Origin of the sequence: Streptomyces sp. NPDC051664 (assembly GCF_044453545.1) — a bacterium.
Lineage (GTDB): Bacteria > Actinomycetota > Actinomycetes > Streptomycetales > Streptomycetaceae > Streptomyces.
Genome location: NZ_JBITCU010000015.1, coordinates 1 through 56489 on the forward strand (window position 1 = coordinate 1; position 56489 = coordinate 56489).

At 70.6% G+C, this 56489-nt stretch carries 49 protein-coding genes (1 of these 49 running past the window's edge); 22 read left to right on the forward strand and 27 right to left on the reverse strand.

Annotation, left to right across the window (positions count from 1 at the left end; translation table 11 throughout):
- The coding region (locus ACIA8E_RS25525) for a cation:proton antiporter (protein WP_399301643.1) at nt 1–839 on the reverse strand (839 nt) is incomplete at its 3' end.
- A 197-nt stretch (nt 840–1036) separates the two neighbouring features.
- Nucleotides 1037–1957 (reverse strand): aldose 1-epimerase family protein, encoded by a 921-nt coding sequence (locus ACIA8E_RS25530; protein WP_399301644.1) that lies wholly within the window; start codon nt 1955–1957, stop codon nt 1037–1039.
- A gap of 350 nt (nt 1958–2307) precedes the next feature.
- Here ACIA8E_RS25530 and ACIA8E_RS25535 point away from each other — a divergent pair, with 350 nt between their 5' ends.
- Nucleotides 2308–4131 carry a glycoside hydrolase family 15 protein gene (locus ACIA8E_RS25535; RefSeq protein WP_399301645.1) on the forward strand — a complete coding sequence of 608 codons (1824 nt, stop codon included), beginning with the start codon at nt 2308–2310 and terminating at the stop codon, nt 4129–4131.
- A 474-nt stretch (nt 4132–4605) separates the two neighbouring features.
- On the opposite strand, the gene ACIA8E_RS25540 is transcribed toward ACIA8E_RS25535, so the two are convergent.
- Nucleotides 4606–5412, reverse strand: a complete 807-nt coding sequence (locus ACIA8E_RS25540; protein WP_399301759.1) for an SDR family oxidoreductase — start codon at nt 5410–5412, stop codon at nt 4606–4608.
- 479 nt (nt 5413–5891) lie between these two features.
- Between ACIA8E_RS25540 and ACIA8E_RS25545 the strand changes: the two genes are divergently transcribed.
- Both ACIA8E_RS25545 and ACIA8E_RS25550 read left to right on the forward strand, forming a co-directional pair.
- Complete coding sequence (locus ACIA8E_RS25545; protein ID WP_399301646.1) at nt 5892–8777, forward strand: glycoside hydrolase family 2 TIM barrel-domain containing protein; 2886 nt, start codon at nt 5892–5894, stop codon at nt 8775–8777.
- A gap of 208 nt (nt 8778–8985) precedes the next feature.
- Entirely contained in the window at nt 8986–9921 is a 936-nt protein-coding gene (locus tag ACIA8E_RS25550; protein WP_399301647.1) for a pseudouridine synthase, read from the forward strand.
- Between the two features lie 12 nt (nt 9922–9933).
- On the opposite strand, the gene ACIA8E_RS25555 is transcribed toward ACIA8E_RS25550, so the two are convergent.
- From ACIA8E_RS25555 to ACIA8E_RS25570, 4 genes are all read right to left on the reverse strand, one after another.
- Nucleotides 9934–10563 carry an MBL fold metallo-hydrolase gene (locus ACIA8E_RS25555; RefSeq protein WP_399301648.1) on the reverse strand — a complete coding sequence of 210 codons (630 nt, stop codon included), beginning with the start codon at nt 10561–10563 and terminating at the stop codon, nt 9934–9936.
- Nucleotides 10563–11648, reverse strand: a complete 1086-nt coding sequence (locus tag ACIA8E_RS25560) for an S-(hydroxymethyl)mycothiol dehydrogenase (RefSeq protein ID WP_399301649.1) — start codon at nt 11646–11648, stop codon at nt 10563–10565. Before ACIA8E_RS25560 ends, ACIA8E_RS25555 begins: the two co-directional genes overlap by 1 nt.
- 170 nt (nt 11649–11818) lie before the next feature.
- A complete protein-coding gene (locus ACIA8E_RS25565) occupies nt 11819–13462 on the reverse strand; it encodes an amidohydrolase (protein ID WP_399301650.1) in 1644 nt (547 codons plus the stop codon).
- Between the two features lie 45 nt (nt 13463–13507).
- Nucleotides 13508–15061 (reverse strand): APC family permease, encoded by a 1554-nt coding sequence (locus tag ACIA8E_RS25570; protein WP_399301651.1) that lies wholly within the window; start codon nt 15059–15061, stop codon nt 13508–13510.
- 52 nt (nt 15062–15113) lie between these two features.
- On the opposite strand from ACIA8E_RS25570, the gene ACIA8E_RS25575 reads away from it, so the two are divergent.
- Nucleotides 15114–15842, forward strand: a complete 729-nt coding sequence (locus ACIA8E_RS25575; RefSeq protein WP_399301652.1) for a TetR/AcrR family transcriptional regulator — start codon at nt 15114–15116, stop codon at nt 15840–15842.
- 60 nt (nt 15843–15902) lie between these two features.
- Here ACIA8E_RS25575 and ACIA8E_RS25580 read toward each other — a convergent pair whose 3' ends face one another.
- Nucleotides 15903–16604: an FCD domain-containing protein gene (locus ACIA8E_RS25580; protein ID WP_327124054.1), complete on the reverse strand. Its 702-nt coding sequence runs from the start codon at nt 16602–16604 to the stop codon at nt 15903–15905.
- A 144-nt stretch (nt 16605–16748) separates the two neighbouring features.
- On the opposite strand from ACIA8E_RS25580, the gene ACIA8E_RS25585 reads away from it, so the two are divergent.
- Both ACIA8E_RS25585 and ACIA8E_RS25590 read left to right on the forward strand, forming a co-directional pair.
- Nucleotides 16749–17258, forward strand: coding sequence for a gluconokinase (locus ACIA8E_RS25585; protein WP_399301653.1), 510 nt, complete (start codon nt 16749–16751; stop codon nt 17256–17258).
- Nucleotides 17259–17269: 11 nt separating this feature from the next.
- A complete protein-coding gene (locus tag ACIA8E_RS25590; RefSeq protein ID WP_399301654.1) occupies nt 17270–18667 on the forward strand; it encodes a gluconate:H+ symporter in 1398 nt (465 codons plus the stop codon).
- On the opposite strand, the gene ACIA8E_RS25595 is transcribed toward ACIA8E_RS25590, so the two are convergent.
- From ACIA8E_RS25595 to ACIA8E_RS25610, 4 genes are all read right to left on the reverse strand, one after another.
- Entirely contained in the window at nt 18664–19299 is a 636-nt protein-coding gene (locus ACIA8E_RS25595; protein WP_030918281.1) for a cytochrome b/b6 domain-containing protein, read from the reverse strand. The two genes, ACIA8E_RS25590 and ACIA8E_RS25595, sit on opposite strands and share 4 nt — an antisense overlap.
- Before the next feature lie 13 nt (nt 19300–19312).
- Complete coding sequence (locus tag ACIA8E_RS25600) at nt 19313–19978, reverse strand: molybdopterin-dependent oxidoreductase (protein ID WP_399301760.1); 666 nt, start codon at nt 19976–19978, stop codon at nt 19313–19315.
- A gap of 137 nt (nt 19979–20115) precedes the next feature.
- Nucleotides 20116–21678 carry an APC family permease gene (locus ACIA8E_RS25605; RefSeq protein ID WP_399301655.1) on the reverse strand — a complete coding sequence of 521 codons (1563 nt, stop codon included), beginning with the start codon at nt 21676–21678 and terminating at the stop codon, nt 20116–20118.
- An 87-nt stretch (nt 21679–21765) separates the two neighbouring features.
- Entirely contained in the window at nt 21766–22725 is a 960-nt protein-coding gene (locus ACIA8E_RS25610; RefSeq protein ID WP_399301656.1) for a hypothetical protein, read from the reverse strand.
- Between the two features lie 239 nt (nt 22726–22964).
- On the opposite strand from ACIA8E_RS25610, the gene ACIA8E_RS25615 reads away from it, so the two are divergent.
- On the forward strand, nt 22965–23435 hold the full coding sequence (locus tag ACIA8E_RS25615; protein WP_399301657.1) for an ASCH domain-containing protein: 471 nt from the start codon (nt 22965–22967) through the stop codon (nt 23433–23435).
- Between the two features lie 57 nt (nt 23436–23492).
- Here the strand turns inward: ACIA8E_RS25615 and ACIA8E_RS25620 are convergent, their stop codons facing one another.
- The 3 genes from ACIA8E_RS25620 to ACIA8E_RS25630 form a co-directional block, all read right to left on the reverse strand.
- Entirely contained in the window at nt 23493–23780 is a 288-nt protein-coding gene (locus tag ACIA8E_RS25620) for a hypothetical protein (RefSeq protein ID WP_399301658.1), read from the reverse strand.
- A 48-nt stretch (nt 23781–23828) separates the two neighbouring features.
- Entirely contained in the window at nt 23829–24137 is a 309-nt protein-coding gene (locus tag ACIA8E_RS25625; RefSeq protein ID WP_399301659.1) for a hypothetical protein, read from the reverse strand.
- Nucleotides 24138–24395: 258 nt separating this feature from the next.
- Nucleotides 24396–26051, reverse strand: coding sequence for an FAD-binding dehydrogenase (locus tag ACIA8E_RS25630; RefSeq protein WP_399301660.1), 1656 nt, complete (start codon nt 26049–26051; stop codon nt 24396–24398).
- A gap of 247 nt (nt 26052–26298) precedes the next feature.
- On the opposite strand from ACIA8E_RS25630, the gene ACIA8E_RS25635 reads away from it, so the two are divergent.
- The 4 genes from ACIA8E_RS25635 to ACIA8E_RS25650 all read left to right on the forward strand — a co-directional run bounded on the left by ACIA8E_RS25635 (nt 26299) and on the right by ACIA8E_RS25650 (nt 28542).
- Nucleotides 26299–27192, forward strand: a complete 894-nt coding sequence (locus ACIA8E_RS25635) for a DMT family transporter (RefSeq protein WP_399301661.1) — start codon at nt 26299–26301, stop codon at nt 27190–27192.
- Between the two features lie 94 nt (nt 27193–27286).
- Nucleotides 27287–27829 carry an NUDIX domain-containing protein gene (locus ACIA8E_RS25640; protein ID WP_399301662.1) on the forward strand — a complete coding sequence of 181 codons (543 nt, stop codon included), beginning with the start codon at nt 27287–27289 and terminating at the stop codon, nt 27827–27829.
- 9 nt (nt 27830–27838) lie between these two features.
- Entirely contained in the window at nt 27839–28234 is a 396-nt protein-coding gene (locus ACIA8E_RS25645; protein WP_030918255.1) for a YidH family protein, read from the forward strand.
- Nucleotides 28231–28542, forward strand: a complete 312-nt coding sequence (locus tag ACIA8E_RS25650; protein ID WP_399301663.1) for a DUF202 domain-containing protein — start codon at nt 28231–28233, stop codon at nt 28540–28542. The genes ACIA8E_RS25645 and ACIA8E_RS25650 overlap by 4 nt, the downstream gene beginning before the upstream one ends.
- A gap of 18 nt (nt 28543–28560) precedes the next feature.
- On the opposite strand, the gene ACIA8E_RS25655 is transcribed toward ACIA8E_RS25650, so the two are convergent.
- Nucleotides 28561–29496, reverse strand: a complete 936-nt coding sequence (locus tag ACIA8E_RS25655) for an NADP-dependent oxidoreductase (protein ID WP_399301761.1) — start codon at nt 29494–29496, stop codon at nt 28561–28563.
- A 149-nt stretch (nt 29497–29645) separates the two neighbouring features.
- The gene (locus ACIA8E_RS25660; protein WP_399301664.1) at nt 29646–30935 is read right to left on the reverse strand and encodes a glucarate dehydratase family protein; all 1290 of its coding nucleotides are present in this window, start codon (nt 30933–30935) and stop codon (nt 29646–29648) included.
- A gap of 151 nt (nt 30936–31086) precedes the next feature.
- Here ACIA8E_RS25660 and ACIA8E_RS25665 point away from each other — a divergent pair, with 151 nt between their 5' ends.
- Both ACIA8E_RS25665 and ACIA8E_RS25670 read left to right on the forward strand, forming a co-directional pair.
- The gene (locus ACIA8E_RS25665) at nt 31087–32109 is read left to right on the forward strand and encodes a phosphotransferase family protein (protein WP_399301665.1); all 1023 of its coding nucleotides are present in this window, start codon (nt 31087–31089) and stop codon (nt 32107–32109) included.
- 7 nt (nt 32110–32116) lie between these two features.
- Nucleotides 32117–33331: an acyl-CoA dehydrogenase family protein gene (locus tag ACIA8E_RS25670; RefSeq protein WP_399301666.1), complete on the forward strand. Its 1215-nt coding sequence runs from the start codon at nt 32117–32119 to the stop codon at nt 33329–33331.
- A 185-nt stretch (nt 33332–33516) separates the two neighbouring features.
- Here the strand turns inward: ACIA8E_RS25670 and ACIA8E_RS25675 are convergent, their stop codons facing one another.
- The 3 genes from ACIA8E_RS25675 to ACIA8E_RS25685 are packed head-to-tail and all read right to left on the reverse strand — an operon-like array spanning nt 33517 to nt 36591.
- On the reverse strand, nt 33517–34110 hold the full coding sequence (locus ACIA8E_RS25675) for a TetR/AcrR family transcriptional regulator (RefSeq protein ID WP_399301667.1): 594 nt from the start codon (nt 34108–34110) through the stop codon (nt 33517–33519).
- Nucleotides 34111–34147: 37 nt separating this feature from the next.
- A complete protein-coding gene (locus tag ACIA8E_RS25680) occupies nt 34148–35830 on the reverse strand; it encodes an AMP-binding protein (RefSeq protein WP_399301668.1) in 1683 nt (560 codons plus the stop codon).
- A complete protein-coding gene (locus ACIA8E_RS25685; protein WP_399301669.1) occupies nt 35827–36591 on the reverse strand; it encodes an SDR family oxidoreductase in 765 nt (254 codons plus the stop codon). The genes ACIA8E_RS25680 and ACIA8E_RS25685 overlap by 4 nt, the downstream gene beginning before the upstream one ends.
- Before the next feature lie 185 nt (nt 36592–36776).
- Between ACIA8E_RS25685 and ACIA8E_RS25690 the strand changes: the two genes are divergently transcribed.
- Entirely contained in the window at nt 36777–38054 is a 1278-nt protein-coding gene (locus ACIA8E_RS25690) for an exo-beta-N-acetylmuramidase NamZ domain-containing protein (RefSeq protein WP_399301670.1), read from the forward strand.
- An 83-nt stretch (nt 38055–38137) separates the two neighbouring features.
- Here ACIA8E_RS25690 and ACIA8E_RS25695 read toward each other — a convergent pair whose 3' ends face one another.
- Complete coding sequence (locus tag ACIA8E_RS25695; RefSeq protein ID WP_399301671.1) at nt 38138–40966, reverse strand: penicillin acylase family protein; 2829 nt, start codon at nt 40964–40966, stop codon at nt 38138–38140.
- Nucleotides 40967–41226: 260 nt separating this feature from the next.
- Here ACIA8E_RS25695 and ACIA8E_RS25700 point away from each other — a divergent pair, with 260 nt between their 5' ends.
- On the forward strand, nt 41227–41838 hold the full coding sequence (locus tag ACIA8E_RS25700) for a hypothetical protein (protein WP_399301672.1): 612 nt from the start codon (nt 41227–41229) through the stop codon (nt 41836–41838).
- A gap of 33 nt (nt 41839–41871) precedes the next feature.
- Here the strand turns inward: ACIA8E_RS25700 and soxR are convergent, their stop codons facing one another.
- Nucleotides 41872–42345 carry a redox-sensitive transcriptional activator SoxR gene (soxR, locus tag ACIA8E_RS25705; RefSeq protein WP_389723041.1) on the reverse strand — a complete coding sequence of 158 codons (474 nt, stop codon included), beginning with the start codon at nt 42343–42345 and terminating at the stop codon, nt 41872–41874.
- 149 nt (nt 42346–42494) lie between these two features.
- Between soxR and ACIA8E_RS25710 the strand changes: the two genes are divergently transcribed.
- Nucleotides 42495–42956 (forward strand): MaoC family dehydratase, encoded by a 462-nt coding sequence (locus tag ACIA8E_RS25710; RefSeq protein WP_399301673.1) that lies wholly within the window; start codon nt 42495–42497, stop codon nt 42954–42956.
- Nucleotides 42957–42978: 22 nt separating this feature from the next.
- Here the strand turns inward: ACIA8E_RS25710 and ACIA8E_RS25715 are convergent, their stop codons facing one another.
- From ACIA8E_RS25715 to ACIA8E_RS25725, 3 genes are all read right to left on the reverse strand, one after another.
- Nucleotides 42979–43602 carry a TetR/AcrR family transcriptional regulator gene (locus ACIA8E_RS25715; RefSeq protein ID WP_399301674.1) on the reverse strand — a complete coding sequence of 208 codons (624 nt, stop codon included), beginning with the start codon at nt 43600–43602 and terminating at the stop codon, nt 42979–42981.
- A gap of 83 nt (nt 43603–43685) precedes the next feature.
- Nucleotides 43686–43976 (reverse strand): YiaA/YiaB family inner membrane protein, encoded by a 291-nt coding sequence (locus ACIA8E_RS25720; protein ID WP_267006001.1) that lies wholly within the window; start codon nt 43974–43976, stop codon nt 43686–43688.
- Between the two features lie 85 nt (nt 43977–44061).
- Nucleotides 44062–45213: an acyl-CoA dehydrogenase family protein gene (locus ACIA8E_RS25725; RefSeq protein WP_399301675.1), complete on the reverse strand. Its 1152-nt coding sequence runs from the start codon at nt 45211–45213 to the stop codon at nt 44062–44064.
- Nucleotides 45214–45279: 66 nt separating this feature from the next.
- On the opposite strand from ACIA8E_RS25725, the gene ACIA8E_RS25730 reads away from it, so the two are divergent.
- From ACIA8E_RS25730 to ppk2, 4 genes are all read left to right on the forward strand, one after another.
- The gene (locus ACIA8E_RS25730; RefSeq protein ID WP_399301676.1) at nt 45280–45954 is read left to right on the forward strand and encodes a TetR/AcrR family transcriptional regulator; all 675 of its coding nucleotides are present in this window, start codon (nt 45280–45282) and stop codon (nt 45952–45954) included.
- A gap of 14 nt (nt 45955–45968) precedes the next feature.
- On the forward strand, nt 45969–46688 hold the full coding sequence (locus ACIA8E_RS25735) for an ArsR/SmtB family transcription factor (RefSeq protein WP_399301677.1): 720 nt from the start codon (nt 45969–45971) through the stop codon (nt 46686–46688).
- Between the two features lie 195 nt (nt 46689–46883).
- The gene (locus ACIA8E_RS25740; RefSeq protein WP_399301678.1) at nt 46884–47915 is read left to right on the forward strand and encodes a DMT family transporter; all 1032 of its coding nucleotides are present in this window, start codon (nt 46884–46886) and stop codon (nt 47913–47915) included.
- A complete protein-coding gene (gene ppk2, locus ACIA8E_RS25745) occupies nt 47842–48873 on the forward strand; it encodes a polyphosphate kinase 2 (protein WP_399301679.1) in 1032 nt (343 codons plus the stop codon). Before ACIA8E_RS25740 ends, ppk2 begins: the two co-directional genes overlap by 74 nt.
- Before the next feature lie 279 nt (nt 48874–49152).
- Here the strand turns inward: ppk2 and ACIA8E_RS25750 are convergent, their stop codons facing one another.
- Nucleotides 49153–50232 (reverse strand): Zn-dependent alcohol dehydrogenase, encoded by a 1080-nt coding sequence (locus ACIA8E_RS25750; protein WP_399301680.1) that lies wholly within the window; start codon nt 50230–50232, stop codon nt 49153–49155.
- Nucleotides 50233–50272: 40 nt separating this feature from the next.
- Complete coding sequence (locus ACIA8E_RS25755; protein WP_399301681.1) at nt 50273–51667, reverse strand: aldehyde dehydrogenase family protein; 1395 nt, start codon at nt 51665–51667, stop codon at nt 50273–50275.
- A 250-nt stretch (nt 51668–51917) separates the two neighbouring features.
- On the opposite strand from ACIA8E_RS25755, the gene ACIA8E_RS25760 reads away from it, so the two are divergent.
- Together ACIA8E_RS25760 and ACIA8E_RS25765 are read left to right on the forward strand one after the other, a co-directional pair.
- Nucleotides 51918–54467: a S8 family serine peptidase gene (locus ACIA8E_RS25760; RefSeq protein ID WP_399301682.1), complete on the forward strand. Its 2550-nt coding sequence runs from the start codon at nt 51918–51920 to the stop codon at nt 54465–54467.
- Nucleotides 54467–56489, forward strand: the 5' portion of a protein-coding gene (locus ACIA8E_RS25765; RefSeq protein WP_399301683.1) for an FG-GAP repeat domain-containing protein. Its footprint extends 917 nt past the window's final position; 2023 of the gene's 2940 nt are visible here — the first part of the coding sequence; it begins with the start codon at nt 54467–54469; its stop codon lies off the right edge, out of view. The genes ACIA8E_RS25760 and ACIA8E_RS25765 overlap by 1 nt, the downstream gene beginning before the upstream one ends.

Sequence of the window (56489 nt, forward strand, 5' to 3'; positions counted from 1 at the left end):
CGCCGACGCTCCGCGTGGGCTCCTTCCTCCGCCTTGCAGCTGCACGCACCAGACCCCGCTCCCTGATCCAGCCTGATCCAAACGAAAGACCCTAGGTCGCCCGGCCCGGGCAGCGGCCGGCTCCCCTCGGTGACCGGATCGAGCCGGCCGTCGCCCCGGATCAGGAACAGCATGTCGCAGCCGGCCGGTACGGCCTGATCTGCGGGCCTCGTCACCATGGACGCCCCGTCCTCGTACCTCCGGGGCAGTGCCACCCCGGTCAGCTCCGTACCGAACAGGACCTCGCCGGGCCGGAGCCGGCGGAACAGCACCCACAACAGCGCGGTTCCGGTGATGCCTCCCGCCATCCCGACACCGACGCTGCCGAGGAAGTTCAGCGCTTCGCTGACGACGTGACGACCGGTGCTCGCCTCGACGAAATGGAAGACGAGCGCTCCCAGGATGCCGCCGACCGGGTCGATGAGGGAGCCCTCCCAGACCAGGATGTGCTGCGGCCGTTCCTTCGGCCGGACGAAGCTGAGCAGCGGCCCGACCACGGTCGGTCCGGAGACCACCAGGATCGCGCCCAGCATGACGGCCGCCCGCCGGTCCATGCCCAGCAGCGGCATGGCGAGGAGCGTGCCGAACACCCAGGTGATCAGGACCCCGATCCAGATCAGTCCGATGACGACGCGGCGGACATGGCCCTTCAGTTTCCTGAGATCGAGCCCGAGACCCGCGTCGTAGAGGATCACCGCGACGGCGAGCGACACGAGAGGGGAGAACGCCGGACCCAGCCGCCGGTGCGGGTCGAGTTCGTCCACCAGCGCGCCGGCGGCGAACCCGACCGGCAGCAGCACGATGAGTGCCGGGATACGGAGCCGGGCTCCAGGACCTGCGATCCGACGGCGAACACCAGGGTCGGTCCCACGCCCAAGAGGACCTGATCCGTCGTCATGCAGCGCCTCCGCGGTGCCCGGTCATCCGACCAGCCGGTGGATGCTCCCGACACCGGCGACCCGGGGACCCGGCAGCATCGAGCACCACGGCGCAACCGTCATTCCTGCCACGGGGTGATCCCCCAGCGAACCGTGTGCTCCTCACCGGGCCCCAGAGTGACAAGTCCCGTGCCGGTGCGGAACGCGTCCGGCGGGCACGACATCGGCTCGATGGCGACGGAGCGGCGGCGCTCCCCTTCGGGCAGGGTGTCACCGGTGTACAGCTGGACGTGATCGGCGCCCTCACCGAGCCATACGTCGGTACCCCATGCGCCGGAGGAATGGGCGAGGCTCACGACGGCCCGCCCTCGCGCATCCCGGTCGAGGTCGCCGAACGGGGTGTCCAGCCGCTGGGTCCCGATGGCCCGAGGCATACGGAAGTCGTACGGAGTGTCCTGGACCGGTTCGGCAGCCACCGGCAGCCCCCGCTCGCCGGTGCGCAGCCGTGTCCGCGCCGGCACGGTCAGCAGCGCGTCGTCCACGGTCCTGGTGCCGACCGTGAGGTAGGGGTGCTGGCCGACCCCGTAGGGTGCGGCGTTCTCGCCGAGGTTGCGTGCGATGACGGCCACACCGAGGCCGTCTTCGTCCAGGGTGTACTCGGCGCGGACCCGGAGGTGGAAGGGGTAGCCGGGCTGGGGCCACAGGGAGACATCGAGCACCGCCCGGTCGTCCTGCGCCTCGACGATCCGCCACGATGTCCAGCGGAGCAGGCCGTGGATGGCGTTGCCGTTCTCCGGTTCGGTCAGAGGCAGTTGCTGGTCCTGCCCGTCCCAGCGGTAGCGGCCGTCCTGGATCCGGTTGGGCCACGGCGCGAGGATCTGACCGCGCCCGCCGGTGATCCGGTCGTCCGGCGCGAATCCGTCGAGTACCAGCCGGTCGCCGACGGCGTAATGGCGTAGGGCCGCTCCGAGTTCGACGACGACAGCGCTCCGGTCCCCGTGCCGGAGGGTCAGCTGTCGTCCGGTCCGGCTCTCGTGCACGCGTGGCCTCCTCGGTCTGCTCGACTGCGGACGGCCCGCAAGCCCGGGCTGGGTGGCGGCCGGGCCGTCGGCCGCCTCTCGGGAGCGTGCGGACAACGACCTGGCGAGTCAAGCGGGACACGAGCGTCCTGCCCGATGGCCGGGCAAGTTCGCCCACTGGGGGCATACGTGGCGGTTCACGGCGCCCGGCCGCCAGTCCACTGCACCGGGGCCACGGTGTGGTCGACCGGCTACGCCGTGACACCGGCCGGGCGGGGCCGAGGCCCGTACTCCGTGCAGACCAGGCGCGGGTATCCGCTCTGTCGGATAGTGGTGGGTGGGGCTCGGGGCTTCCTACCAACGGAGCCACGATGGACGAACGCTATCCGCCGATCGCCGAGCACGGGCTGGTCGGCGATCTGCAGACTGCGGCGCTCGTCTCGTCGAGGGGCGTCGTCGACTGGTTCGCCGCTCCCCGGTTCGACTCGCCCAGCATCTTCGCGGCGCTGCTCGACGTCGAACGCGGGGGGTATTTCCAGCTGGCGCCGGAGCAGCCCGGCATCAGCTGCAAGCAGCTCTACTACCCCGACACTGCGGTCCTGGTGACACGGTTCATGTCACCGGACGGGGTGGGCGAAGTGGTCGACTACATGCCACCCGACCTGACGGGTACCGCCACCGACCGGCACACCCTGGTCCGTGTGGTGCGGGTCGTGCGGGGGACCGTCGGTTTCACGCTCAGGTGCCGGCCGCGTTTCGACTACGGCCGGGCCGAGCACGAGCTCGACCTCGGTCCCGACGGCGCTCTCTTCCGGACCCCTGGCCTCAGCGCCCACCTGCAGAGCACCTTCCCACTGAAGCGCGACGGCCGGGATGTACGGGGCACGGTGACCCTGAAGGCGGGCGAGGTCGGCAGCGCCGTGTTCACCGTCTGCGATCCGGGCGGCGAGGCTCCCCCGCCCCTGACCATCGACGGGATCACCGCACGGTCCTGGGACGTCATCCACTTCTGGAAGGCGTGGCTGCGCACCTCCCGCTACCGGGGCCGGTGGCCAGAGCTCGTGCACCGCTCGGCCATCACCTTGAAGCTGCTCATCTACGCCCCCACCGGAGCCATGGTCGCCGCGGCGACCATGGGGCTGCCGGAACAGGTCGGCGGAGAGCGCAACTGGGACTACCGGTACACCTGGATCCGCGACGGCTCGCTGTCCGTCCGTGCCCTGATGGATCTCGGCTTCGTCGAGGAGGCGACCGCGTTCGTCCACTGGCTGGTCGCCCGGCTGCAGGAGCGCGAGGGAAAGGGCGGGGAGCCGCTGCAGACCATGTACCGGGTGGACGGTGACCCGAACCTGCCCGAGCAGACCCTGCCGCACTTCGAGGGGTATCAGGGCTCGTACCCCGTCCGTGCGGGCAACGGCGCGGCCGGCCAGCTCCAGCTGGACATCTACGGCGAAGCCGTCTATGCACTGTCGCAGGGCTGCGAGATCAGGCAGCAGGCCACTTACTCGGGCTGGAAGGCGCTCACCAGGACGCTCGACTGGCTCGCCGACGCATGGGACCGGCCGGACGAGGGTATCTGGGAGACCCGCGGCGGCCGCAAGGACTTCACGTACAGCCGGATGATGACGTGGGCCGCCTTCGACCACGGGCTGCGCCTGGCGGACGTCTACCGCAGGCCTGCCGACACCGTCAGGTGGACGAGGACCAGGGACGCGATTTTCGATCAGATCATGGAGCGTGGCTGGAGCGAATCGGAGAAGGCCTTCGTCCAGCAGTACGGCGGCGACGTGCTGGACGCCTCGCTGCTGCTGATGCCGAGAGTCGGGTTCATCGCCCCCAAGGACCCGGCCTGGCTGTCCACGCTGGACGCCATGGATCGCACGCTCGTCTCGGACAGCCTCGTCTACCGCTACGACCCGGCGGCCTCACCCGACGGGCTGCGCGGCTCCGAGGGCACATTCAGTCTCTGCACCTTCCTGTACGTCGACGCGATGGCCCGCGCGGGCCGTCTCCTGCTGGCGAGATACGCCTTCGAGAAGATGCAGACCTACGCCAACCATGTCGGGCTCTTCGCCGAGGAGATCGGCCCGAGCGGGGAGCAACTGGGCAACTTCCCGCAGGCATTCACCCACCTGTCCCTGATCATGGCCGCCACCACGCTCGACGCGGCGCTCGATCTGGAGGAGGGCCGCTGACCCTGCCGCCCCGGCAGCCGCCAGGAGACCGCCCGCCCGGGCAGCCGCCCGGCCGGCTCTCCGAGAGGATCACGGCCCATGGCCACACAGCCACGCCAGGCAGCAGCGTTCTCGGTGAGCGCCGCGGAGTTCGCCGGTCTCCATGCGCGCTTCGCCGGCGGGCCGCCCCGGGTATTGCCGGCCGCGGCGCCCTGGACAACATCACACCGCGGCAGGTGCGGGCGGCGGCGGATGATGTCGGATCGGGGCTCACGGTGACGATGGCGGCGCCCGTGGAGACCCGGCAGGGGCCGGACAACCCCGATCCCTGCCGACATGTGATGACCGGCGCGGTCGTGGGCGCCGTCGAGGCGAGCCGGCTGCAGTTCGCGAGGGACCGCATCGCCATGAACGTGCACGGTGACGCCGGCCCCACCCCACAGCCATGGAGTTCCTGGCGGAGCGGCAAGGCGCGGCCCGGGTTGCCGGCGGGCGTCAGCCTCCGGTGGCGAAGCCGGGGAAGAGTGTCATTCCGCCGTCCACGTACAGCGTGGCGCCCACGACATAGTCGAGCAGATCGGATGCCACCGCGACGACAGCGTTGGCGATGTCCTCCGGTTCCCCGACCCGGCGGTACGGGATCAGCCGCAGGAGGTCGGACTCGGCCTCGGGGGTGTCCCAGGCACTCCTGTTGATGGGGGTGCGGATGGCGCCGGGCGCAACGGCGTTCACCCGGATTCCCTGGGGGGCCAGCTCCTGTGCGAGGGTCTCCATCATCATGCCCACGCCGCCTTTGGAGGAGGCGTAGTTCACGTGGCCCGCCCAGGGGACGATCTGGTGGACCGAGCTCATGCAGACGATTTTCCCGGCAGACCGGGAGACCTCCGGCACGACGCCGCGCCGCATGAACTCCTTGGCGGCCTCCCGCGCACAGAGGAACTGGCCGGTGAGGTTGACGTCGATGACCTTCTGCCACTGGGCGAGCGTCATCTCCACACTCGGCGCATCCCGCTGGAGGCCCGCGTTGGCCACCAAGATGTCGATGGTGCCGAACTCCTCGACCATGCGGGCGACCATGCCGACGACCTGCTCCTCGTCGGACACATCGGCCTGGTGGGCGTAGGCGCGGACCCCGAAGCCCCTGATCTCCGCGACGACCTTCTCGGCATCGTCCTCACCGACGACGTGGTTGACCACGACGTCCGCACCGGCCCGTCCGAGTGCGATCGCGGTCGCCTTGCCGATACCCGAATTGGCCCCGGTCACCAGCGCTTTCTGCCCTGCGACGAGCCGCCCGGACATTGCGCCCCGGACCTCACCGGTACTTCCAGCCACCACGACTTCTCCTTCGGCACTCAGGGCGGCCCGTCGGCAGACATCGCCGCCGGGCGGGCCGCTGAACCGGCAGTCGCTTGCGGAAAGGGCGTCGCGGCGTCACCACATCGTCCTGCCGGGAGCGGAAGTGATCCCTCTCGCACCGCACCACGTTCCCCAGGAAGGGAACACCGAGCGCGGCGAGCGGTCCGGACCCGGCGCGCAGAGCGGTCCGGGCGGGGCGGGAATGTCACGCAACCGGGCCAATGAGCCGCCCGGGACGTCCGACGCCGCCGGCCGCGCAGGCGGTCCCGCCCGGAGCCCCGCTTCCGGGCGCCGACGCCTTGCGCACGCCGGGCGGCAGTGGCCGATTCGCAGTCCGACGCCACTCTCCGCCCCCTTGTTGAAACGGTTCATCCCTGGCTAACGTCCAGCAGCGAAGCGGGCGTTGCCGAGCAAGGAGAATCATGAGCCGTAAGGACAGCCACTCTCTCCCCTGGCACATGGACGTGTCCCCCGGATCGGGCGGACTGCCGCCCCGGTCCTGGTACGCGGGGTCGGACGCACTGCGGATGTCGTTGAACGGGGAGTGGCGGTTCCGGCTCTCGCCGACCGCGACCACCGAGGACGTGTCGTTCGCACGGCCCGGGTTCGACGCGTCCGGCTGGGAGACGGTCACGGTGCCCGGGCACTGGGTGCTGCAAGGGGCCGGCGGAGCGCCCGCGTACACCAATGTCGTCTACCCGTTCCCGGTCGACCCGCCGCACGTGCCGACCGAGAATCCGACCGGTGACCACGTGCAGACCTTCGACCTGCCCGACGGATGGCCGGCGGGCGGCGACGTCGTGCTGCGGTTCGACGGGGTGGAGTCAGCCGCCCGCGTCTGGCTCAACGGCGAGGAGCTGGGCGATTTCAAGGGGTCGCGGCTGCCGCACGAGTTCGCGGTCGGCGGCATCGTGCGGGCCGGGGGCAACGTCCTGGCCGTCCGCGTGCATCAGTGGTCGTCCGGGAGCTATCTGGAGGACCAGGACCAGTGGTGGCTGCCCGGGATCTTCCGGGACGTCACACTGCTGCACCGGCCACAGGGCGCGCCCCGGGACTTCTTCGTGCACGTCGGCTACGACCATCACGCCGGGGCCGGCACCCTGCTGGTGGCGTGCGACGGGGCCGGGGGCCGGGTGGTCGTGCCCGAGCTGGGGGTCGACGTCGCGACGGGTGAGGCGGTGACCGTGCCGGTCGAGCCGTGGACCGCCGAGACGCCCCGGCTGTACGACGGCGAGCTGGTGACACCGGGCGAGCGGATCCCGTTGCGGATCGGCTTCCGTACAGTCGTCGTCGAGGACGGGGTCGTCCAGGTCAATGGCCGGCGCGTGCTGTTCCGTGGCGTGAACCGGCACGAGTTCCACCCTGAGACCGGGCGCGCCGTGGACGCGGAGACCATGCGGCGCGATCTGGTGCTGATGAAGCGGCACCACATCAATGCCGTACGGACCAGCCACTATCCGCCGCATCCGGCGTTTCTGGATCTCTGTGACGAGCTCGGGCTCTGGGTGATCGACGAGTGCGATCTGGAGACTCATGGCTTTGTCGACCTGGAGTGGCGCAACAACCCGGTCGACGACGAACGGTGGACCCCGGCGCTCCTCGACCGGGCCGCGCGGATGGTCGAGCGCGACAAGAACCACGCGTCGGTGATCATCTGGTCGCTGGGCAACGAATGCGGGTCGGGGCGCGGACTGACCGCGATGGCCGACTGGATCAAGGGCCGGGATCCGGACCGGCTGGTGCACTACGAGGGCGATCTGTCCTGCAAGGACGTCGACCTGTACTCGCGGATGTATCCGACGCACGCCGAGGTCGAGCTGATCGGGAAGCGGGCCGAGGACCCGTGGGGCGACCCGGAGCTGGACGCCCGGCGGCGCGCCATGCCGTTCATCATGTGCGAGTACGGGCACGCGATGGGCAACGGCCCCGGCGGGCTGAGCGAATACCAGCGGCTCTTCGAGCAGTACGAGCGCTGTCAGGGCGGGTTCGTCTGGGAGTGGATCGACCACGGTCTTGCCCACCCGGAGCACAGCTTCGCCTACGGCGGGGATTTCGGCGAGGAACTCCACGACGGCAACTTCGTCTGCGACGGACTGCTCTTCCCCGACCGCACCCCCTCCCCCGGGCTGATCGAGTACAAGAAGGTCATCGAGCCGGTACGGATCGAGGCCGGGACGTCGGCGGGCACGGTCAGGATCGGTAACGGGTACGACTTCGCAGGACTGGACCACGTGGAGTTCGTCTGGTCGCACGAGGTGGACGGCGAGGTCCGCGGCTCGGGCCCGCTCACCGTGCCCGACGTGGCACCCGGAGCCCACACCGAGGTGCGGCTCCCCGCGGACGGCGCGGGCGTGTGGACCGTGCGGGCGCTGCTCGCCGAGGACACCGCGTGGGCGGAGCGGGGGCATGTGGTGGCGTGGGGGCAGGTGGAGGTCGATGCGGCGGTCCCGGCCGCGGCCGCGGTGCGCCGGCGTCCGGAGACGGCTGAGGGGGTGATCACGCTCGGGGGAGGTGTCTTCGACGCGCGGAGCGGGGCGCTGGTACGGATCGGGGGCGTGCCGGTGGAGGGGCTGCGGCTCGATGTGTGGCGGGCGCCGACCGACAACGACAACGGTGCGGCCTGGCAGCCGGACGAGCGGTACGGGCTGCGGTGGCGGGAGTTGGGGCTGCATCGGATGCGTCAGCGGATCGACGCCGTGGAGGTGGGCGAGGAGTCGTTGACCGTACGGACGTGGGTGGCGCCCGCAGGAGTGGACTCGGGGCTGCGTACCGAATACCGGTGGACCGCCGACGGGGAACGGCTCGGGCTCACCGTGTCCGTGGCACCCGAGGGCGACTGGCGGGTGCCGCTGCCCCGGCTCGGGGTCCGGTTCGGGCTGCCTGCCGCGTACGGCGAGGCACGGTGGTTCGGCGGCGGGCCCGGCGAGGCGTATCCGGACACCCGGGCCGCGTCGGTGCTCGGGCGGTGGGAGATGCCCGTGGACGCGATGCAGACCCCGTACGTCCGGCCGCAGGAGAACGGCGCGCGGGCCGACGTCCGGTGGGCGGAGCTGACGGACGGCGGCGGTGCGGGGCTGCGGGCCGAAGGGACTGCGCCGTTCTGGTTCACCGCCCGTCGGTGGACGAGCGAACAACTGGATGCGGCGGAGCATCTGCCGGATCTGGTGGCCGGGGAGACCGTCTGGGTCAATCTGGATCACGCGATGCAGGGCATCGGTTCGCAGTCGTGCGGTCCGGGCGTGCTGCCGCAGTACCGGCTAGACGCGGCGGCGGCACAGTTCTCGTTCGTGTTCTCGACCGTGGAGTGAGCAGGGCCCGTTCCTCCTCGGTGACCGCGAGGCCGAGCACATCGGCTGCGGCCACCGAAGGGCCCTGCCGCCGGCCCGATGCCGGTGGGGCGTGACCGCGCAGTCGCCGGTGACCTGCGCCGACGCTGTGACAGGATTGCCGCACCATGACCACCAGCACCTCGAGCCGCCGCGCCCCGGGTACCGATGAACAGGCAGGGCCCGCGCGATGAGAGGCCGTGCGAAGCCACCGCCGGCGCCTCTGCCGCAGCGGGACGGGATCGATCCGGTCAGGGTGCGGCTCCCCGAGGATCCGGGCGAGGAGTGGGCGACGGTCCGCGATCATCTGCTGGCGCGGTTCGCCGGTGCGATCGGGGCGGACCGGGTGGACGCCATGTTCGCCGAGGACCGGTTCGTCTCGGTGCAGGGGCCTGTGGCCCCCGACGAGCCGTACACAGCAGGCCGTTTCCTCTGGTTCCACCGGGACTTCGCGCCCGAGGAGCCGGTGCCGTTCCCGGTCGGTGTGGTGTATCGCGACGCCCGGCTCGTCATCGCCGACAAGCCGCACTTCCTTGCCACGACACCGCGCGGCCGGCACATCACCGAGACGGCCGTGGCGCGGCTCCGCCGGGAACTGGGGCTTCCCTCGCTGCAGCCCGCGCACCGGCTGGACCGGCTGACCGCGGGCCTGGTGCTCTGCGTCGTACGGCCCGAGGACCGCGGCGCGTACCAGACGCTGTTCCGGGACAAGCTGGTGCGCAAGGAGTACGAGGCGGTGGCACCGTACGACCCCGCGATCGCCTTCCCCCGTACGGTACGGAGCCGGATCGTCAAGGAGCGCGGGGTGATCGCCGCCCGGGAGGAGCCGGGCGAGGCGAACAGCGAGAGCCGGATCGAACTGCTGGAGCACCGGGAGGGGCTCGGCCGCTACCGGTTGCTGCCCGCCACCGGCCGGACCCATCAGCTGCGGGTGCACATGAACGGTCTGGGGCTGCCGCTCGTCGACGATCCGGTCTATCCGGTGATCGAACCGGAGGGTGCGGCGGACGACTGGACACGTCCGCTGCAACTCCTGGCCCGGGTACTGGAGTTCACCGATCCGGTCACGGGCGGGCCGCGCCGCTTCGAGAGCGGGCTGCGGCTGTCGGCGTGGCCGGACCGGTGAGACCCGGCGCGGTCAGTGGCCCCGGGCGATCCACTCGTCCAGGTGGGGTGCCTCCGCGCCGATCGTGGTGGAGTCGCCGTGTCCGGTACGGACGGTGGTCTCCGCGGGCAGCGCGAGCAGCCGGTCCCTGATCGACTCGACGATCGTCGGGAAGTGCGAGAAGGACCGTCCGGTGGCGCCGGGGCCGCCCTGGAAGAGCGTGTCCCCGGTGAAGACGGTGGCCAGCTCGGGGGCGTACAGACAGACCGCACCCGGGGCATGACCGGGCGTGTGCAGGACCTGGAGCGTGGTCCCGGCGATCTCCAGCTCCTGACCCTCGGCCAGTTCGGCGTCGGGGGTGCGGTGCGGGTGGGTCTGCTTCCACAGCGGCAGATCGTCGGGGTGCAGCAGGATCGGCGCACCGGTGGCGTCGGCGAGGGCCGGGGCCGCGTCGATGTGGTCGTTGTGCGCGTGCGTGCAGACGATGGCACGCAGCGTACGGCCGCCCAGCGCGGCCTCGATGGCAGCGGCGTCATGGGCGGCGTCGATGACGATCGCCTCGGTGTCGTCGCCGACGATCCAGACGTTGTTGTCGACGTCCCACTCGCCGCCGTCGAGGGCGAAGGTGCCGGACGTGACGAGGTGGTCGATGCGGGCGGTCATCAGAAGACCACCACCGAGCGCAGCACGTCGCCACCGTGCATCCGGGTGAAGGCCTGCTCGATGTCGCCGAGTCCGATGGTCTCGGTGACGAACGCGCCGAGGTCGATCCGGCCCTGCTGGTGCAGGTCGATGAGCATCGGGAAGTCGCGCGAGGGCAGGCAGTCGCCGTACCAGGAGGACTTGAGCGAGCCGCCGCGGCCGAACACGTCGATCATCGGGAGTTCGATCTGCAATTCCGGTGTGGGGACGCCGACCAGAACGACGGTGCCTGCGAGGTCGCGGGCGTAGAACGCCTGCTTGTACGTCTCCGGGCGGCCGACCGCCTCGATGACGACGTCGGCGCCGTTGCCGCCGGTCAGGGAGCGGATCGCCTCGACCGGGTCGGTGGCACGGGAGTTGACGGTGTGCGTGGCACCCATCTTCTTCGCCATGTCCAGCTTGCGGTCGTCGATGTCCACCGCGATGATCTTCGCCGCGCCGGCCAGCCGCGCGCCGACGACGGCGGCGTCGCCGACGCCGCCGCAGCCGATGACGGCGACCGAGTCGCCGCGGCCGACCTCGCCGGTGTTGATGGCGGCGCCGATGCCCGCCATGACGCCGCAGCCGAGCAGCCCGGCGACGGCCGGGGAGACCTCGGGGTCGACCTTGGTGCACTGGCCCGCGGCGACCAGGGTCTTCTCCGCGAACGCACCGATACCGAGTGCGGGCGACAGTTCGGTGCCGTCCAGCAGCGTCATCTTCTGCCGGGCGTTGTGGGTGTTGAAGCAGTACCAGGGGCGGCCGCGCAGACACGCCCGGCACTGCCCGCAGACCGCACGCCAGTTGAGGACGACGAAGTCGCCGGGCTCGACGTCCGTGACGCCGTCGCCGACGGACTCCACGATGCCCGCGGCCTCATGACCGAGCAGGAACGGGAAGTCGTCGTTGATTCCGCCCTGCTTGTAGTGCAGATCGGTGTGACAGACGCCGCACGCCTGGATCTTCACGACGGCCTCGCCGGGGCCGGGGTCCGGGATCACGATCGTCTCGACCCGTACCGGCTCGTTCTTCCCCGGTGCGATGACCCCTTGTACCTGCTGCGCCATACCGCGGTCTCCCTTTTCGTGACGGTCCGGGCTTCTGTGACGTACGCCCGATGCCCGGTGATCGAACGCGAACAACCGTACGCGGTGGGTGGGTGTCACGGCAGCGGTGGCGCGGTGGCGCGCGGCAGGGCGGCCCCGCCGGAGGTTCCGCGGGGCCGCCTACCGGTGTGTCAGGCCTCCCTGTCGTGGACCCGGCGTCCGCCGACGTACGTCTGGAGGACACGGGTGGCGCCGATCTCCTCGGGCGGGCCCGCGTACACGTCGCGGTCCAGGACCACCAGGTCGGCGAGGGCTCCGGCCCGGACGGAGCCGGTGTCGTCCAGGTGGTTCACATGGGCCGAGCCTGCCGTGTACGCGGAGATGGCGGCCGTGAGTCCGATGCGCTCCCCGGGCAGGAAGACCGGTCCCTCGCCGTCCGGGGCGATCCGGTTGACCGCGGTGTGGATGCCGTGCAGCGGTTCGGCGCTGCTGACCGGCCAGTCGCTGCCCGCCGCGACGGTTGCGCCGGACCGCAGCAGTGCGCCGAACGGGTACTGCAGCGCGGCGCGTTCGTCGCCGAGATAGGGGATGGTCAGCTCGTCCATCTGCGGTTCGTGGGCGGCCCACAGCGGCTGGATGTTGGCTGTGGCACCGAGCTCGCGGAACCGGGGGATGTCGTCGGGGTGGACGATCTGGAGGTGGGCGAGGTGGGGCCGGGTGTCGGTGCGGCCGTTGGCGGTGCGGGCTGCCTCGACGGCGTCGAGTGCCTCGCGCACGGCACGGTCGCCGAGGGCGTGGAAGTGGGTCTGGAAGCCGAGGGCGTCCAGTTCGGTGACGTACCGGCGCAGCTCGACGGGGTCGACGAAGCTGGTGCCGCTGTTGGTGGTGGCGCAACCGCAGGCGTCGAGGTACGGGGTGAGCAGGGCGGCGGTGCCGGTCTCCGCGACCCCGTCCTGCATGATCTTCACCGAGCCGGCCCGGAACCGTCCGCCCGTCAGCTCCCGTCGCCTGGCGACGAGTTCGGGTATCTGCTCGGCGCCGCGCTCGCGGTCCCACCAGAGGGCGCCGACGACACGGGCGGTCAGCGATCCGTCGCGGGCCGCGGTCAGATAGGCGTCGGACGCATCGTCCATCGAGCCGTAGACGCCGACGATGGCGTCCTGCCAGGCGGTGATCCCGTACGAGTGGAGGAGGCGCTGGGCGCGGAGCAGGGCGGTGAGCCGGTCGGCGGGCGTGGAGCGCGGGGTGTGCTGGGCGACCAGGTCCATGGCGCCCTCCTGGAGGAGTCCGGTGGGCTCGCCCCGGTCGTCGCGTTCGATGCGGCCGTCGGCCGGGTCGGGGGTGTCGCGGGTGATGCCGGCGAGCGTCAGGGCGCGGGTGTTGACCCAGGCGCCGTGATGGTCGCGGTTGACCAGGAAGACGGGGCGGTCGGGTACGACGGTGTCGAGCCGGTCCCGGGTCGGGCTGCCGCCGTCGAAGGCCTCCATGGACCAGCCGCCGCCGGTGATCCACTCCTGGTCCGGGTGGCTGTCGGCGTAGGCCCGTACCTCGGCGAGGGTGGCTGCCGCCGTACGGGACTCCGTGAGGTTGCACTGCGCGAGTTCGAGGCCGGCGGTGACCGGGTGGATGTGCGCGTCCTGGAAGCCGGGCACGAGCAGCCGGCCTGAGAGATCGACGACTTCGGTCCTCGGACCGATCAGTTCACGCACCTCGTCGTGACCGACGGCGGTGATGCGGTCGCCGGTGACGGCCACCGTGGTGGCGCGGCTGCGGGCCGGGTCCATGGTGAGGACGGGGCCGCCGGTGAGGACGAGATCGGCGGGGGTGCGGTGCATGGGTGGTTCCGTTTCCGTGGGAGTCGTGGAGTGGCGCGCTCGGGATCAGACCGCTTCGGTGACCGCGGGTTCGGCAGGGGCGAAGGAACGGCCGGTGACGAAATACGGGGACTTCCTTACCCACTTGGCCCAGGCCGCCGCGCCCACGCCGGTCAACAGCATGGCCGCCGGACAGAAGAGCATGAACCAGCCGTTGTCCGGGCTGATCGCGAAGTGGTCGGCGGAGGTGTAGAAGGACCAGCAGAGATAGCCGCCGAGGCCGAGCAGTGCGACGGCACTGAGCACCGGGAGTACGACGGCACGCAGCGCCTCGGAAGGGCTTTCGCGCAGCAGGCCGCGGAAGCGGGCGGCGGCGGCCAGCGCGGTGAGCGCGTAGTAGACCGAGACGACGACGCCGATCGCGTTGACGGAGGCCAGGATCAGGTCGCCGACCTTCGGGATGACCAGGGACAGAACCGCGACGGCGGCGGCGACACAGCCGATCGCGACCGTTCCGGCTGCCGGTGTGCCGAACCGCGGGCTGACCTTGGTCCAGAGCGGGCCGAGCGTACGGTCCCGGCTCATCGCGAACATGCCGCGCACGGTCGGGATCACACCGGACTGGAGGGAGGCCACGGCGGAGAAGGTGAGGGCGATCAGCGGGAGCGCGGCGAGCGGCTGGTCGGCGAGCCGGTCGCCGAAGTAGGTGAGCCCCTGAGCGCCGTGACCGGTCAGCTCGTCCAGCGAAAGCACCCGCTGGAAGGCGAAGGAGCCGAGGAGGAAGAGGCCGAGCATGGTGAAGAGGGTGATGAGCCCGGCCCTGGAGGCGTCCTGCGGGTCGCGGACCTCCTCGTTGACGCTGAACGAGGACTCGAATCCCCAGTAACAGAAGACCGAGAGGAGAAGCCCCTGGGCGAGCTGCTGCCCGGAGGGGATGGTGAACGGGTTGATCCAGTCCAGGCTGAACAGGTGCGGGCCGACGAACAGTCCGTACCCGCAGAACCCGAGCAGCACGACGTACTCGAAGACGAGCAGGTACTTCTGCAGGTTGGCGGCGGACCGTATGCCGGTGATCGCGGTGAAGGTGACGGCGATCAGGACGGCGATGCCGAGGGCGGTCGACTGGGCGGTGGAGTCCGGGTCGAGGTGGAGCCCGGCGAGGCTGTGCAGCCCGCCCTCGCCCGCGAGTTGGAGCAGGGCGGATCCGGTGACCGTCGTGGTGTACGAGAGGAAGACGACCGTGGAGACGATGCCGATCCAGCCGACGAGGAAGCCGAGCCAGGGGCTGAGGGAGCGACCGACCCAGACGTAGCCGCTGCCCATGTTCGGCTCGACCCGGTTGAGCCGGGAGTAGGCGCTCGCGATGCCCAGGATGGGCAGGAAGCCGAGCAGCATGATGATCGGCAGATGGAGGCCGACGGCGCCCGCGGTGACGCCGAGACCGATGCCGATGCTCGTGGTCGTGGCGGTGGAGGACGCGGCGATGGCGAACCCGTCGACGACGCCGAGGCTCTTCCTGAGGGACGCGGCTCCTGGTGGGTCGCTGCCGTAGGGGGTGGGTGAGTCCGTCACGGTGGCTCCTTCGCCGAGGGGCGCTCTTCGGCCCCGATGGCGGCACATCGAACTCCTCGGGGGTTCCGCACGTCAACGCTGTTGTCATAAGGTGCGCCGCATGAGTGCGAGCGAGCGGGTGGTGGCTGAGGGGGCGCGGCGCCGCAGGCGTCCCACCAAGCAGGGCACGGTGCTGTCGGAACAGCTGATCGTGGAGACGGCGCTGCGGCTGATCGGCGAGCACGGGGCGGCGGCGCTCACCGTGCGCCGGCTAGGCGCCGCCCTGGGGTGCGATCCGAGCGCGATCTACCGGTACTTCCGGGACACGGACGAGCTGCTGCTCGCGGTGGCCGACGAGCTGATCGGCCGTACGCTGTCCGGCTGGCGGGCGACCGGAGACTGGCGGGCCGACCTGCGTGACCTGGGGTTGCGCATGCATGCCGACTATCTGGCCCATCCGCAGGCGGCCCTGCTGACGTGTGCCCGGGTCACCGGCCGTACGCACGAGATCCAGGCGGTGGAGACCATCCTCGGGATTCTGCGCGGGGCGGGCTTCCCGGACGGCGAGGCGGTGCGGATCTACCACGTGTTCGTCGACCAGACGCTGTCGTTCGCAGCGCTGGACGCGTCGACGCTGGTGCTGTCGGAGCGGGCCCGCGCGCTGGAGGTGCAGACATGGCCGCAGACCTACGCACGACTGGAGCGGACCACGCATCCGCACATCGCGGCGACCGCGCCGGTGCTGGTGGCGGAGATGGGCCGCAGCGGCTATCCGGCGGCACTGGAGATGATGCTCGCGGCGGCCGCGGCGCGGCTGCAGCATGTGACAGCGAGCCCGTCCGGCGCCTGAGGCCGGGCCCGCAGCGCGGTGAACGACCGGCTCGTGCATGGCGCGCCCCGAGGAACGGCCTCAGGGCGCGAGGACGTCCAGCTCGTGCAGGGCGCCCACGGCGATCTCCTTCGTCAGCCGCTCGGACTCCACCGCGTCGCCCTCCCGCACCGCCTCCGCGAGCCGTACGTGGAGTGTGACCGCCGCCGGGTCGGGGTCCTCGAACATCACCTGGTGGTGGGTACGCCCTGCCAGGACCTCGGCGACGACGTCCCCGAGGCGCGCGAACATCTCGTTCCCGGAGGCGTTGAGCACGATCCGGTGGAACGCGATGTCGTGTTCCAGATACCGCTCCAGCTGCTGACCGCGTGAGGTCGCGACCATCCCGAGCGCGCATTCGGTGAGGGCCGCGCACTGGTCCGGCGTGGCATGCCGGGCCGCGAGCCCCGCCGCGACCGGTTCGATCGCCGAGCGCAGCACGGTCAGGGAGCGCAGCTGGCGCGGCCGGTCGGCGCCCGCCAGTCGCCACCGGATGACCTGCGGATCGTAGACGTTCCATGCCTCGGTCGGCTGCACGGTCACACCGACCCGGCGCCGGGACTCGACCAGGTGCATGGACTCCAGGACGCGGACCACTTCGCGTACGACCGTGCGGGAGACGTCGAAACGCTGGGCAAGCTCGTCGGTGCGCAGCACCTGGCCCGGCGGGCAGTCCCCCGCGGCGATCTCCAGGCCCAGGGTGTCCAGCACGTGTGTATGCAGCCCGGGGCCCTGTGTGGTCATGGACAAAGCCTACGGGGCGCTCTTCGGGAACAAAAAGTACGACGTTTATGTCACAGCATCTTGAATAAGTCGTACGTATAGGTTTCAGTAGCGCGACGGACCGATGTCGAGGAAGACGTCGACGGAGACAGCGAGGCACCACCAATGAGCACCCCCCACGTCGTCGTGGTGATGGGCGTAGCAGGGACCGGCAAGACCACGATCGGCCCCCTGCTCGCAGCCGAACTCGGCGTTCCGTACGCCGAGGGCGACGACTTCCATCCCGCGGCGAACATCGCCAAGATGTCGGCCGGCACCCCACTGGACGACTCCGACCGGTGGCCCTGGCTCGATGCGATCGGGCAGTGGGCGCACGGCCGGGCCGGACTCGGCGGCGTCGTCAGCAGTTCGGCGCTGAAGCGGGTCTACCGCGACCGGCTGCGGGCCGAGGCCCCCGGGGCCGTCTTCCTCCATCTGACCGGCGACCGCGCCCTCATCGAGGAGCGGATGGCCGAGCGCAAGGGCCACTTCATGCCGACCGCACTGCTCGATTCGCAGTTCGCCACCCTGCAGCCGCTGCAGGACGACGAGGCCGGCGTCTCCGTCGACGTGTCCGGCACCCCCGAAGAAATCACCCAGCGAGCCGTCGTCGCGTTGCGCCGGCTCGAAGTCTAAGGATCATCACCGTGACCAGTCTCAGCGTCGAGATGCTGGCAGCGGATGCCGTCGAACCCATAACTTCGGCCGGCAACGCGCAGCTGGGCATCGCCGTTCTGGCGGGCATCGCCGTCATCGTTCTGCTCATCACCAAGTTCAAGTTGCATGCCTTCCTGGCGCTGACCATCGGATCGCTCGCGCTCGGCTCCTTCGCCGGCGCCGCTCCCGCCAAGACGATCGCCAGCTTCACCGCCGGCCTCGGCTCAACGGTCGCGGGCGTCGGTGTCCTGATCGCGCTCGGCGCCATCCTCGGCAAGCTGCTCGCCGACTCCGGCGGCGCGGACCAGATCGTCGACACGATCCTCGCGAAGGCGAGCGGGCGAGCCATGCCGTGGGCCATGGTCCTGATCGCCTCGATCATCGGTCTGCCGCTCTTCTTCGAAGTCGGCATCGTGCTTCTGATCCCGGTGGTGCTGCTCGTCGCCAAGCGTGGCAACTACTCCCTGATGCGCATCGGTATCCCGGCACTCGCCGGTCTCTCCGTGATGCACGGGCTGATTCCGCCGCACCCCGGCCCGCTGGTCGCGATCGACGCCCTCGGCGCCAACCTCGGTGTCACGCTGGCGCTCGGTGTGCTGGTCGCCATCCCGACGGTGATCATCGCGGGCCCGGTCTTCTCCCGGTACGCCGCCCGCTGGGTGGACATCAAGGCGCCGGAGAAGATGATCCCGCAGCGCCCGTCCGAGGAGCTGGAGCACCGTCCCAGCTTCGGTGCCACGCTGGCGACCATCCTGCTGCCCGTCGTGCTGATGCTGGCCAAGGCCCTCGTCGACATCGTCGTGGACAACCCGGAGAACCACATCCAGCGGGTCACCGATGTGATCGGCTCGCCGCTGATCGCGCTCCTCGCGGCCGTCATAGTCGGCATGTTCACGTTGGGCCGGGCCGCCGGTTTCACCAAGGCACGGATCGCCACCACCGTCGAGAAGTCCCTCGCCCCGATCGCGGGTGTGCTGCTGATCGTCGGTGCGGGTGGCGGCTTCAAGCAGACCCTCATCGACGCCGGTGTGGGCCAGATGATCCTGGACTTCTCCAAGGACTGGTCGATCCCGGCGCTCCTGCTGGGCTGGCTGATCGCCGTCGCGATCCGGCTGGCGACCGGCTCGGCGACGGTGGCCACGATCTCGGCGGCCGGTCTGGTCGCCCCGCTCGCCGCCGACATGTCGACGTCGCACGCGGCGCTGCTGGTCCTCGCCGTCGGTGCGGGCTCGCTCTTCTTCAGCCACGTCAACGACGCCGGTTTCTGGCTGGTGAAGGAGTACTTCGGGATGAGCGTCGGCCAGACGTTGAAGACCTGGTCGGTGATGGAGACCATCATCTCCGTCGTCTCGCTGGCCTTTATCCTGCTGCTGTCGCTGATCCTCTAGCCGGACAGCCCCTGGCGACGCGCCGGATCATCGTCCGGCGCGTCGGCGGATTCCCCCCACAGCGGGTGTTCGGTCCGCGCCCAATGGCGCTCGACCGACCCGGTGCGCATGCCACGGCGTGCCTCCGGGTCGGCGAGCGCCATTGCCATGTGTCCGGCCAGCACGATCCCGATCGCGAGCGCCAGCCAGTCGTGTACGAAGGTGGCGCCGGTACGCCACATCAGCGGGGCGAGACCGGTGAACCACATCAGCACGCCGGTGCCGATCATGACCAGCACGGCGCCCGCGATCCAGGCCGCGTACAGCTTCTGGCCCGCGTTGAACTTCCCGGCCGGGCGGGACCCGGGCCGGTGGTCACGGTGTCGTACCGCCCGTAGCCACACCCGGTCGTGCGGCCCGAACCGGTTGAGCCGGGACAGGTCGGCGCGCAGCGCCCGGGAGACGAGACCGGCCAGCAGCGGTACGGGGATCAGCAGCCCGGACCATTGGTGCACGGTGACCACGAGATGGCGGCGGCCGACCAGTTCGGCGAGCTGGGGTACGTACAGGCAGGCCGCGGTCGCCACGCACACCAGCATCAGCCAGGCCGTGGTGCGGTGCACCCAGCGCTCCGCACCGCTGAAGCGGCGCATCCGCCCGGCGGGGTCAGCCGGTGGGGTCGTCGTCACGGCCGTTGGACCGCCCGACCCAGGCATCGACGTCATAACCGAGTTCCTCCCAGTAGCCGGGCTTCACGGAGTCGGTGACGGTGATCCCGGAGAGCCATTTCGCCGACTTGTAGAAGTACATCGGGGCGACATAGAGACGGACCGGACCGCCGTGCGAGTGGGCCACCGGCTTGTCCTGCATGCGCAGGGCGACCAGCACATCGGGGCGCCGTGCCTGGTCGAGGGTGAGGCTCTCGCTGTACGTGCCGTCGAAGCAGGTGAAGCGGATCGCCTTCGCTCCGGGCCGCACCCCGGCCGCGTCCAGCAGCGCGGAGAGCCGGACGCCCTCGAACGGGGTCGCGGGGACCCGCCAGCCGGTGACGCACTGGACGTCACGGACCAGCCTGGTCTGCGGCAGGGCGCGGAGCCGGTCCAGGGTGTACGTGGCGGGCCGGTCGACGAGGCCGTCGATCTTCAGCCGGTAGTCGGCGGCGCTCTTCCTCGGTACGGAAGAGGCGACGGAGTAGTAGCGGAAGCCGCCGCCGTTGGGCAGCAGCCCGGTCAGGCCGGTGGGGTCCTTGTCGGCGACCGCGCCGAGCCCGGACTCCATCACCCGCTGGAGGGCGGGCGCCGCCACGACTGCGGCGGCGCCGAACCCGAGCATGGTCAGGACCAGGCGGCGGCCGACGGGTGTGCCTTCGGCATCGGGAGGGCGACTGTTCACCCGACCATTCGAACACCCGCAGCCGCCCGTCACCAGGGGCTGCGGGTGTCCGTCACACTTCGGTAAGACGACCGGGCTCAGTGGCGGACCGCACCGCTCTCGGCCGCCTTCTCCAACTGGAACGCCTCGTTGCCCAGGCCGATCCTGGCGTGCACCTCCGGCTTCGCGGATCGCAGGACCGCGCCGTACACCAGGCCGATGACGAGCGAGGCGACCACAACGCCGGGCAGCACCCAGTTGAGCACCGAGCCCGGGCCCGAGCCGACCAGCACGTCGAAGTCCCGGACCGTGAAGACGGCGATCGCCAGCAACGCCACCCCGGCCAGGCCGGAGGCGATCAGCCGCGGCAGCTGCGCCCGGCCCGCGCCGCGCTTCACGAAGAAGGCGATCACGGCGAAGGAGGCCGCGGCCATCAGCAGGATGACGCCGAGCGCGCCGACGTTGCCCATCCAGGTGAACAGGTGCAGCACGGGGGCGGTCGGGTCACCGACCGGGTTGTCGTCGGTGAACGCGAAGGCCAGCACGATGACCAGGGAGACGACGGACTGGAGGAGCGAGCCGGTGGCGGGGGCGCCGCTGGACTTGTTGGTACGGCCGAAGGCGGCGGGCAGCAGGCTCTCGCGCCCCATCGCGAACGCGTAGCGGGCGACCACGTTGTGGAAGCTGAGCAGCGCGGCGAACATGCCGGTGACGAAGAGCACGTGCAGCACATCGGTGAAGGTCGTGCCGAGCCGGTCCTCGGTGAGACCGAACAGCAGCGCGGGACCCTCCTTGAGCGAGCTGTCCGCGATGAACCCGGGGCCCGCGGCGACGGTCAGCGCCCAGGAGCTGAGCGCGAGGAACAGCACGGCGTAGCCGACGGCGAGGAACATCACCCGGGAGACGACGATCTGCGGGCGGCTGGTCTCCTCCGCGTACACCGGGGCCTGCTCGAAGCCGACGAACGCAGCGATGCAGAAGCAGAGCGCGGTGCCGAGTCCGGCGCCGGTGAGGGTGTCGGGGTTGAAGGCGTGCAGGGACAGGCCCTCAGGTCCCGGCTTGGAGACGGCCGCGATGTCGAAGATCACGACGAGGGCGCATTCGACGACCAGAAGCACGCCGAGGACCTTGGCGTTGAGGTCGATCTTCAGCCAGCCGAGGACACCGACGACCAGTACGGCGGCGGCGGCCGGTATCCACCAGGCAACGTCCATCTCCAGGTAGGTGGAGAAGAGTCCGGAGACCTCGAAGCCGAGGATGCCGTAGATGCCGACCTGCATGGCGCTGTACGCGACGAGGGCGACGAGCGAGGCACCGGCGCCCGCGGTCGGGCCGAGCCCACGGGCGATGTAGGCGTAGAAGGCACCGGCGTTGTGGACGTGCCGGCTCATCTCCGCGTAGCCGACGCTGAACAGCATCAGGACGATGCCGAGGATGACGTACAGCAGGGGCTGGCCCACGATGCCCATCACGCCGAAGACGGTGGGCATCACCCCGGCGACGACCATCAGGGGGGCGCTTGCGGCGAGCACCGAGAGCAGCAGCCCCGCGGTGCCGAGCCGGTCCGCACGCAGGGCCCGCTCCTCACCCTTGTAGGTGCTGATGCCGCCCGTATCGCCGGTCACGCCGGTCTCACTCGTTCTCGAACTGCCCGTCGACATGGCGGGGGTGGTCCCTTCGTTGAGGAGAAACAGGGGAGAAACACTGGGAGTTGCACAACAGCGGGTGGATCTGCGGCGGGTGGCTCCTCAAGACGTACCGAGCGCGGTGCCGCGCGCCGTGAGGAAGGCCTGGTACGGGTCCCGGCCCGAGTACGACCAGGGTGCGGCCGTCGCGTGGGGACCGATGCGGAGGAAGAGGGCGGCGGCCTCGGCCGGCCTGCCCTCGCAGACCTTGGCGTGGGCCAGGAAGTTGAGGTCTGCGCGGTTGCGCGGGTGGTCCTCGCGCTCCCATTCCAGCCACCAGTCGAACGCGGCCTTCATCACCTGCCGGGCCCGCCGCCCCGACCAGTGCCCGGAGCGCACCGGGTCTTCGGACTCGCTGCCCGCGGCGACCAGGACGCGGTAGCGCTCGGCGTGGGCGACGACGGGGAGGACGGCGAGCGGCGAATCGGCGGGCGCCTGTTCGGCGGCCCAGGCGGCGAAGTCGTAGACCTCGTGCAGTGGGTCCTGGCCGCTGTCGGGGTGGTTCTCGGCGAGCCGGGCCGTCATCAGATGATGCGCGTGGTGGTGGTCGGGGTGGCGGATGCGCACCGCGTCGAAGAGCTTCCCGGCCTCCTCCTGGGTGCCGTACGCACGGGCCAGCATCAGCTGTCCCAGCCAGGGCGTGGGGTCGTCGGGGGCCAGTCGCGCGGCGCGCAGACAGGCCTCGCGGGCCGCCTGGGGCGTGTCCTTGCCATGCAGCGCGCGGACCACGGTGGCGCAGGCCAGCAGGGTGGCGGCGTCGGCGCTGTCGGGTTCGGCGAGCAGCCAGTCGCGGGCCCAGCCGGCGGCGGACGGAGTCTCGGCGAGGGCGACGACGCGATGCCCGCGGCGGTCCCAGTCGCTGCCGGTGCCGACCAGCAGGGAGCGGGCTCTGGTCCACCGCCCCTGGGTGAACTGCCCTCGTACCTCGATGAGTTCGGTGTCGTCGAGCGCCGGGTCGAAGGGATGGCCGGAGCGTCCGCCCCGTCTTCGGGAGCGGCCCAGGGGAGGCGGGGGCGGGGACACCGCTGGCTTCCTTTGCGAAACGGGTACGCGCAGGTACGGGCTGGAAAAGGACGGCGGCGAGAGCTGGGGTGAGAGGGGTGGTGCGCGGGCATTCCTGATCGCGGACAGCCAAGCGGTAGGCAAGGCTCCGCGTCAAGAGTTGACCTTGATCAACTGCATTCATTTGCAGAAGAGTTGGCCGGAATCCGGCATTCATCAGCCCTCGTCACGTACGTGACGAGGCATGCCAGACTTGCGTCATGTCGAACCGTGAGCCTCTCAAGCCCTTTCTTCTTGCCTTCCCCGGGCCGCTGCGCGATCAGCTGGTGAGGGCGGTGCTCTCGGGCGCGAAGGTGTCGACGACGGGACTGCTGGCGGAGTACGAGGCGGAGAAGGAGGAGCTGCCTCCGGTGGGCGAGCGGTCGGCGGTGATCGACTCGGCCGGCCGGGAGGTCGCGGTGGTGGAGGTGACCGAGGTACGGATCCTGCGGCTCGGCGACATCGATCTCCAGCACGCGATCGACGAGGGGGAGGGCGACACCTCGGTGGCCGAATGGCGCGCGAGCCATGAGCGGTTCTGGCAGGGCGAGGAGATGCGGGAGGCGCTCGGCGACCTGGAGTTCTCGGTCGACGACGACACGCTGGTCGTCGCCGAACGGTTCCGGGTCGTCGAGCTGCTCATTCCCGTTGTCGGGGCGGAGGACCGGCCGACCGGCGGTACGCAGGACTGACCTCCGCCCGGCCGCCGTCGAGCTGCGCATGGACCTGGCGTACCGCTGTGCGGAGGATCAGCAGAACCAGCCGTCCTGCACCCAGCCGTGACGGTTGATGTCGCCGTAGGCGAACCCGTACGCCCAGCCGCTCTGCTTGCTCTCCACCGTGAAGGTCTGCCCCTTGTAGAGGGTCCCCGTCCAGGCCCCGCCGGGGTCCGTGCGCACATACAGGTCCTGGGCGCATACGGTTTCACGCTGGCCGATGGTGCCGTTCGCGGCCTGGGCCGGCCCAGCGGCCATGAGCAGGCCCGCGGTCAGGGCTCCCACGGCTGCGACTGCTCGGACGGTGCGGAGTGCGGTCATGACGAATCCTTCCGGAAGTCGGCGTGCGGTATGACGTTCGGGACTGCGTTACCAGGAGCCGTAGCCGCCGAGGCATTCGTTGCGGACATAGCCCCAGTCGCCCTTGCCGAAGTCGAAGGTGGCGGCCCAGCCGTTGTAGACGGGGTGGGCGCCGCGGGTGTGGCCGACCTTGTTGCCGTAGCCCAGGACACGGATCAGTCCGGTGGGCCCGGAGGAACTGTCGTAATTGGCGTAGAAGCTCGCGCTCTGACACACGATGATCGCGTGCTCGGGCGGCACCACCGCCTGCGCCGGTGCCCCCATGGCCAACACGGCGGCGGAGGCCGTGGCGACCAGCACCTTGGTCACGATCCTCATTGCTCATCCTCTCCTGTCACGTGGGAGATCCGATCTGAAACGGGCTTGGTTCCGTGCGTGAACAGTGGAGCGTGGCGCTCGACCCTCATACGAGGGGGCGCCGGTCGAGCTGCGCGATCAGCATGACGCCCCGAGGTCTATGCGGGTAGACCCCAGGGAGAAAAATTTTCATGTCCATGACATTTCGATCGCGGGAACGGCGACCACGGGACCGGCCGAAACCTCCCCGGCCGGCCCGACGAACGGCTCGGCGCCCTCCTAGCCGACCGCCTCCGCCGCGGCCCGGCCCGCCGCCCGCCCGGAGAAGATGCAGCCACCGAGGAACGTTCCTTCGAGCGAGCGGTAGCCGTGCACCCCGCCGCCGCCGAAGCCTGCCGCCTCCCCCGCCGCGTACACGCCGGGCAGAGGCGTGCCGTCCTCCCTGAGCACCCGTGACGACAGGTCCGTCTCCAGGCCGCCGAGGGACTTCCGGGTCAGGATGTTGAGTCGTACGGCGATCAGCGGACCGGCCTCGGGGTCCAGGATGCGGTGCGGGGCCGCCGTACGGATCAGCTTGTCGCCGAGATAGCTGCGGGCGCCCCGGATCGCCGTGATCTGGAGGTCCTTGGTGAACGGGTTGGCTGTCTCGCGGTCCCGGGCGGTGATCTCGCGGCGCAGCTCCGCCGCGTCGATCAGCGGTTCGTCGGTGAGCGCATTCATGCCGCGGACCAGCGATTCGAGGTCCTTCTCGACGACGAAGTCCACGCCGTTGTCCATGAACGCCTTCACCGGACCCGGCACGTCCGCACGCGCCCGGCCGATCACGCCACGGATCGACTTACCGGTCAGGTCGGGATTCTGCTCCGAGCCGGAGAGCGCGAACTCCTTGCCGATGATCTTCTGGTCGAGAACGAACCAGGTGTAGTCGTAACCGGACTTCGTGATGTGCTCGAGAGTGCCGAGCGTGTCGAAACCGGGGAAGAGCGGGACCGGCAGCCGCTTGCCCCGGGCATCCAGCCAGAGCGAGGACGGTCCCGGCAGGATCCGGATGCCGTGCTTGGCCCAGATCGGGTTCCAGTTCTCGATGCCCTCGGTGTAGTGCCACATCCGGTCGCGGTTGATGTGGTGGGCGCCCGCTTCCTCGGTGATGCCGAGCATCAGCCCGTCGACGTGGGCGGGGACCCCGGAGAGCATCTTCGCGGGCGGGGTGCCGAGCCGTTCGGGCCACTGCTTGCGTACGAGGTCGTGGTTGCCGCCGATGCCGCCGGAGGTGACGATCACCGCCTGGGCCTTCAGCTCGAAGGTGCCGGTCGCCTCGCGGCTGCTCGCGGTGCCGCGCTGGGCGCCGCTCGGTTCGAGGAGTTCACCGGTCACGGTGTCGATCGCGCCCGCGGTGCGGCCGAGGCCGGTGACCCGGTGGCGGAACCTCAGCTGGACGAGCCCCTTGGCGACGCCCTCGCGGACCCGGCGCTCGAAGGGGGCCACGACACCGGGGCCGGTGCCCCAGGTGATGTGGAAGCGGGGTACGGAGTTGCCGTGGCCGTTCGCGTCGTAGCCACCACGTTCGGCCCAGCCGACGACGGGGAAGATCCGCAGCCCCTGGGCGTGCAGCCAGGACCGCTTCTCGCCGGCCGCGAAGTCGACGTATGCCTCGGCCCACTTCCGCGGCCAGTGGTCCTCCTTGCGGTCGAAGCCGGCCGTACCGAGCCAGTCCTGGAGGGCCAGCTCGTGGCTGTCCTTGATCCGCATGCGGCGCTGCTCGGGCGAGTCGACGAGGAAGAGGCCGCCGAAGGACCAGTGCGCCTGGCCGCCGATCGACTGCTCGGGCTCCTGGTCGAGCAGGATCACCGTGCGGCCCGCGTCGACGAGCTCGGCCGTGGCCACAAGCCCCGCGAGCCCTGCCCCGATCACGATCACATCAGCGTCGTACGCCATGGGTTCCATCCTTGTCGGGTGAGTCGGGGCGAGCGGGGTGGGTCGGGGCGAGCGGGGTGGGTCGGGGCGAGCGGGGTGGGTCGGGGTCCGGACTGAGCGCCGGAAGTTACTCGTGCGTCCGATCTTCGGCACCGGCCGCTGCGGCGTCAACCGCCCGGTCGGACGCGCTCCGGCCGCACCGTCACCTCGGAAGCGCTATCGTCGAAAACAAATCACCCTCTCCTGGCCGGACTTGAGGTAGAGAAGCGTGTCGGTGCTGGTGCTCGTACTCGCCGTGAGCGCCGCCTGTTGTCTGGGATTCGGCTTTGTCCTGCAGCAGGCTGCCGCCCGGCACGCCCCGAGAAGGGACTATCTCTCCCCCCGGCTGCTGCTCGACCTGATGCGGGTCCGGAGCTGGCTGGCCGGGATCGGCCTGATGGTCAGCGGCATGGCGCTGGGGGCGCTGGCCCTGGGCAAGGGCGAGGTGTCCGTCGTCGAGCCTCTCCTGGCGACCAATCTGCTCTTCGCCATGGCCCTGTCGCGCCATCGCACCGGCCAGCGGCTCGGCCGGCAGGGCTGGGCCGGGCTCTGGCTGCTGGCAGGCGGCGTCACCGCCTTCCTGCTGGGGGGCCGGCCGCAAGGCGGCGAGACGATCACGAACGCACTGCGGCACTGGCTGGTGGTCGGCGTGGTCGTGGGTATGGCCCTGCTGCTCACCACCTTCGCCAAGCGCTCGCAGCACGGAGCGGCCGCGGCGCTGCTCGCGGTGGCGGCCGGGCTGCTGTACGGCCTCCAGGACGCAATGACCCGGATGAGCGGGGAGTTGCTGTCGGACGCCGGGTGGGCGGCGCTGGTGACGAGCTGGCAGCCGTACGCGGTGGTGGTGCTGGGCGTTACGGGGCTGATCCTGGTGCAGAGCGCGTTCGAGACGGCGCCGCTGCGGATGTCGCTGCCCGCGCTGACCGCCGCCCAGCCGCTGGCCGGGATCGCCTGCGGGATCGGTTTCCTCGGCGACCAGGTGCGCACCGACACGGGTGCACTGGCCTGGCAGGCGGCCGGGCTGGTGGCGATCGTCGTCGGGATCGTGCTGCTGGGGCTGCATCCGGCGATGCCGACGGGCCACGACCACCACCGCCGGAAGCGCAGCCTGCAGCCGCACTGACGGGCGGATCGCCGGGCGGGCGGATCATGCGTCCACCCGACCGTGCTGCCCGGTCGGTGATCCCCGGCCCGGGAGCTGGGGTTGGATGGGCCGCATGACTGCTGCTGACGAAATTCTGGACATCGTCGACGAGAACGACGAGGTCGTCGGTCGGGCCCCGCGCGGTGAGGCGACCGCGCGGGGCCTGCGCCATCGGTGTGTCTTCATCGAGGCCAGGGACGCCGAGGGCCGGCTCTTCGTGCACCGCAGGACCGCGACCAAGCTGGTCTTCCCCTCGCACTACGACATGTTCGTCGGCGGGGTGGTCGGCGCGGGCGAGTCGTACGACGAGGCTGCGCTACGCGAGGCCGAGGAGGAGCTCGGTGTGACGGGACTCCCCCGCCCCGAGCCGCTCTTCAAGTTCCTCTACGAGAGCGCGGAGCACACCTGGTGGTCGCACGTCTACCAGGTGCGGTGCGAGCTGCCGGTGAACCCGCAGGTGGAGGAGGTCGCCTGGCACACCTTCCTCACCGATGACGAGCTGACGGAGCGGCTCGGCGACTGGGAGTGGGTGCCGGACGGGCTGGAGACGTATCACCGGCTGCGGGAGTTCCGGGCGGGCCGGGCCCCGGCGGACGACCGGATGAGCGCTGGTTAGGGTTCGGGCGTGAACGACTTCGTACAAGGTCTGAGGCTGTGGTTCGCGCCGGAGCGGATCCGTGACGAGGGCGACACCCCCGACTACCGCTTCTCGCTCGCCAACGAGCGCACCTTCCTCGCCTGGATCCGGACGGCTCTGGCGCTCATCGGCGGCGGCTTCGCCGTCGACCAGTTCCTGCCCGACCTGGCCTGGGGGGTCAGAGCGGGGCTGGCGCTCGCGCTGCTCGCGGCCGGTGTGCTGTGTGCGCTGCGGGCGGTCAACCACTGGGTGCGGTGCGAGCGGGCGATGCGGCGCGGCGAGGACCTGCCGGTCTCCCGCTTCCCGGCGCTGCTCGCCCTCGCGGTCGCCGTCGTCGCCGTCGCGATGGTGGTGGTCGTCGTCTTCGGCTGGGAGGCCCGTTGACGGCCGCCGTCCGGGACCCCGGGCTGCAGCCGGAGCGGACCCGGCTGGCGTGGCGGCGTACCACCCTGTCCTGCACGGTGGTGGCTCTGCTGGCGGGGAAGCAGGCCCTGCACGACGGTGCGACCCCGGCCGGCCTCGTCGCCCTGTCACTGAGCGTGCTGGCCTGGCTGGGCTTTCTGCAGGTGGCGCACCGGCGGGTACGCGGGATGGGGACCGCTCAGCCGCGGCCCCTGTCGCCGCGCGGCGCGCTGACAGCGGCGGTGTGCACGGTGGCGCTCGCGGTGTTCGCAGCGGCGATGATCTTCTGAGGGGCCGCGCCGGGGCCGTCAGCTGTCCCAGGGGACGGTGACGACGATCTTCCCCCGGGTGCGCCCCTCCTCGTTCAGCCGGTAGGCGTCCGCGGCCTGTTCCAGCGGGAAGGTCCGGTCGACATGGACCGATATGACGCCCTCCTCGGCCAGGGCGCTCAGCTCGGCGAGGTCGTCGGTGTCGGGCCGTACGAAGGCATACCGGCCGCCGTACGAGAAGACCTCGCCGTCCGCGATGGACACCAGCCGGCCCCCGGGCTTCAGCACTTCCGCGGAGACGCGCAGGGCCTCGCCCCCGACGGTGTCGAAGGCGGCGTCGACCCCGTCGGGGGCCAGGGCCCGGATCCGGTCGGCGACCCCTTCGCCGTACGCCACCGGTTCGCCGCCGAGCCGGCGCACATGGTCGTGGTTGTGGTCGCTGGCGGTGCCGATGACGCGGGCGCCCGCGTGGCGGGCGAGCTGGACGGCCAGTGAGCCCACCCCGCCCGCGGCCGCGTGGACCAGCACGGTGTCGCCGTCCTGGATCCGCAGCGAACGGTGCAGCACCTGGTAGGCGGTGAGCCCGGCCAGTGGCAGGCCCGCCGCCGCCTCGAAGCTCAGGCTGAGCGGCTTGCGGGCGAGGGTGCGCACGGGGGCGGCGACGTATTCGGCGAAGGTGCCGCGGGACAGGAAGTCCTCCCGCACATAGCCGATGACCTCGTCGCCGACAGCGAATTCGTCGACGGCGATACCGGGCTGTACGACGACTCCGGAGACGTCCCAGCCCGGGATCACCGGAAAGACGGCCTCCAGTCCCGACTGGAGATGGCCCTCCCTGGCCTTCCAGTCGACCGGGTTGACGGCCGCTGCCCGCACTTTCACCAGCACACTGTCCGGGCCGACCTTCGGGTCGGGCCGCTCGCCGTACTCCAGGACCTCGGCCCCGCCGTACCTGCTGTAGCTGATCGCCTTCATCATCCGACCATCCGGGCTGCTCAGGCCGGACGCAACTCAGACGGTGGCGGCCTCGGAAGGCGGCCGCGGCGTGGGCGGTCCGGGGACGGACGTCCGTCCCCGGACCGGGGCCGCGGTGGCGGCCTCCCGGCACCTGGCCCGCCCCGCGCTCACCAGCGCGGGATGGCCGGCGTCACCCACTCCGGCTCGGCCTTGCGCATGGCCGCCGCGTCGTCGCGCTCGCGCATCGTGCCGTCGTCGTCGAGCCACCGCCCGTGCAGTACGGCCAGCCGTTCCCGGTCGAGTTCGACGCCGAGCCCCGGGGCGTCGGAGACGGTCAGCCGGCCGTCCTTGAACACATGACGGGTGGTGATGACGTCCTCGGTCTGCCACGGGTAGTGGCTGTCGCAGGCGTAGTCGAGGTTGGGGACGGTGGCCGCGACATGGGTCATCGCGGCGAGACTGATCCCCAGGTGGGTGTTGGAGTGCATGGAGAGTCCGACTCCGAAGGTGCGGCAGATCCCGGCCAGCTCACGGGTGCGGTGCAGGCCGCCCCAGTAGTGGTGGTCGGAGAGCACGACCTGGACGGCGCCGCGGGCGAAGGCCTCCGGGACCTCGGCGAGGGTCGTGACGCACATGTTCGTGGCGAGTGGTACGTCGGTGCCCGCGGCGACGGCGGCCATCAGGTCCGTGCCGGTCGCCGGGTCCTCCAGATATTCGAGCACGTGCTTCAGCCGCTCGGCGACGTACAGCGAGGTCTCGACGGACCAGGCGCCGTTCGGGTCCAGCCGCAGCGGCTGCCCGGGGAACGCCTCGGCGAGCGCGCGGATCGCGGCGATCTCCTGGTCGGGTTCGAAGACGCCGCCCTTGAGCTTGAAGGAGGAGAAGCCGTACTCGTCGGCGAACCGACGTGCCTGGGCGACGACTCCGGCCGGGTCGACGGCCGCACCCCAGTCGTCCTGTTCGCCGCCCTCGGGGTGGGCGGCCCAGCGGTAGAAGAGGTACGCGCTGTACTCGACGCTGTCGCGGACCTTGCCGCCGAGCAGCGCGTGCACGGGCAGGCCGAGCGACTTGCCCAGGGCGTCCAGGCAGGCGACCTCGAAGCCGGAGACGACGGAGAGCCGGAGCTTGTCGGCGGTCTGGACGCCGCGCAGCCCGCCGGCCTCCACGCGCTCGTCGGCGGCGCGTGAATCACCGCACACCTCCTCGGCGAGGGCGAAGAGGCCGTTCAGATCGCTGACCGAGCGGCCGACCAGGGCCTGGGCGAGCGGCTCGGCGAGTTCGAGGTACTTGCCGTCCCCGTAGGTCTCCCCGATGCCGGTCGTCCCACCGCGTGTGATGACCTCCACGATGAGCCGGGGGGTGTACGGCTGGTGGACGCCCTGGGTGTTGAGCAGCGGCGGGTCGGCTATGAGGATCGGGGTCAGCCGGACTTCGTCGATCAGCAACACAGTATTCATACGTGAACCCTATTCAGAGACAGGACCATGCGCCAGGCTCCGGGGCCACTGGGGCCGGAGTCCGCACAAGGGAATCCGGGATTCACTGGACGACATACCGACTGGTCGGCATCATGAGCTTCGACGTCTTTTCACCCCGGAGGTGCGCACGATGAGCTCAGTCCACCCGCCAGGTCTCGACCTGGACCGGCTCCGCGGACATCTCGACCGCGAGCGGCCGGGTCTGGTGAACGGACCGCTCGAAGCCCGCCTCATCGAGGGCGGTCGCTCCAACCTGACGTACATCGTCGCGGACGGCACCGGCCACTGGGTCGTCCGACGGCCGCCGCTCGGCCATGTCCTCGCCACCGCGCACGACATGAAGCGCGAGCACCGGGTGATCAGCGCGCTGCATCCGACCGCCGTGCCGGTGCCCGAGCCGGTGCTGCTCTGTGAGGACGACTCCGTCATCGGGTCGCCGTTCTACCTCATGGAGTACGTCGAGGGGACCCCGTACCGCACCGCCGAGCAGCTCGCCCCGCTCGGCCCCGAGCGCACCCGGGCGGCCGTCCTCGGGCTGGTCGACACGCTGGTGGAACTGCATGCGGTGGACCCCGTGTCGGTGGGGCTCGGCGACTTCGGACGCCCCGAGGGCTTCCTCGACCGGCAGCTGCGCCGATGGGGCAAGCAGCTGGACGCCTCCCGCAACCGCGAACTGACCGGCATCGACGAGCTGCACGCCGCGCTCGGTCGCGAGCTGCCCGTCTCCTCCGCGCCCACCGTCATCCACGGCGACTTCCGCCTGGACAACGTCCTGATCGGCTCGGACGACGAGATCAAGGCCGTCCTCGACTGGGAGATGTCGACACTCGGCGACCCGCTGACCGACCTCGGCCTCCTGGTGATGTACAGCTCCGATCTCGGCCTGCCCAAGTCCCCGGTCTCCACCACCAGCGGCGCGGCGGGCCACCCCACCCCCGCCGAACTGATCGAGCGCTACGCCGCCCGCTCCGGCCGGGACACCTCCGCCATCTCCTGGTACACGGCGTTCGCGTGGTTCAAGCTCGCCGTGATCCTGGAGGGCATCCACTACCGCTACACCCTCGGCCAGACGGTCGGCGCCGGCTTCGACCGGATCGGCGATCTCGTCCCCGTCTTCATCGAGCACGGCCTCATCACCCTTCAGGAAGGCTGATCAGCCCATGGATTTCGCATTCGACGCCCGCACGGAGGAGCTGCGCACCAAGCTGCTCGCCTTCATGGACGAGCATGTCCTCCCGGCCGAGAAGATCGCGGACGAGCAGCGCGCACTGCTCGCCTCCCCGTGGGACACCCCGCAGGTCGTCGAAGACCTGAAGGCGGAGGCGCGCAAGCAGGGCCTGTGGAACCTTTTCCTGCCCGACGCGGAGTACGGAGCCGGACTGACCAACCTCCAGTACGCTCCGCTCGCCGAAATCACCGGCCGGTCCCCGCAGTTGGCGCCGACCGCGCTGAACTGCGCGGCGCCGGACACCGGGAACATGGAGGTGCTCTTCCAGTTCGGCACGGAGGAGCAGAAGAAGCAGTGGCTGGAGCCGCTGCTCGCCGGTGAGATCCGGTCGGCGTTCGCCATGACGGAGCCCGAGGTGGCCTCGTCGGACGCGACGAACATCGAGACCCGGATCGTGCGGGACGGTGACGACTACGTCATCAACGGCCGCAAGTGGTACATCTCCGGGGCGATGAACCCGGACTGCCGGATCTTCATCGTGATGGGCAAGACCGATCCGGACGGCCCCGACATCCGCCGCCAGCAGTCGATGATCCTGGTCCCGCGCGACACGCCCGGCCTCGAAGTGCGGCGCGCGATGCAGGTGTACGGGTACGAGGACCACTACCACGGCGGTCACGCGGAAGTCGTGTTCACCGATGTGCGGGTGCCCGCCGCGAACCTGATCGGTGAGGAGGGCGGCGGCTTCGCCATCGCCCAGGCACGTCTCGGTCCGGGCCGGATCCACCACTGCATGCGACTGATCGGGATGGCCGAGCGGGCCATCGAGCTGATGTGCAGGCGGGCGGTGTCCCGTACGGCCTTCGGCAAGCCGCTCGCCCAGCAGGGCGTCGTGCAGAACTGGATCGCGGACGCGCGGGTCACGGTGGAGCAGCTGCGGCTGCTGGTGCTGAAGACGGCGTGGCTGATGGACACGGTCGGCAACCGGGGTGCGCACACGGAGATCCAGGCCATCAAGATCGCCACCCCGCGCGCGGTGGTCGACATCCTCGACCAGGCGGTGCAACTGCATGGTGCGGGCGGCGTCAGCCAGGACTTCCCGCTGGCGGAACTGTGGGCGGCGGCGCGGACGCTGCGGCTGGCGGACGGGCCCGACGAGGTGCACCAGAGGTCGCTGGCGCGGCGCGAGATCAAGCAGCACCTGTAGGCGGCGGGCGGTGACCGGGGCGTCCGGTTGCCGCTTCCGTGCTCGAACGCCGGACGGGCTCGATGGTGCCGCGCAGGCATCACAAGCCCGTCCGGCGATGGAGGACGAACGGGTCGGCCACGGGCGGGGAAAATCACGCCCGCCCGGCGAGTGAGGACAGAGCGGCAACCATCGCGCCCCGGCGCCTACGGTCGCAGCGCGCGCAGCAGCAGGTCGGCCAGATGGTCGGCGACCTCCTGCTGGCTGAGCGGGCCGTCCGGGCGGTACCACGTCGACAGGTGGTGCACCGATCCGAAGTGGTAGTCCACCACCAGATCCGCCGGCGTCGCCGTCGAGAACACCCCGCTCTGCTGGCCCTCTTCGACCAGCGCCCGGAACCGCTCGTGGTAGCGGCGCCGCTCCACCCGCACCTGCTTGTTCTTCTCCGGGCTCAGATGGTGCATGGACCGGAAGAAGATCGACGCGTCGTCGAGGTTCTCGATCGTCGTGACGACGACATCCGCCGCCGCGTCCCGCAGCCGCTGCTCGACCGGCGCCTCGGCGTCGGCGAAGGCGTCGAGCCGCTCCTGCTGGAGCCGCAGCACCCGGACGTAGACCTCCTGGAGGAGGTCCTCCTTGGACCCGAAGTAGTGGTACAGCGCCCCCTTGGTGACGCCCGCCGCCTCGACGATCTCCTGGACCGACGTGCGGTCGTAACCCTGCTCGGCGAAGAGCCGGGTGGCGGCGGCCAGCAGCCGCTGCGGGACCGGGGCATCGTTCCCGTCCGTCGTTCTGGCCATTGCCGCCACCTGCCTTCCGTACGAAGTTTCCGCTGCTCTACTGCGCTGAACGCAGTTCCCGCCTGAGGATCTTCCCACTTGCCGTCTTCGGGAGTTCAGCCAGGATCTCGACCTCGCGCGGGTACTTGTAGGCGGCGAGCCGCTCCTTGCAGTACGCGCCCAGCTCTCCGGGCTCGACCACCGCACCGGGCCGCAGGCTGACGTACGCCCGGACGGTCTCACCGCGGTAGGCGTCGGGGACACCGACGACGGCCGCCTCCCGTACCGCCGGGTGGGTGTACAGGACATCTTCCACCTCCCGCGGCCAGACCTTGAAGCCGGAGGCGTTGATCATGTCCTTCTTGCGGTCGACGACGTACAGCCAGCCGTCGCGGTCCATGAAGCCGATGTCGCCCGTCCGCAGCTCACCGTCCGGGAAGGCGGCGGCGGAGGCCTCGGGCAGCCGCCAGTAGCCGGAGACGACCTGGGGGCCGCGGACGGCGATCTCGCCCTGTTCGCCGAACGGCACCTCGTCGCCGTTCTCGTCGAGGATCCGGACGATTGTGTCCGGGCCGGGAACGCCGACGGAGAGCGTCCCGGAGACCGGGTCGACGGGGGCTTCCCGCTCGGGCGGTACGGAGGCGCAGGGCGCCGTGCACTCGGTGAGGCCGTAGCCGTTGCGGATGTACGGGCCGAAGCCCGCACGGAACTTCTCCACGAGCGCGGGCGGCAGCGGTGCACCGCCGGAGGAGATCACCTGGAACGAGGCGAAGTGCTCACGCGTCACATCGGGGTGGGCGGCGAGCGCCATGAAGGCGGTCGACGGGCCGACGGTGTACGCGGGGCGGTGCTCGGCGAAGGCGTCGAGGACGACACCGGGGTGGAAGCGGTACGCGAGGACGAGGGTGCCCGCGTTGGTGAGACAGGCGGCCAGCTGGCACACCATGCCGGTGATGTGGAAGAGCGGGGCGAGCGCGAAGTACGAGGAGCCCTCGGCGACCGGGTGTCCGGTTCGCTGGCGCTCGGCATTGACCATGATGTTGCCGTGGGAGTTCATGGCGCCCTTGGGGGTGCCGCTGGTCCCGGAGGTGTAGCTGATCAGCGCCAGGTCGGCGGCGGTGAGCTCGCGGCCTTCGGGGGCGGCGAGCCCGCGGCGGGCGACGGCCACCAGGTCGTCGGCGTCCGCGGGGGCCGGCAGCCGCTCGAAGTTCAGGACCCGGTCGTCGTTCTGGCTCTGGAGGTCGAGCTCGCAGGCGGTGACGGCGATCCGTACGGTCGGGGCGGCGGCCGCGGTGTCCCGCAGATACGACTCCCACGCCCGGTCCGCGCAGATCAGCGCGGTGACCTCGGCGTCCTTCAGTACATGGCCGACCTCGCCGGACTTGTACATCGGGTTGAGCGGGACGACGGTCGCCCCCGCCTTCCAGGCGCCGAGCAGCGCGAGTACGAACTGCGGGGAGTTCTGCAGCATGATCGCGACCCGGTCGCCGCGCTCCAGGCCCCTCGAGGCGAGATGACCGGCCACCGAGTCGGAGAGCACATCGGTCTCGCGGTAGCTGAGGCGCCCGTCGAAGTAGGCGAGCGCCGGGTGCTCGGGGGCGCGGGCGACGGAGGCGCGAAAGGCGTGCACCAAGGTCTCGGCGGGGCTGACGGGGGCCCGCTGGGCCTCGCTGAGCAGGGAGATCCAGGGCTTCGCCGCGTAGACGGACCCGGCGGCGGCATCGGTGTGGGACTCGGTCATGCGCCGGTCTCCTCCCACTTCTGCTGAAGGTGGTTCATGTTGGCGAGCCACTGGTCGGTGTCCTTGGTGCGCGCCCGGTAGTACCCGGCGACCTCGGGGTGCGGCAGGACGAGGAAGCGGTCCTCGGCCATGGCGTCGAAGAGCGCGTCGGCGACGGCCTCCGGCTCGATGGCGCTGGGGGCGAGCACGAGCTCACCGGCCGAACCCGCGGCGGTGAGCATGTCCGTACGTACGCCCTGCGGGCAGATCGTGTGGACCTTGACGCCGCGGTGGCGGTAGGTCAGCGAGAGCCATTCGGCGAAGGCGACGACCCCGTGCTTGGTGACGCTGTACGGCGCCGCTCCGATCATCGTGAGCAGACCGGCGGCGGACGCGGTGGAGACGAACCGGCCGCTGCCGCGCTCCAGCCAGTCCGGCAGCAGCGCCCTGGCCGCGCGGACGTGGGCCATCACATTGACGTCCCAGGCCGCCGCCCAGACCTCCTCGTCGGCGAAGACGTCGCCGGGCGAGGCAAGGCCCGCGTTGGCGCAGTAGATGTCGACGGTGCCGTCCAGGGCGTCCCGGGCGGCGTCCACGATCCTTGAGGCGTCACCGGCGACGGCAGTGCCGCCGATCTCCTCGGCAAGCGTCTTGATCCGGGCCTCGTCGAGGTCGTTGACGACGACCCTGGCGCCTTCCGCGGCGAATCTGCGGGCCAGAGCGGCGCCGATGCCGCCTCCGGCTCCGGTGACCACTACGCCCGCGCCCTGCACCGTACTCATCGGGTCCCGCCTCTCTCAGCCGACTTCCCCAGCAGACTAACCAGTCGGTATGTCGTCGGGGAAGGGGGTTGGTGCGAGTTGTCACCACTCCTGTCACAGCAGTCGCGTCCGGCTCGTTCCGCGGAGGGCTTGCGCGCGCTAGCGTGCGTGACCATGACAGTCGGAGCGATCATGGAGGTAGCCGAATGAGCCTGTCCAGACGTGGTTTGCTGGCCGCCGGCAGTGCGGTGGGAGCCCTCGCGGCAACCACCGCAGGAACCGGGACCGCGGCAGCGGGATCCGTGCCCGGGAAGGGGCACGGCGCCGGGCGGAACCGGCTCCTCACCGGCTTCGACCGGCTGGCCGCGGACGGCTACGCACTGCTGAAGGGGCAGAAGGTCGGGGTCGTCACCAACCCGACCGGGATCACCTCCGATGTGCGCCACATCGTCGACGTGATGCACCCGGACGAACGGGTGGACCTGGTCGCGGTCTTCGGACCCGAGCACGGCTTCCGCGGCACCGCGCAGGCGGGCGGCTCCGAGGGCCGGTACGACGATCCGGCCACCGGACTCCCCGTCTACGACACGTACTTGAAGAGCGGGCAGCCGCTCGCCGATGTCTTCACCGCGTCCGGCGTGGACACGATCGTCTTCGACATCCAGGACGCGGGCGCACGCTTCTACACGTACATCTGGACGCTCTACGACTGCATGGAGGCTGCGGCGCTCGCGGGCAAGCGGTTCGTCGTGCTGGACCGGCCGAACCCGGTGACCGGGCGGGCGGCGCTCGGGCCGGTCCTCGACCCGGCGTTCTCGACCTTCGTGGGGCGCCGGGAGATCGCGCAGGCGCACGGCATGACGGTCACGGAGCTTGCGCTGCTCTTCAACGCGGAGTTCCTGGCCGAGCAGCCGGTCGAACTGGACATCGTGAAGATGTCGGGATGGCGGCGTTCGGACTTCTTCGACGAGACCGGACTGCCATGGGTGCCACCGAGCCCCAACATGCCGACGCCGGACACCGCGCTGGTGTACTCCGGGACCTGCCTCTTCGAGGGCACGAACCTCTCCGAGGGGCGCGGCACCACGCGGCCGTTCGAACTGCTCGGCGCGGAGGGCATCGACCACCGGTGGGCGGCGGCCGCGAATGCGCTCGACCTGCCCGGAGTCGCGTTCCGCGAGGCGTACTTCGCGCCGACGTTCTCCAAGTTCCAGGGGAAGACGGTCGGCGGCGTGCAGTTGCATGTGCAGGACCGGGAGGTCTTCGACCCGGTACGCACGGGGATCGCTCTCCTGGTGACGGCGAAGCAGACGTGGAGCGGGTTCGCATGGCGCTCGGACAACTGGATCGACAAGCTCACCGGCAACACGCGGGTCCGCACGATGATCGACGCGGGCGCGGACACGGATGAGGTGGTGGGGGCCTGGGAGGCGGATCTCGCCGCGTTCCGGGCGGTACGCAAGAGGTACTTGCAGTACCGGTGAGGCGGACCGGGCGGGTCCGGGAGTGCGGACCCGCCCGGCGAACCGGTTCCGTCCCCGGGCACCGGACGGAGTGGACCGAATGCCTACCGGTGGGTGGGGAACTCCACCACCTGCTGGTACGTCGGGCGGTTCTGCCAGTGGATCGCCTTCTGGCTGATTCCGCCCAGCGCACGGTGGATGATCGAGTCCGTGCACCACTGCTCGCCGGCGCCGCAGCTGTCGTCACCGGGGTAGACCTCGGTGACCGGCTCGGACGCCGCCTGCTTCAGAGAGGCCAGCAGGGTGTCCCGGCAGCTGCTCAGGTCTCCGTTCCCGCAGTACGTCCTGGCGAGCGGCCCCTTGACCGGACGGCCGAGGACCTGGCGCAGGTCCTTGTCCACAAAGCCCCACCAGCCGTACTGGAACGCCGATCCACTGTGCGCCCCGCTCGGGCCGTGGCTGGCCGCCGGTGACTCGTCGGTGGCGAGAGCGGCGGTCAGCGCCCCGTACAGGCTGTCGCCGAGACCCGGCTCGAACTCGGCCTCGACCAGCTTCGGCCACCATGCGTCCATGATTCGTACCGCATCCGCGTCGGTGTACGTGTGCGAGCCGGGGCTGCTCTCCCTGCGCTGCGACCCCGAAGCCCGCCAGGACTCCAACTGCTGGACGACCGCGTTCAGTTCCGGGTCGGTGACCGGCCGGGACCGGAGCACCTGCAGCAGTTCGGGCAGCAGCTGCTCGCCGCGCAGGTCGGTGAGTGCGGCTTCCGCCATGGCCCGGGTGAGCGAGGCGCGGGTGACACCGCCCTGCTCCACCAGCTTCGCCACCCGGTCGTCGAGCAGATCCGCCCGGTGCACCGCGCTGAGGCCGAAGCCCGCGGAGGCGTACCCCTCGGCCTGCTTGTTGTTCCAGGAGACGTAGTAGTCCTGGCCGCTGGAGTGCGGGTGCGCGGCGAACGGGGTGTAGGCGGCGGTATTGGCGACCGGGTCGTAGCCCTGCCATTCGTACGCCTTCTCGGCCTTGACGGGCAGGGCCGGGTCGACGCCCGCCGCGCGCACCGGGTTCATGCCGCTGTTGTAGTAGGCGGCGGTGCGGGAGTCGGCGTAGAACCAGTTGAAGGCGTAGTCGATGCTGCTCGCCGCCTGCTGGAAGGAGGCCGCGTCCTTCACGTACGCCGGGTCGTTGAGCATCTGGAAGCCGACGATCGAGTCGGCCTCGTGGCGGTAGGTGGTGCGCAGCGAGGTGTACGCGACGGGCTTGCCGCCCACTGTGGCGCGGTGGGTGACGATGCCGTACGCGGTCCGCCAGACCTGCATCCGGTAGGAGCCCTTCGCCGTGGAGTCGGCGACGGTCGGTGTCCAGGAGTTGGTGCGCTCCAGCTTCTCCATCGCGGTGCAGGTGCCGTGGTGGAGGTAGTGCGTCGAGTCCTTGGTGGGTGCGGAACCGTCCGGCTCGCACAGCTCGATGGCATACGTGTCGGTGATGTCCTGGCCGGCCGAGGTGGCGCTCCACGCGTAGTCCTGGCCGCGGCCCATCTGGACGTACATGCCGACACCGGCGAAGGCGACCCCGCGGGCGCTGATGCCGGGGCCCTGGAGCTCCTGGAGCATCATCAGCTGCGGTGCGAAGTAGCCGGTCTGCGGGCCGAAGACGGCGATCGGGTTTCCGCTCGCGGTGTGCTTGCCGGAGACCAGCAGGGCGTTGGACATGCCGCGCTTCTGGGCGCCGGAGCCCGAGCCGGGCAGCGAGCCCTCCGGGATGACGCCGTCGTCGTAGATGCCCTGGGCCTTCCTGAGCGCGGCCGGAGCCTTGACCGGGGCCTTCCTGTCGGTGCCCGCGGAGCCGGTGCGGTCGTGGACGAGCGGCTCGGGGGTGACCGAGCCCGGGTCGGGAAGGGCGGTGCCGCGCGCCTGGGCGGGCTTGCCTGCGTAGGGGAAGGAGGTGCCGTCGTGGATGGTCAGCACGGCCTCGGGGTCGTTCCGCTGCCGGAACGACTCCCAGACCTTGGTGCCTTCGGCGACCCCGTACTTCTGCTGGGCGGACAGCAGCGAGAGTGCCGCCTGCACTTCGCCGCCACCGCCGCCACCGAACTGACCGCCGACGACCGAGGCGATCGAGATCAGGTCGGTCAGCTTGAACGGCTGGATCTCACCGATGTTGGTGATCGCGTCTATCTTGCCGGTGAGTACGTACTCGCCGGGGAAGTAGCGGCCCTTCTTGGACTTGTCGCGGTACGCGTTGATGCCGTCGACATACGCCTGCGCGTCGGCCATGGCCTGCTCACCACGGGCGCCCTCATGGGTCCTGATGTACGCGACCTGGGCTTCGAGATCGGCCTCGGTGTACGGGGCCTGCGGCCAGAACTGCTGCTCGAGCCCCTGGTTGGCGAGTGCGCCACCGGCGAACGAGGTCAGTTCACCGCGCCCGATGTGCCGGAAGAGGTCCATCAGCCAGAGCCGGTCCTGCCCGGCCGCATACCCGGCGCCGAACTCGGTGCCGTATCGGGTGGTGCCCTTGATGTGCGGGACGCCTGACGCCCTGTCGCGGGTGATGGTGACGTCGTCGCGCGGCGAGGTGACGGACTCGACCTGGTCCTTCGGTACGCCGAACGAGGCGTCGTTGAAGAAGTCGGTCAGCTTCTGGTCGGTGAGTCCGGTGTACCCGGCCACCAGGCCGCTGTAGCGGTCGAGTTGGTCGTCGCTGTGCGCGGGGTGCGTACCGAACGCCTGGTTGCCGAGGATCTCGACGAGTGTGGCGTTGCCGTTCTCGCCGGGCGGCAGGATGTCGTCGCACTGCCCCTGGCAGTAGTCGACGACGGGGACGGGTTCCGCCGCCACGGCGCCGGACTGCGGCGAGGCTGCGAGGAGGGTGGTACCGAGGGTGAGAACCGCCGCAACGGTGGCGGCTCTGAACTTGACGGTGCGTGGGGGCATGCGTGCTCCTCCGGGAGGCCGATGCGCCGGAGGTTACTGGCGGTATGACCCGTCGGTAAGGTGAGCATCGGTCACCTTTTCCGAATCGCCACATGACGCCGCGTCCGAGCCGAATTCGAGCCGGGTCCGACCCGTTCGGGCTGCGTCCGACGAGCGCTGTCTCGGCCAATGGACGTGAATCACCTTTCGATGGAGCCGAATCGGGCAGTCGTACGTCCATCCCTTGACGCCGAAGTACGAGCGACGGAGGTGGCAGTTCGATGGCCGGTTTCCGCAGTCTTGCGAGACAGGTCCGCGATCCGCGGAGTGACCTGGCGCTGCGGCGGTACTCGCTGCGCAAGTGCCTGGAGAGGTTCGCCCCCTACGGTCACCGGGCGACCTGGCACCATCTGTGTGCCCGGCACCGGATCGAGCCCGAGGACCGGGCCCCCGATCCGGTGCGGCTGGTGCGCGCGCTGGAGGAGCTGGAGGAGGCCCGGGCCGTCTGGCTGGGGTACGAGGCGGGGTTCGCCGAGCGCCGCAGGCGGGAGAAGCACGAAGGGCTGCGCCGGCCGGGCGCGTTCGACGACTGGCACCGGCGCACCTGGGGCGGGAACGGGGTGGCGCGCTGCGACGATCCGGTGGTCCATCCGTCCGCACCGCTGGGCGAGGTGCTGGGCCGGCTGATCGCCGCGCTGGAGTCGGAGCCGGGCACGACCTGCCCGGTGTGCGCGAGGACCGGGATCGTCTGGCACCAGGACCTCGACCACGAACCGTGGTCGGGGCCGGTCTGCACCGACTGCGGGATCGTGGTGCCGCAGCCGGTGCTCACGCCGGGGGCGCTGGCGAGGGCGCGGCGCATACGGACCAGGGACCTGACGTCCGCGGCATGAGGAGCGCCCGCTCCGCCCCGGCCCGCGACTCGCCTACCGGCAGTCCGCCGACCGGCGCTCCGGCATCAGCCGGGAGCCGCTGATCGTGTCCCCGGAGATGTCGTTCGGGTTGGAGAGCACACATGTCTCCAGCGACAGGCAGCCGCAGCCGATGCAGTCGGTGAGATGGTCGCGCAGCCGGCCCAGCTGCTTGATCCGCTCGTCGAGTTCGGAGCGCCACGCCTCGGACAGCCGCGCCCAGTCGTCACGGTTCGGGGTGCGCTCCTCCGGGAGCTCGGCCAGCGCGTCGCGGATCGTGGCCAGCGGTATGCCGACCCGCTGCGCCGCACGGACGAAGGCGACCCGGCGCAGCGCGTCCCTGCTGTAGCGGCGCTGGTTGCCGCTCGTGCGGCGGCTGCTGATCAGGCCCTTGGCCTCGTAGAAGTGCAGGGCCGAAACGGCGGCACCGCTGCGCGCGGAGAGCTGGCCGACCGTGAGTTCATGGAGTGTCTGTGGGATCTGGGGCACCCCTCGAACCCTACGTGCACTCCTCCGGGCCGGTCCGTCGTTGACAGGAACGCCACACCCAACCATGCTGAGCAAGCGCTTAGACAGTAGCGATGAACGACACATGCACGACGATGCACGGTCGAGAGCGGGAAGGCAGGACCAGGGACATGGCAGAGCCGAGGATCTTCACGTCCGCGCAGGAGCTGCGCGACGGGGTGGGCGAGCAGCTGGGGCACAGCGACTGGCTGGAGATCGACCAGAAGCGGGTCGATCTCTTCGCCGATGCCACCGGGGACCACCAGTGGATCCATGTGGACCCGGAGCGTGCCGCGGCCGGACCGTTCGGCACGACGATCGCGCACGGCTATCTCACGCTCTCGCTGCTTCCGGCGCTGGTCCCGCAGGTCATGCGGGTCGAAGGCATGAAGATGGGCCTCAACTACGGCACCAACAAGGTCCGTTTCCCGGCCACCGTGCCGGTGGGGTCGCGGCTGCGGGCGACGGCCGCCCTCAAGAGCGTCGAGGAGGCGGGCGGCGGCGTCCAGGTCACCGCCGTCGTCACGGTCGAGCGCGAGGGCGGCGACAAGCCGGTCTGCGTCGCCGAGTCGGTGTCGCGCTACTACTTCTGAGCCCGCGGAACGGCCGGTCGCTCTACCGCTGGGCCGCGACCATCCGCAGGACGAGGTCGGCGTAGAGCGCGCCGACCTCGTCGGGCGTCCGGCTCCCCTGCGCGCTGAACCAGCGCGCCACATCGATGCAGAGCGAGAGCACGGCCAGCGTGGTCCCCGGGATGTCGGGGACGTCGAACTCCCCCGCCTCCACGCCTTCACTGATGATCCGGCGGATCACCGCGTCGCTCCTGCGCCGTAGCGCCACGATCTCGGTGCGGTGCTCCGGGCCGAGGGCGTCGAGTTCGTACTGGACCACGCGGGCGGTGGTGTGCCCTTCCGCGTGCCAGCGGACGAAGGACCGCACGGCGTGGGCGAGCCGCTCGGACGCCGTGCCTTCGGCGTCCGCGGCCGTCTCCAGGAGCAGCAGAGCCCGGTCGTGACCGATCCTGCTGATCCGGTGGAGCAGCTCTTCCTTCGTCTTGTAGTGGATGTAGAGCGCGGCAGGGCTCATCCCGGCGCGGCCCGCGATGTCACGGGTGGTGGTCGCGTGGTACCCACGCTCGGCGAAGGCATCGACGGCCGCGACGAGGAGCCGTCTGGCCGCCTCGGGCGTCACCTCGCCCCACGGCGTACTGTCGCCGCCGGTATCCTCCGCCGTGCTCATCGTCACCGACCCCTTCCGTTCACCAGGACGCACACCATACCCCGAACCTGAGCAAGCGCTTAGGGGTTCGGTGGCGGAGGTCGTCAGAGCTTCTGGAAGGGGTCGTGCTCGGCGAGGATCTTCTCCAGCCGGGCCTGGTCGACCCGGCTGATGAGCTGCCCCGCCTCCTGGCGGTCCCGGATGACCTTGGCGAGGGTGAAGCAGGACGTGACGAGGTAGAGGACGCCGACGGCGAGGAAGCCACGCACCCAGGCGTTCGCGTCGAGGAAGTAGATGCCGAGGGTCACCGCGCCCATCGCCACCCCGAAGGATGCGACGGCCTGTCCGTAGAAGGCCGCGGTGCTCTGCTGCTTGACCGATGTCGTCTCACTCATGGTGGACAGCATCGGCCGCTGCGGCGCCCGGCACATGCGCCCCCGTACTCAGCCCCGTACTCAGACGCCGTCCGGGTGAGACGGCTCAGAAGGCGGAGACCCCCGTCAGCGCACGGCCGATGATCAGCTTCTGGATCTGGCTGGTGCCTTCGTAGAGCGTCATCACCCGGGCGTCGCGCAGCAGCTTGCCGACCGGGTACTCGTCGATGTAGCCGTAGCCGCCGAAGACCTGGAGGGCGTTGTTGGCTGCGCGGACGGCGGCCTCGGAGGCGAAGAGCTTCGCCTTGGACGCCGCGGTGGCGAAGTCCTCACCGCGGTCGATCAGGTCGGCGACCCGCCAGGTCAGCAGCCGGGCGGCGTCCACATCCACCGCGATGTCGCTGATCAGTTCCTGGACGAGCTGGTAGCTCGCGATGGACTTGCCGAACTGCTCGCGTTCGCCCGCGTATCCCACGGCGGCGTCGAGGGCGGCCTGTGCGATGCCGACGCAGCCGGCCGCGACCGACATCCGGCCCTTGGCGAGGGCGGACATGGCGATGGAGAAGCCCTTGCCCTCGGGGCCCAGGAGCGTGGCGGCGGGGACGCGGACGTCCTCCAGGACCACTTCGGCAGTGGCCTGGCCGCGCAGACCGAGCTTGCCGTGGATGGTGCGGCGGGTGAGGCCGGGGGTGTCGGTGGGCACCAGGAATGCGGATATGCCCTTGTGGCCGGGGGTGTCGTTGGTGCGGGCGAAGAGCAGCACGACGTCGGCCCAGGTGCCGTTGGTGATGAACATCTTGGCGCCGTTGATGACGTACGAGTCGCCGTCGCGGACGGCCTTCGTCGTCAGGTTCCCGGCGTCCGAGCCGGTGCCGGGCTCGGTGAGGCCGAAGCAGCCGATCGCCTCGCCCGCGGTGAGCCGGGGCAGCCACTGCCGCTTCTGCTCCTCGTCGCCCCAGGTGGCGATGGTCTTGGCGACCAGACCCAGGGAGACCGAGACGATGCCGCGGACCGAGGAGTCGCCGCGGCCGAGTTCCTCGGTGACCAGGCAGTACGCCAGGTGGTCGCCGCCCGAGCCGCCGTACCCCTCGGGGACGGTCAGCCCGAGGAAGCCGAGGGAACCCAGCTTCTTGACGATCGACCTGTCGACATTCTCGGCGCGGTCCCACTCGACGACATGCGGGGCGATCTCGCGGGCGACGAAGTCCTTGGCGAGTTGCCGGACGGCCTCCTGCTCCTCGCTGAGCTCCAGGTTCATCCTTCGGTTCTCCCACTTTTAATTAGCACTGCTAGTTTTTCGTTCGCAGGCCCTACTATGTGCCGCATGGCCCGACCGCGCAAGCCCCTCCTCAGCAGAGTCCGCATCGTCGAGGCGGCGGGCGCACTCGTGGACGCCGAGGGGCTCGACGCCGTCTCCACCCGCCGGCTCGCGGCCGAACTCGGGGTCAGCGGACCCTCGCTCTACAACCACTTCCGCAACAAGGACGAGATCCTGGACGCGGTCGCGGACGCCGTGTCCGCGCAGGTCGATCTGTCGATGTTCGACGAGTCCGACGGCCGCGGCTGGCAAGAGGCCCTGCACGACTGGGCGGTCTCCTATCGTGCGGCGCTCGCCGAGCACCCGCACATCGTCCCGGTGCTGGCCCAGGGCCCCGGCCGCCGTCCGGCCGGGCTGCGGGTCGCCGACGCGGCGTTCGGCGCGATGGTCCGCGCGGGCTGGCCGCCCGCCCAGGCCACGTACATCGGCGCACTGATGCGGTATTTCATCACCGGCTCGGCGCTGGGCTCGTTCGCGCGCGGCTTCGTCGACGACGAGACTGCGTACGACCCCGCCGACTATCCGCACCTCGGCCAGGCCCACCTGCTGGCCGACCGCCGTCAGCAGGTCGACGAAGGCGCCTTCGAGACCGGGCTGCGGGCGTTGCTCGACGGCCTCGCCCTGCAGTACGAGCAGGGGCCTGCCGGGCACACGGTTCGGCCGGCGCCGAAGCGTTCCTGACGCATCCTGGGTACATGGCACGCATGGCACCCCACGCCCCGGCCGCACCCCGCCTCGCGGCCCTGGCCGCGCTCCTCGCCGACGAGACCCGCGCCACCTTCTGTCTGGCCCTGCTCGACGGTCGCGCCTGGACGGCGGGGGAGCTGGCGCGGTACGCGTCGGTGGCGCCGTCGACCGCCAGCGAACATCTGGGGAAGCTGATCGCCGGGGGACTGCTGGCCGAGGAGCGGCAGGGCCGCCACCGCTATGTGCGGCTCGCCGACGAACGGACCGCCCACCTCGTCGAGGATCTCGCCGCCCGGGCCGCACCCGGTGACGAGGAGCGGCCACAGAGCCTCCGGGCCGCCAGCACGAGCAGCGCACTGGCCCGCGGACGCACCTGTTACGACCACCTCGCGGGCCGGATCGGCATCGCGATCGCGGACGCGATGACCGTGCGTGGGCTGCTGCAGCAGGACACCGGCTTCGCGCTCACCGACGCGGGCCTCGGCTGGTTCGCGGAGCTGGGCATCGGGCTGGACACCGGGACACGGCGTCCCCTCGTACGCAGCTGTCTGGACTGGACGGAACGCAGGCCGCATCTGGCAGGGGCCGCGGGCGCCTCACTGTGCAGGCACACCCTGGATGCCGGCTGGTGCGTGAGGATCGGGTCCGGGCGGGCGGTGAAGGCGACCGGGGAGGGGGAGCGGGCGCTGCACGAGCTGCTCGGGATCGAGCCGGAAACAATTCGGTGAGCGCCGAACCGTTCCCCGTCTAAGGGCTGTCCCGTGATCCCTGGTGGATCAGCGCGCGGCGTCAGATGCGGTGCATCGCAAGGCGGAGGAGCGTCCTCATACTGGGCGTATTCGGGCGTTCCGACAACGCAGCGAGGTGCCGTAGCTGTCGTCGTGCGCCCGCCAGGGGTTACGACAGCCCTTAGGGTCGGGCTCATGACAACGCCCCTACCGGCCCCCGCCGTGACCGCCACCGCACCCGTGGTGCGCGACCGGCGGGCGATCGCCGCCGCCTGCACCACCGTGGTGCTGTGGGCCTCCGCCTTCGTCTCCATCCGCAGCGCCGGTGAGGCCTACTCCCCCGGTGCGCTCGCGCTCGGCCGGCTGCTCGCGGGTTCGCTGACGCTCGGCGCGCTCCTTCTCGTACGCCGCGAGGGGCTGCCGTCCAGGGCGGCGTGGCCGGGCATCGTCACGTCCGGACTGCTCTGGTTCGGGCTCTACATGGTGGTGCTCAACTGGGGCGAGCAGCAGGTCGACGCGGGCACGGCCGCCATGGTCGTGAACATCGGCCCGATCCTGATCGCACTCCTCGGCGCCCGGCTGCTGGGCGAGGGGCTGCCGCGCAGGCTGCTGACGGGGATGGCCGTGTCGTTCGCGGGCGCCGCGGTGGTCGGTCTCTCCATGTCGGGACACGGGAGTTCGTCGGTGCTCGGGGTGGCGCTCTGCCTGCTGGCGGCGATGGCGTACGCGGGCGGGGTGGTCGCCCAGAAGCCGGCGCTGCGGCACGGCTCGGCACTGCAGATCACCGCGTTCGGCTGTGTGGTCGGTACGGTCGCCTGTCTGCCGTTCTCCGGTGTGCTGGTCTCCGAGGCGGCCGACGCCCCGGTGTCCGCGACCCTGAACATGGTCTATCTCGGCGTCTTCCCGACCGCCCTGGCCTTCACCACCTGGGCCTATGCGCTCGCCCGCACCACTGCGGGACGGATGGGCGCAACCACATATGCGGTCCCCGCGCTGGTGGTGCTCATGTCGTGGCTGCTGCTCGGCGAGGTGCCCGCGCTGCTCACGGTCGGCGGTGGCCTGCTCTGTCTGGCCGGGGTGGCGGTCTCCCGGAAGCGTCCGCAGACTGGACGCACCCGAAATGGTCGGGCACAGCCGGTGGAGGGACGCCGTCATGACCCGGAGCGCCAAGGATCCGAGCAGCCGCAGGAAACGGAAGAAGAAAAACAAGGCTGCCGACGACGCTGACCACAGGGAGGCTGCCCTCGCCTGGGCGGCCCGGCACGGTGGCGCCGAGCTCGAAGCCTTCGGCGTGACCGACAGCGGGGACGACGATCCGGTCCTGGTGATGCCCGACGGACGGGCGCGCGACGCCTGGCGCGAGGACTATCCGTACGACTACAAGCTCGGCCGGAAGGCATACGAGAAGGACAAGCGCGCGCTGCAGATCGAGCTGCTCAAGTTCCAGCACTGGGTGAAGGAGCGCAACGAGCGGCTCGTCATTCTCTTCGAGGGGCGCGACGCGGCCGGCAAGGGCGGCACGATCAACCGCTTCACCGAGCACCTCAACCCCCGTGGCGCACGCGTCGTGGCGCTGGAGAAGCCCACCGAACGCGAACGCACCCAGTGGTACTTCCAGCGGTACTCGGCACATCTGCCGAGCGCCGGGGAGATCGTGCTCTTCGACCGCTCCTGGTACAACCGGGCAGGTGTGGAGCGGGTGATGGGGTTCTGCACGACCCGCGAGTACCTCGAATTCATGCACCAGGCACCGGGCTTCGAGCGGATGCTCGCCCGGGACGGCATCCACCTGGTGAAGTTCTGGTTCTCCGTCTCCCGCAACGAGCAGCGCAACCGGTTCATGATCCGCCAGATCGACCCGGTACGGCAGTGGAAGCTGAGCCCGGTCGACCTCGCCTCGCTGGACAAGTGGGACGCGTACACGGAGGCCAAGGAGCTGATGCTGTTCCACACGGACACGGCGGACGCGCCCTGGACCGTGGTGAAGAGCAACGACAAGAAGCGGGCCAGGCTGGAGGCGATCCGGCACGTGCTGCACCGCTTCGACTACCCGGACAAGGACACGACGGTGGTCCGCGAGCCGGACCCGCTGATCGTCGGTCCGGCCTCCCGGCTCTTCGAGCAGGGCGAGATGGATGCCCGGCTGCTCACCACGCACCGGTCGGTGGCCGGGCCGACGATGTGAGCCCGGGCCGGAACACCACGAGGGCGCGGCCGCCGCTGCCCGCGACCCGTTACGCCGGTCGGCGTCCCATCACTCCGGTGGGTACGGGGACGGGGTGTCCGACGGGGCTGATCCGCCGGTGCCGGGACCGTACTGACCGGACGGTATGCGGGTCAACGGGTCGTGCAGCAGCAGTTTTTACCTTCACGTGACACTCGGACGACCGCGATGAGGAAGGGCCGGGCATGGCGAAATCCCCGGCCGCCGCCGAGGGCGGCCGGGGTCCCTTCCGGGCATCGGCTAGAAGACCACCAGGGCCCGTCCGCCCTTGCCCGAGATCATGTTGTCGAAGGCCGCCGGGATGCCGTCCAGCGTGATCCGTTCGGTGACCATCATGGAGAGGTCGAACCTGCCGGCCCGGATGTGCTCGGCGAGCACGGGCAGATCGCGGGCGGGGTCGCTGTTTCCGTAGACGCAGCCGGTCAGCGAGCGGCCCCAGTGGAAGATCTCCAGGGCATTGAAGGTCACCTGCTGGTCCTTGCCGCCGATGCCGACGACGGTGGTGCGGCCGCCGCGCCGGGTGGAGTCCCAGGCGCCGCGGATGGTCGCGGGCCGGCCGACGCACTCGACGGCGACGTCCGCGCCCTGTCCACCGGTGAGCCTGCGGATCGCGCGCGGCGTGGTGTCGGAGGCGATGACGTAGTCGGTGGCGCCGGCCCGGCGGGCGAGCTCCTCCTTCTCCGGGGAGACATCGACGGCGATGATCTTCGAGGCTCCGGCGATGCGGGCGGACTGGAGCACGGCCAGGCCGACGCCGCCGATACCGAAGACGACGACCGTCTCGCCGGCCCGGACCCGGGCGCTGTGGTGGACGGCGCCGTATCCGGTGAGAACCGCGCAGCCGAGCAGGGCGGCGTCGGTCAGCGGGATGCCGGCCGGGGCGGACAGTGCACAGTTCGCGGCGACGACCGTCTCCTGGGCGAACGCCGCGACGTTCAGGCCGGGGTGGAGTTCCGTGCCGTCGGCGGTGCGGGCGTGGATGTTGCCCGCACCCGTCAGCGCGTCGGCACACAGCCAGACCTCACCGATCCCGCAGTGGTGGCAGCTGCCGCAGGAAGGAGCCCAGTTGAGTACGACGCCGTCGCCCGGCGCCACGTGGGTGACGCCCTCGCCGACGGAGAGGACGGTGCCTGTTCCCTCATGGCCGAGGACGGCGGGGACGGGCACCCTCATGGTGCCGTCGGACAGGGACAGGTCGGAGTGACAGACCCCGGCGGCGGCGAGACGGATCCTCACCTGGCCGGGTCCGGGCTCCGGGAGTTCGATGTCGGTGACCTCCAGGGGAGCTCCGACGGCGGGCAGTACGGCGGCGCGGACCACGGACCGGCTCCTTGCTGATCGGGGGTGCATCGGGGGCGGTTCAGAACTGGAGGGACTTGGTCTGGAGATATTCACCGAGGCCGTGCGGACCGAGCTCACGGCCGACGCCGGACTGCTTGTAGCCGCCGAACGGGGCGATCGGGTTGAACCGGCCGCCGTTGATGTCGACCTGTCCGGTGTCCATCCGGCGGGCGAAGGCGACGGCTTCCGCATCGTCCGCGGCCCAGACGGCGCCCGCGAGCCCGTACACCGTGCCGTTGGCGATCCGGAGCGCGTCGTCCTCGTCCTCGTACTTCAGGATCGAGATGACCGGGCCGAAGATCTCCTCCTGGGCGATCGTCATCTCCGGGGTGACATCGGCGAACACGGTGGGGCTGACGTAGTAACCGGTCGGGTGCGGGGCCTCGGGGCCACCGGCGACGAGCCGGGCGCCCTCCTCGATGCCCTTCTCGATGTAACCGCGTACCCGGGCCTGCTGCTTGGCGTTGACGACGGGGCCGACCCGCTCCCCCGGTACGTACTTGGCGACGGCCGCGGCGGCGAGAGCGACGGCTTCCTCGTACCGCTCGGCGTCGACCAGCATTCGGGTCCAGGCGCTGCACGTCTGGCCGGAGTTGGCCATCACGTTGGCGACGCCGACGTTGACGGCCTTGGCCAGATCGGCGGAGGGCAGGATGACGTTGGCGGACTTGCCGCCGAGCTCCAGCGCGACGCGCTTGACCGCGCCGCCCGCGGTGGCGCCGATCTGCTTCCCGACGGCGGTGGAACCGGTGAACGAGACCAGGTCGACGTCCTCGTGCGCGGCGAGGGCCTGTCCGGCGACCGGGCCGAGGCCGGTGACCAGGTTGAAGACACCGGCGGGCAGGCCGGCCTCCTCGGTCGCCTCGGCGAAGAGCTGTGCGGTCAGCGGGGTGTCCTCGGCGGGCTTGAGGACGATCGTGCAGCCTGCCGCGAGTGCCGGAGCCACCTTGGCGACGATCTGGTGCAGCGGGTAGTTCCACGGGGTGATCGCCCCGACGACACCGACGGGCTCCAGCAGGACGGTGGAGTTGCCGTGCTTCTCCTCGAACGGGTACGACGCGGCGAGTTCCGCGTACGAACCGGCGACCAGGACCGGCACACCCGCGTGCACCGCCTGCGACAGCGGGAGCGGTGCGCCGAGCTCGGCGGTGACGGTGGCGGCGATCTCGTCCTGGCGGGCCACCAGGACATCGCGCAGGGCGGCGATCCGCGCGGCCCGCTCGGCGGGCGGGGTGGCTGACCAGCCGGGGAACGCGGCGCGGGCGGCCCGTACCGCGGCGTCGACGTCCTCGGCGGTTCCGGCCGGGACATGGGCGATGACCTGCTCGTCCGCCGGGTTCACGACCGCGATCGTGTCCCGTCCTGCGGCGGGCCGCCACTCCCCGCCGATGTACATGCCGTCGTGGGCCTTCATGGCTGTTCCTCCCGGGCCTGGGTACGGACGATGTCGTCCGGGCCCCAAACTAGCGCCGTTAGTTTTTGGGCGCCAGAGACGCCCGTCACGTGCGGCCCGGTCGTTCACCCGAGCGTCGCCGAGCGGCTCAGTAATTCACCAGTAACGGCCTCCTCCTAGCGTCCGGGTTCAGCCCGCCTCCTCCCGTACCCACCCCCTGGTCCCGGAACCGCGGCGGGCTCCCCCGTACCAGCCATGGAGGAGCACTCCGATGCATCTGCCCCGATCCCCGCGGCGCAGAACCGCCGTGTGGGCTGCGGCCGCGATCACGGCCACAGCCGCACTGTCCGGCCCCGCACCCGCGTTCGCACAGTCTGCGGCGGACCCGAGCCCCGTCACCGCGAAGGTCGACTCCGCCGTTCTCGACACCGTCGCGAAGGGCAAGGAGTCGACCTTCTTCGTCGTCCTCAAGAAGCAGGCGGACCTGTCCGCGGCAAAGGGCAAGCGCAGCCACGCCGCGAAGGCGAGGTCGGCGTTCTCGGCACTGCGCGCCGAAGCGAAGAGCAGTCAGCAGCCTCTCCAGGCCTTCCTGGACAAGGAGAAGGTCGGCTACCGGTCCTTCTGGATCGCCAACGCGGTCGAGGTGACCGGCGGCGAGAACCTCGTCGACGCCCTGGCGAAGCGCCCTGATGTGGCGAGCATCGTCAAGGAGCACACCTACAAGCTCGACCGGACCGAGTCGAAGTCGACCGACGCCGCCACCGACGCGGACCCCACCGCTGCCGAGTGGGGCGTCCAGGACATCAAGGCCGACCAGGTCTGGGACCAGTACGACGACCGTGGCGAGGGCATCGTCATCGCCAACGTCGACTCGGGCGTCCAGTACGACCACCCGGCGCTGAAGGGCAACTACCGCGGCAACAACGGCGACGGCTCCTTCACACACGACTACAACTGGTACGACCCGACCGGTCAGTGCACGACGTCGGCGCCCTGCGACAACAACGGTCACGGCACGCACACCATGGGCACCATGGTCGGCGCGGGCGGCGTGGGTGTCGCGCCCGGCGCCAAGTGGATCGCCGCCAAGGGGTGTGAGTCCAGCTCCTGTTCGGACTCCTCACTGCTCGCGGCCGGCCAGTGGATCCTTGCGCCGACCGACCACACCGGTCAGAACCCGCGTCCCGACCTCGCCCCCGACATCGTCAACAACTCCTGGGGCGGCGGTGACACGACCTTCTACCAGGACATCGTCGAGGCGTGGAACGCGGCCGGGATCTTCGAGGCGTTCGCCTCCGGCAACGACGGCGACGGCGTGACCTGCTCGACCGGCCACGCGCCGGGCTCGCAGGCGCCCGCGTACGGTGTGGGTGCCTATGACTCGGCCGGGAAGATAGCGAGCTTCTCCGGCTTCGGCCCGTCCAGGCTCGATGGCTCGATGAAGCCGAACATCTCGGCGCCGGGTGTCGACGTCCGATCCACCTGGCCGGGCAACACGTACAGGTCGATATCCGGTACGTCGATGGCGACGCCGCACGTCGCGGGCGCTGTCGCTCTGCTGTGGTCGTCCGCCCCCTCCCTCATCGGCGACATCGACGCGACCCGCGCCCTGCTCAACGAGGGTGCGCGCGATGTCGACGACACGCACTGCGGCGGCACCGCCGGCATGAACAACGTCTGGGGCGAGGGCAAGCTCGACATCTTCGCGTCCGTCGACAAGGCCCCGCACACCGCGGCGGTCGTCACCGGCAAGGTCGCCGACAAGGTCACCGGCTCCGCGCTCGCCGGCGTCACGGTGAAGGCCTCGGGCTCCGCCTCGACCCGCACCGTGACCACGTCGGCGGACGGCTCCTACCGGCTCACGCTGCCGGCGGGCACGTACGACTTCGCCCTCAGCGGCTACGGCTACGCGGACGGTTCCGCGTCCGGCGTCACGGTCGCCACCGGTGAGCAGCTCTCCAAGGACTTCGCGCTCGGTGCGGTCGCCTCCCACGCGGTGTCCGGCACCGTCCTCGACGTCACCGGCAAGCCTCTCGCCAAGGCCACGGTCCAGGTCGCGGGCACTCCGGTCACCTCCGTCACCACGGACGCCTCCGGCCACTTCAACCTGCCGAAGGTCGCCGAGGGTTCGTACACGCTGACCGCCACGCCCACCGCGCCGGTGCTGTGCAACGGCGCCTACAGCGGCTCCCTCGCCGTCGACGGCGACGAGACCCTGACCGCCCGCGTTCCGGCGCGCTCCGACGCGGCCGGCAACAGCTGCGCCCCGGCGACGTACTCGTGGATCGGCGGCAGCGGCAAGGTCGCGCTCAGCGGTGACGAGGACGCGAAGACGATCACGCTGCCCTTCCCGGTGAAGCTGTACGGCGTCTCCTACTCCAGCGCGAGCGTCACCACCAACGGCCTGATCAACTTCCTCGAGCCGCGACTCGGCGACTACGACAACGTCGCACTGCCGTCGGCCGAGAAGCCCAACGGCACCGTCGCCGCCTTCTGGGACGACCTGGTCCTCGACAAGAAGTCCACCGTGCAGACGGCGACCACGGGTACGGCCGGCAGCCGCAAGTTCGCGGTGGTCTGGAACGACGCCGCCTTCGTCGGCAACACCTCGGCCCGCGTCTCCTTCGAGGCCGTCTTCGAGGAGGCCACCGGCTCCGTCACCCTCCAGTACCAGGACCTGTCCACCGCCTCGCCCGAGAACGGCGCGAGCGCGACCGTCGGCATCGAGAACCAGGCCGGCACCGACGCCCTCCAGTACTCCTTCAACGAGCCGGTCCTCAAGGACCGGTCCGCCATCCGCATCGCGCAGGGGACCAAGTGATGAGAACCAACTCCCGGCGGGCGCTGCGGCTCGCCTCCGCGCTGGTCGCGGCCGGTCTGGCGCTGAGCGCCGCGCCGCCCGCGCTGGCCGCCGACGATGGCAACAGCCTGCTCACCCTCACGGACAGCCAGGCCGAGAAGCTGGAGGACCACGCCCAGCTGAACGCGTACGCGGAAGCCGATCGCGAGAGCGTCGACCCGCAGGGCGCGACCGACGGTTCCGGCACCTCCGGTGCGGACCAGGGCACGGACCAGGGCTCGGGCTCCCACCTCGACGAAGGCACCGGCACGGACGCCGGCGCCGCCGTGACCGTCTCCCCCAAGTCCACGCTGGAAGGCGTACGCGGCCTGGCCGCCACCCTCCCGGCCGGGAAGGGCGGCGACTACTTCACCCTGCACAGCCTCGGCAGTGTCCAGCGCAGCAAGGCCGACGGCACCGCCCTGTGGCGGCGCGACAACGCCTCGCTGTACGCGGACTGGGGGGTCAAGAACTCCCGGCCCTGGCAGACCGAGCCCTACCCGGCGCGCATCGTCATGGGCTACAACGCGGTGAGCCCGTTCACGCCCGCGTCCGACCAGGGGTACGTGACCGGCGACCTGACCGGTGACGGCGTGGACGACGTGGTGTTCTCGGCGAGCGTGGGCGTGTCCCCGTACCGCCCCTTCACCTCTCCCGGCTCCACGCTGCCCAACGGCACCTTCGTCACGGTTCTCGACGGCAGGACCGGCAAGACGCTGTGGTCGAAGCTGTACGCGTACGCCTACAACGTGAAGCTCGTCGGCAAGACGCTGGTCGTCACGGACGCGCCGTACTACAACCTCAACTCCCCCGCTGCCGCGACCGCCACCGTGTCCGGCATCCGCTTCTCGTACGCCGACGGGGCGCTGACCCCCTCCGACACCTGGACGTACGACACCGGCGTGCGCGCCGGTACGGCGTGGAGCGCCCTGGAGGACCTCGGCGGCGGGCTGGTCGCCGCCTCGTACAACCAGCGCAAGACCGCTACCGCCGCGGGCCGCGGCCGCACCCTGGTGCTCGACACCGGGGACGGCTCCGTCAAGTGGCAGACGGACACCGCCCTTTACTCGCGCCAGCTGCACCTGGACACCGCGCGCGGACGGCTCGTCGCACTGGAGCAGTCCGACCCCACCGACGGCGTGGAGTACGAGATCGACTCCTACGCTCTGGCCGACGGCAAGCGCACCACGCTCGACACCCGGATCAACGCGGTGCCCATCGACATGACGATGGGCGACCTGCGGGGCGACCGGAAGGCCGAGTACGTGGTCAGCGAGTCCACGCTCAGCCCGACGCTGTGGCTCAACGCCAACACCGTGCGGGTCGTGGACGGCACGGACCCCGGCAGCGTCCTGTGGTCCTCCACCGTCAAGCGCGCCGCCGACAACGGCCACGACGGGCCGAGCGCCTGGAGCCTCGACGTCGTCGACGGGAGCCTCGTGACGGCCGCCCAGGACGACACCGGCATGGACACCGCCGAGAACCCCGGAGGCGGGCAGTACGCCTCGCTCACCGTGTTCTCCGGCAGCGGCGACGTGCGATGGCAGGTCAAGGGCGTCGGCGCCTCGCCGATGTTCAACCAGGTATACCGCGATGCCGACGGCCAGCACGTGCGCACCGTCGACCAGGACCAGAACGTCCGGACCTACGGGTTCGGCAACGGCAAGCAGCAGAGCGTCCTGCCGCTCCAGGGCGACCTGTCGTCCGCGCGGTCGGCCGACATCGACGGCGACAAGAAGAAGGACCTGGTCGTCGGCGGCACGTCCAACGGTGTCTGGGCCTACTCGGGTCCGTCCCTGACCGCGGGCAAGCCCAAGCTGCTGTGGAAGGCCACGGTTCCCGGGCAGGTGCACCGGATCGAGAAGGGCGACGTCAACGGCGACGGCCACGACGACTTCGTGGTGGCCGCGGACACGGCCGTCGCGGTCATCGACGGGCGCAATGGCAAGGTCATCGAGCGCATCGACGGGAACGGGCAGTTCGTCCGCTCCGTGACGGTCGCCG

Excerpts from the sequence above, each read along its gene's own strand:
- ACIA8E_RS25535 (WP_399301645.1), top strand. The coding sequence starts at position 2,308 with ATGGACGAACGCTATCCGCCGATCGCCGAGCACGGGCTGGTCGGCGAT.
- ACIA8E_RS25540 (WP_399301759.1), bottom strand. The coding sequence starts at position 5,412 with ATGTCCGGGCGGCTCGTCGCAGGGCAGAAAGCGCTGGTGACCGGGGCC.
- ACIA8E_RS25545 (WP_399301646.1), top strand. The coding sequence starts at position 5,892 with ATGAGCCGTAAGGACAGCCACTCTCTCCCCTGGCACATGGACGTGTCC.
- ACIA8E_RS25550 (WP_399301647.1), top strand. The coding sequence starts at position 8,986 with ATGAGAGGCCGTGCGAAGCCACCGCCGGCGCCTCTGCCGCAGCGGGAC.
- ACIA8E_RS25555 (WP_399301648.1), bottom strand. The coding sequence starts at position 10,563 with ATGACCGCCCGCATCGACCACCTCGTCACGTCCGGCACCTTCGCCCTC.
- ACIA8E_RS25560 (WP_399301649.1), bottom strand. The coding sequence starts at position 11,648 with ATGGCGCAGCAGGTACAAGGGGTCATCGCACCGGGGAAGAACGAGCCG.
- ACIA8E_RS25565 (WP_399301650.1), bottom strand. The coding sequence starts at position 13,462 with ATGCACCGCACCCCCGCCGATCTCGTCCTCACCGGCGGCCCCGTCCTC.
- ACIA8E_RS25570 (WP_399301651.1), bottom strand. The coding sequence starts at position 15,061 with ATGTGCCGCCATCGGGGCCGAAGAGCGCCCCTCGGCGAAGGAGCCACC.
- ACIA8E_RS25575 (WP_399301652.1), top strand. The coding sequence starts at position 15,114 with ATGAGTGCGAGCGAGCGGGTGGTGGCTGAGGGGGCGCGGCGCCGCAGG.
- ACIA8E_RS25580 (WP_327124054.1), bottom strand. The coding sequence starts at position 16,604 with ATGACCACACAGGGCCCCGGGCTGCATACACACGTGCTGGACACCCTG.
- ACIA8E_RS25585 (WP_399301653.1), top strand. The coding sequence starts at position 16,749 with ATGAGCACCCCCCACGTCGTCGTGGTGATGGGCGTAGCAGGGACCGGC.
- ACIA8E_RS25595 (WP_030918281.1), bottom strand. The coding sequence starts at position 19,299 with ATGCGCCGCTTCAGCGGTGCGGAGCGCTGGGTGCACCGCACCACGGCC.
- ACIA8E_RS25600 (WP_399301760.1), bottom strand. The coding sequence starts at position 19,978 with ATGCTCGGGTTCGGCGCCGCCGCAGTCGTGGCGGCGCCCGCCCTCCAG.
- ACIA8E_RS25605 (WP_399301655.1), bottom strand. The coding sequence starts at position 21,678 with ATGTCGACGGGCAGTTCGAGAACGAGTGAGACCGGCGTGACCGGCGAT.
- ACIA8E_RS25615 (WP_399301657.1), top strand. The coding sequence starts at position 22,965 with ATGTCGAACCGTGAGCCTCTCAAGCCCTTTCTTCTTGCCTTCCCCGGG.
- ACIA8E_RS25620 (WP_399301658.1), bottom strand. The coding sequence starts at position 23,780 with ATGACCGCACTCCGCACCGTCCGAGCAGTCGCAGCCGTGGGAGCCCTG.
- ACIA8E_RS25625 (WP_399301659.1), bottom strand. The coding sequence starts at position 24,137 with ATGAGGATCGTGACCAAGGTGCTGGTCGCCACGGCCTCCGCCGCCGTG.
- ACIA8E_RS25630 (WP_399301660.1), bottom strand. The coding sequence starts at position 26,051 with ATGGCGTACGACGCTGATGTGATCGTGATCGGGGCAGGGCTCGCGGGG.
- ACIA8E_RS25640 (WP_399301662.1), top strand. The coding sequence starts at position 27,287 with ATGACTGCTGCTGACGAAATTCTGGACATCGTCGACGAGAACGACGAG.
- ACIA8E_RS25655 (WP_399301761.1), bottom strand. The coding sequence starts at position 29,496 with ATGAAGGCGATCAGCTACAGCAGGTACGGCGGGGCCGAGGTCCTGGAG.
- ACIA8E_RS25660 (WP_399301664.1), bottom strand. The coding sequence starts at position 30,935 with ATGAATACTGTGTTGCTGATCGACGAAGTCCGGCTGACCCCGATCCTC.
- ACIA8E_RS25665 (WP_399301665.1), top strand. The coding sequence starts at position 31,087 with ATGAGCTCAGTCCACCCGCCAGGTCTCGACCTGGACCGGCTCCGCGGA.
- ACIA8E_RS25670 (WP_399301666.1), top strand. The coding sequence starts at position 32,117 with ATGGATTTCGCATTCGACGCCCGCACGGAGGAGCTGCGCACCAAGCTG.
- ACIA8E_RS25675 (WP_399301667.1), bottom strand. The coding sequence starts at position 34,110 with ATGGCCAGAACGACGGACGGGAACGATGCCCCGGTCCCGCAGCGGCTG.
- ACIA8E_RS25680 (WP_399301668.1), bottom strand. The coding sequence starts at position 35,830 with ATGACCGAGTCCCACACCGATGCCGCCGCCGGGTCCGTCTACGCGGCG.
- ACIA8E_RS25685 (WP_399301669.1), bottom strand. The coding sequence starts at position 36,591 with ATGAGTACGGTGCAGGGCGCGGGCGTAGTGGTCACCGGAGCCGGAGGC.
- ACIA8E_RS25690 (WP_399301670.1), top strand. The coding sequence starts at position 36,777 with ATGAGCCTGTCCAGACGTGGTTTGCTGGCCGCCGGCAGTGCGGTGGGA.
- ACIA8E_RS25695 (WP_399301671.1), bottom strand. The coding sequence starts at position 40,966 with ATGCCCCCACGCACCGTCAAGTTCAGAGCCGCCACCGTTGCGGCGGTT.
- ACIA8E_RS25700 (WP_399301672.1), top strand. The coding sequence starts at position 41,227 with ATGGCCGGTTTCCGCAGTCTTGCGAGACAGGTCCGCGATCCGCGGAGT.
- ACIA8E_RS25710 (WP_399301673.1), top strand. The coding sequence starts at position 42,495 with ATGGCAGAGCCGAGGATCTTCACGTCCGCGCAGGAGCTGCGCGACGGG.
- ACIA8E_RS25715 (WP_399301674.1), bottom strand. The coding sequence starts at position 43,602 with ATGAGCACGGCGGAGGATACCGGCGGCGACAGTACGCCGTGGGGCGAG.
- ACIA8E_RS25720 (WP_267006001.1), bottom strand. The coding sequence starts at position 43,976 with ATGAGTGAGACGACATCGGTCAAGCAGCAGAGCACCGCGGCCTTCTAC.
- ACIA8E_RS25725 (WP_399301675.1), bottom strand. The coding sequence starts at position 45,213 with ATGAACCTGGAGCTCAGCGAGGAGCAGGAGGCCGTCCGGCAACTCGCC.
- ACIA8E_RS25730 (WP_399301676.1), top strand. The coding sequence starts at position 45,280 with ATGGCCCGACCGCGCAAGCCCCTCCTCAGCAGAGTCCGCATCGTCGAG.
- ACIA8E_RS25735 (WP_399301677.1), top strand. The coding sequence starts at position 45,969 with ATGGCACGCATGGCACCCCACGCCCCGGCCGCACCCCGCCTCGCGGCC.
- ACIA8E_RS25740 (WP_399301678.1), top strand. The coding sequence starts at position 46,884 with ATGACAACGCCCCTACCGGCCCCCGCCGTGACCGCCACCGCACCCGTG.
- ppk2 (WP_399301679.1), top strand. The coding sequence starts at position 47,842 with ATGACCCGGAGCGCCAAGGATCCGAGCAGCCGCAGGAAACGGAAGAAG.
- ACIA8E_RS25755 (WP_399301681.1), bottom strand. The coding sequence starts at position 51,667 with ATGAAGGCCCACGACGGCATGTACATCGGCGGGGAGTGGCGGCCCGCC.
- ACIA8E_RS25760 (WP_399301682.1), top strand. The coding sequence starts at position 51,918 with ATGCATCTGCCCCGATCCCCGCGGCGCAGAACCGCCGTGTGGGCTGCG.